49 protein-coding genes and 3 tRNA genes (2 of these 52 running past the window's edge) are annotated in these 56678 nt (G+C 72.6%); 25 read left to right on the top strand and 27 right to left on the bottom strand.

Translation table 11 applies throughout. The features are described from left to right. Together ACFY0K_RS24005 and ACFY0K_RS24010 are read right to left on the bottom strand one after the other, a co-directional pair. Window positions 1-1076: the 5' portion of an anhydro-N-acetylmuramic acid kinase gene (locus ACFY0K_RS24005; protein WP_390641584.1), read on the bottom strand. 67 nt of this gene lie to the left of the window's left edge; the window shows 1076 of its 1143 coding nt (coding positions 1-1076); it begins with the start codon at window positions 1074-1076; its stop codon lies beyond the left edge, outside the window. A gap of 16 nt (window positions 1077-1092) precedes the next feature. Then, window positions 1093-2370: an MFS transporter gene (locus ACFY0K_RS24010; RefSeq protein WP_390641585.1), complete on the bottom strand. Its 1278-nt coding sequence runs from the start codon at window positions 2368-2370 to the stop codon at window positions 1093-1095. Between the two features lie 181 nt (window positions 2371-2551). On the opposite strand from ACFY0K_RS24010, the gene ACFY0K_RS24015 reads away from it, so the two are divergent. Then, on the top strand, window positions 2552-5233 hold the full coding sequence (locus tag ACFY0K_RS24015; RefSeq protein ID WP_390641586.1) for an ATP-binding protein: 2682 nt from the start codon (window positions 2552-2554) through the stop codon (window positions 5231-5233). A gap of 98 nt (window positions 5234-5331) precedes the next feature. On the opposite strand, the gene ACFY0K_RS24020 is transcribed toward ACFY0K_RS24015, so the two are convergent. The 8 genes from ACFY0K_RS24020 to ACFY0K_RS24055 form a co-directional block, all read right to left on the bottom strand. Continuing rightward, on the bottom strand, window positions 5332-6123 hold the full coding sequence (locus tag ACFY0K_RS24020; protein ID WP_390641587.1) for an SDR family NAD(P)-dependent oxidoreductase: 792 nt from the start codon (window positions 6121-6123) through the stop codon (window positions 5332-5334). A gap of 49 nt (window positions 6124-6172) precedes the next feature. Further along, window positions 6173-7291, bottom strand: a complete 1119-nt coding sequence (gene pcaD / locus ACFY0K_RS24025; RefSeq protein ID WP_390641588.1) for a 3-oxoadipate enol-lactonase — start codon at window positions 7289-7291, stop codon at window positions 6173-6175. Next, entirely contained in the window at window positions 7288-8625 is a 1338-nt protein-coding gene (gene pcaB / locus ACFY0K_RS24030) for a 3-carboxy-cis,cis-muconate cycloisomerase (RefSeq protein WP_390641589.1), read from the bottom strand. The genes pcaD and pcaB overlap by 4 nt, the downstream gene beginning before the upstream one ends. Beyond that, on the bottom strand, window positions 8622-9224 hold the full coding sequence (gene pcaG, locus ACFY0K_RS24035) for a protocatechuate 3,4-dioxygenase subunit alpha (protein WP_351955882.1): 603 nt from the start codon (window positions 9222-9224) through the stop codon (window positions 8622-8624). The genes pcaB and pcaG overlap by 4 nt, the downstream gene beginning before the upstream one ends. A 6-nt stretch (window positions 9225-9230) precedes the next feature. Beyond that, on the bottom strand, window positions 9231-10004 hold the full coding sequence (pcaH, locus tag ACFY0K_RS24040) for a protocatechuate 3,4-dioxygenase subunit beta (protein ID WP_390641590.1): 774 nt from the start codon (window positions 10002-10004) through the stop codon (window positions 9231-9233). Between the two features lie 107 nt (window positions 10005-10111). Beyond that, a complete protein-coding gene (locus tag ACFY0K_RS24045; protein WP_390641591.1) occupies window positions 10112-11314 on the bottom strand; it encodes a thiolase family protein in 1203 nt (400 codons plus the stop codon). Continuing rightward, window positions 11311-11955, bottom strand: coding sequence for a CoA transferase subunit B (locus ACFY0K_RS24050; RefSeq protein WP_351955885.1), 645 nt, complete (start codon window positions 11953-11955; stop codon window positions 11311-11313). The genes ACFY0K_RS24045 and ACFY0K_RS24050 overlap by 4 nt, the downstream gene beginning before the upstream one ends. Continuing rightward, window positions 11955-12710 (bottom strand): CoA transferase subunit A, encoded by a 756-nt coding sequence (locus tag ACFY0K_RS24055; RefSeq protein ID WP_351955886.1) that lies wholly within the window; start codon window positions 12708-12710, stop codon window positions 11955-11957. The genes ACFY0K_RS24050 and ACFY0K_RS24055 overlap by 1 nt, the downstream gene beginning before the upstream one ends. A gap of 184 nt (window positions 12711-12894) precedes the next feature. Between ACFY0K_RS24055 and ACFY0K_RS24060 the strand changes: the two genes are divergently transcribed. Then, entirely contained in the window at window positions 12895-13413 is a 519-nt protein-coding gene (locus ACFY0K_RS24060; protein WP_390641592.1) for a MarR family winged helix-turn-helix transcriptional regulator, read from the top strand. Here ACFY0K_RS24060 and ACFY0K_RS24065 read toward each other — a convergent pair. After that, window positions 13383-14384, bottom strand: coding sequence for a DUF3048 domain-containing protein (locus ACFY0K_RS24065; protein ID WP_390641593.1), 1002 nt, complete (start codon window positions 14382-14384; stop codon window positions 13383-13385). The two genes, ACFY0K_RS24060 and ACFY0K_RS24065, sit on opposite strands and share 31 nt — an antisense overlap. A gap of 99 nt (window positions 14385-14483) precedes the next feature. Beyond that, entirely contained in the window at window positions 14484-15548 is a 1065-nt protein-coding gene (locus ACFY0K_RS24070; protein WP_390641594.1) for an ATP-dependent DNA ligase, read from the bottom strand. Window positions 15549-15666: 118 nt separating this feature from the next. Between ACFY0K_RS24070 and ligD the strand changes: the two genes are divergently transcribed. Then, window positions 15667-16686, top strand: coding sequence for a non-homologous end-joining DNA ligase (gene ligD, locus ACFY0K_RS24075; RefSeq protein WP_390641595.1), 1020 nt, complete (start codon window positions 15667-15669; stop codon window positions 16684-16686). Between the two features lie 109 nt (window positions 16687-16795). Next, window positions 16796-17824 carry a LacI family DNA-binding transcriptional regulator gene (locus ACFY0K_RS24080; protein WP_390641596.1) on the top strand — a complete coding sequence of 343 codons (1029 nt, stop codon included), beginning with the start codon at window positions 16796-16798 and terminating at the stop codon, window positions 17822-17824. Between the two features lie 18 nt (window positions 17825-17842). On the opposite strand, the gene ACFY0K_RS24085 is transcribed toward ACFY0K_RS24080, so the two are convergent. Beyond that, entirely contained in the window at window positions 17843-18634 is a 792-nt protein-coding gene (locus ACFY0K_RS24085) for a VOC family protein (protein WP_390641747.1), read from the bottom strand. A 259-nt stretch (window positions 18635-18893) separates the two neighbouring features. On the opposite strand from ACFY0K_RS24085, the gene ACFY0K_RS24090 reads away from it, so the two are divergent. The 5 genes from ACFY0K_RS24090 to ACFY0K_RS24110 all read left to right on the top strand — a co-directional run bounded on the left by ACFY0K_RS24090 (window position 18894) and on the right by ACFY0K_RS24110 (window position 21908). Further along, window positions 18894-19148, top strand: a complete 255-nt coding sequence (locus tag ACFY0K_RS24090; protein ID WP_177232852.1) for a WhiB family transcriptional regulator — start codon at window positions 18894-18896, stop codon at window positions 19146-19148. Between the two features lie 65 nt (window positions 19149-19213). Beyond that, window positions 19214-19285 (top strand) — tRNA-Gly (locus tag ACFY0K_RS24095). Between the two features lie 11 nt (window positions 19286-19296). Continuing rightward, window positions 19297-19368 (top strand) — tRNA-Ala (locus ACFY0K_RS24100). A 27-nt stretch (window positions 19369-19395) separates the two neighbouring features. Then, window positions 19396-20724 (top strand): SDR family NAD(P)-dependent oxidoreductase, encoded by a 1329-nt coding sequence (locus tag ACFY0K_RS24105; RefSeq protein ID WP_390641597.1) that lies wholly within the window; start codon window positions 19396-19398, stop codon window positions 20722-20724. Continuing rightward, a complete protein-coding gene (locus tag ACFY0K_RS24110) occupies window positions 20721-21908 on the top strand; it encodes a ribonuclease inhibitor (protein ID WP_390641598.1) in 1188 nt (395 codons plus the stop codon). Before ACFY0K_RS24105 ends, ACFY0K_RS24110 begins: the two co-directional genes overlap by 4 nt. A 3-nt stretch (window positions 21909-21911) precedes the next feature. On the opposite strand, the gene ACFY0K_RS24115 is transcribed toward ACFY0K_RS24110, so the two are convergent. Continuing rightward, entirely contained in the window at window positions 21912-23726 is a 1815-nt protein-coding gene (locus ACFY0K_RS24115) for an AAA family ATPase (protein WP_390641599.1), read from the bottom strand. Continuing rightward, the gene (locus ACFY0K_RS24120) at window positions 23727-25130 is read right to left on the bottom strand and encodes a hypothetical protein (protein WP_390641600.1); all 1404 of its coding nucleotides are present in this window, start codon (window positions 25128-25130) and stop codon (window positions 23727-23729) included. It lies immediately after the preceding gene. Window positions 25131-25221: 91 nt separating this feature from the next. Here ACFY0K_RS24120 and ACFY0K_RS24125 point away from each other — a divergent pair. Further along, window positions 25222-25295 (top strand) — tRNA-Trp (locus ACFY0K_RS24125). Between the two features lie 23 nt (window positions 25296-25318). On the opposite strand, the gene ACFY0K_RS24130 is transcribed toward ACFY0K_RS24125, so the two are convergent. From ACFY0K_RS24130 to ACFY0K_RS24150, 5 genes are all read right to left on the bottom strand, one after another. Then, window positions 25319-26164, bottom strand: a complete 846-nt coding sequence (locus ACFY0K_RS24130; RefSeq protein ID WP_390641601.1) for a hypothetical protein — start codon at window positions 26162-26164, stop codon at window positions 25319-25321. Between the two features lie 68 nt (window positions 26165-26232). Further along, window positions 26233-27207: an acyl-ACP desaturase gene (locus ACFY0K_RS24135; RefSeq protein WP_351955901.1), complete on the bottom strand. Its 975-nt coding sequence runs from the start codon at window positions 27205-27207 to the stop codon at window positions 26233-26235. A 227-nt stretch (window positions 27208-27434) separates the two neighbouring features. Beyond that, window positions 27435-28211: a dimethylargininase gene (ddaH, locus tag ACFY0K_RS24140; protein WP_390641602.1), complete on the bottom strand. Its 777-nt coding sequence runs from the start codon at window positions 28209-28211 to the stop codon at window positions 27435-27437. A 98-nt stretch (window positions 28212-28309) separates the two neighbouring features. Beyond that, the gene (locus tag ACFY0K_RS24145) at window positions 28310-29947 is read right to left on the bottom strand and encodes an ABC-F family ATP-binding cassette domain-containing protein (RefSeq protein ID WP_390641603.1); all 1638 of its coding nucleotides are present in this window, start codon (window positions 29945-29947) and stop codon (window positions 28310-28312) included. Window positions 29948-30221: 274 nt separating this feature from the next. Next, entirely contained in the window at window positions 30222-30638 is a 417-nt protein-coding gene (locus ACFY0K_RS24150; RefSeq protein WP_390641604.1) for an SsgA family sporulation/cell division regulator, read from the bottom strand. A gap of 202 nt (window positions 30639-30840) precedes the next feature. Here ACFY0K_RS24150 and ACFY0K_RS24155 point away from each other — a divergent pair, with 202 nt between their 5' ends. From ACFY0K_RS24155 to mmpA, 4 genes are all read left to right on the top strand, one after another. Further along, a complete protein-coding gene (locus tag ACFY0K_RS24155; protein WP_390641605.1) occupies window positions 30841-31944 on the top strand; it encodes a WD40/YVTN/BNR-like repeat-containing protein in 1104 nt (367 codons plus the stop codon). A 41-nt stretch (window positions 31945-31985) separates the two neighbouring features. Then, entirely contained in the window at window positions 31986-32318 is a 333-nt protein-coding gene (locus tag ACFY0K_RS24160; RefSeq protein ID WP_390641606.1) for a plasmid stabilization protein, read from the top strand. A gap of 66 nt (window positions 32319-32384) precedes the next feature. Next, complete coding sequence (locus ACFY0K_RS24165) at window positions 32385-33077, top strand: endonuclease V (RefSeq protein WP_390641607.1); 693 nt, start codon at window positions 32385-32387, stop codon at window positions 33075-33077. A 60-nt stretch (window positions 33078-33137) separates the two neighbouring features. After that, window positions 33138-33284: a morphogenic membrane protein MmpA gene (mmpA, locus tag ACFY0K_RS24170; protein WP_390641608.1), complete on the top strand. Its 147-nt coding sequence runs from the start codon at window positions 33138-33140 to the stop codon at window positions 33282-33284. 4 nt (window positions 33285-33288) lie between these two features. Here the strand turns inward: mmpA and ACFY0K_RS24175 are convergent, their stop codons facing one another. Beyond that, a complete protein-coding gene (locus ACFY0K_RS24175; protein ID WP_390641609.1) occupies window positions 33289-34467 on the bottom strand; it encodes a saccharopine dehydrogenase family protein in 1179 nt (392 codons plus the stop codon). A 179-nt stretch (window positions 34468-34646) separates the two neighbouring features. On the opposite strand from ACFY0K_RS24175, the gene ACFY0K_RS24180 reads away from it, so the two are divergent. The 4 genes from ACFY0K_RS24180 to ACFY0K_RS24195 are packed head-to-tail and all read left to right on the top strand — an operon-like array spanning window position 34647 to window position 40331. Beyond that, a complete protein-coding gene (locus ACFY0K_RS24180; RefSeq protein ID WP_390641610.1) occupies window positions 34647-35834 on the top strand; it encodes a CaiB/BaiF CoA transferase family protein in 1188 nt (395 codons plus the stop codon). After that, window positions 35834-36847 carry an LLM class F420-dependent oxidoreductase gene (locus ACFY0K_RS24185; protein WP_351955911.1) on the top strand — a complete coding sequence of 338 codons (1014 nt, stop codon included), beginning with the start codon at window positions 35834-35836 and terminating at the stop codon, window positions 36845-36847. The genes ACFY0K_RS24180 and ACFY0K_RS24185 overlap by 1 nt, the downstream gene beginning before the upstream one ends. A gap of 51 nt (window positions 36848-36898) precedes the next feature. Next, window positions 36899-38113, top strand: a complete 1215-nt coding sequence (locus ACFY0K_RS24190) for an acetyl-CoA C-acetyltransferase (RefSeq protein WP_390641611.1) — start codon at window positions 36899-36901, stop codon at window positions 38111-38113. 40 nt (window positions 38114-38153) lie between these two features. Next, complete coding sequence (locus ACFY0K_RS24195) at window positions 38154-40331, top strand: 3-hydroxyacyl-CoA dehydrogenase NAD-binding domain-containing protein (RefSeq protein ID WP_390641612.1); 2178 nt, start codon at window positions 38154-38156, stop codon at window positions 40329-40331. Between the two features lie 30 nt (window positions 40332-40361). Here ACFY0K_RS24195 and ACFY0K_RS24200 read toward each other — a convergent pair whose 3' ends face one another. Beyond that, the gene (locus ACFY0K_RS24200; protein WP_390641748.1) at window positions 40362-41093 is read right to left on the bottom strand and encodes a MerR family transcriptional regulator; all 732 of its coding nucleotides are present in this window, start codon (window positions 41091-41093) and stop codon (window positions 40362-40364) included. Window positions 41094-41346: 253 nt separating this feature from the next. Between ACFY0K_RS24200 and ACFY0K_RS24205 the strand changes: the two genes are divergently transcribed. Both ACFY0K_RS24205 and ACFY0K_RS24210 read left to right on the top strand, forming a co-directional pair. Continuing rightward, window positions 41347-42816 (top strand): amino acid permease, encoded by a 1470-nt coding sequence (locus ACFY0K_RS24205; RefSeq protein ID WP_390641613.1) that lies wholly within the window; start codon window positions 41347-41349, stop codon window positions 42814-42816. A 42-nt stretch (window positions 42817-42858) separates the two neighbouring features. Beyond that, complete coding sequence (locus tag ACFY0K_RS24210; protein WP_390641614.1) at window positions 42859-43350, top strand: macro domain-containing protein; 492 nt, start codon at window positions 42859-42861, stop codon at window positions 43348-43350. A gap of 95 nt (window positions 43351-43445) precedes the next feature. Here ACFY0K_RS24210 and ACFY0K_RS24215 read toward each other — a convergent pair whose 3' ends face one another. Then, window positions 43446-44915 carry a M1 family metallopeptidase gene (locus tag ACFY0K_RS24215; RefSeq protein ID WP_390641615.1) on the bottom strand — a complete coding sequence of 490 codons (1470 nt, stop codon included), beginning with the start codon at window positions 44913-44915 and terminating at the stop codon, window positions 43446-43448. A gap of 224 nt (window positions 44916-45139) precedes the next feature. Here ACFY0K_RS24215 and ACFY0K_RS24220 point away from each other — a divergent pair, with 224 nt between their 5' ends. Next, window positions 45140-47092, top strand: a complete 1953-nt coding sequence (locus ACFY0K_RS24220; RefSeq protein WP_390641616.1) for a Xaa-Pro dipeptidyl-peptidase — start codon at window positions 45140-45142, stop codon at window positions 47090-47092. A gap of 4 nt (window positions 47093-47096) precedes the next feature. Here ACFY0K_RS24220 and ACFY0K_RS24225 read toward each other — a convergent pair whose 3' ends face one another. Then, on the bottom strand, window positions 47097-48017 hold the full coding sequence (locus ACFY0K_RS24225) for an FAD-dependent oxidoreductase (RefSeq protein ID WP_390641749.1): 921 nt from the start codon (window positions 48015-48017) through the stop codon (window positions 47097-47099). 89 nt (window positions 48018-48106) lie between these two features. Here ACFY0K_RS24225 and ACFY0K_RS24230 point away from each other — a divergent pair, with 89 nt between their 5' ends. From ACFY0K_RS24230 to ACFY0K_RS24240, 3 genes are all read left to right on the top strand, one after another. After that, the gene (locus ACFY0K_RS24230) at window positions 48107-49129 is read left to right on the top strand and encodes an oxidoreductase (protein ID WP_390641617.1); all 1023 of its coding nucleotides are present in this window, start codon (window positions 48107-48109) and stop codon (window positions 49127-49129) included. 56 nt (window positions 49130-49185) lie between these two features. Then, window positions 49186-50826: a ribosomal protection-like ABC-F family protein gene (abc-f, locus tag ACFY0K_RS24235; RefSeq protein ID WP_390641618.1), complete on the top strand. Its 1641-nt coding sequence runs from the start codon at window positions 49186-49188 to the stop codon at window positions 50824-50826. 130 nt (window positions 50827-50956) lie between these two features. After that, a complete protein-coding gene (locus tag ACFY0K_RS24240; protein ID WP_351955921.1) occupies window positions 50957-51433 on the top strand; it encodes a DUF1003 domain-containing protein in 477 nt (158 codons plus the stop codon). Here the strand turns inward: ACFY0K_RS24240 and ACFY0K_RS24245 are convergent, their stop codons facing one another. The 3 genes from ACFY0K_RS24245 to ACFY0K_RS24255 form a co-directional block, all read right to left on the bottom strand. Beyond that, window positions 51434-52063: a DinB family protein gene (locus ACFY0K_RS24245; RefSeq protein ID WP_390641619.1), complete on the bottom strand. Its 630-nt coding sequence runs from the start codon at window positions 52061-52063 to the stop codon at window positions 51434-51436. It lies immediately after the preceding gene. Window positions 52064-52256: 193 nt separating this feature from the next. Next, window positions 52257-54650, bottom strand: a complete 2394-nt coding sequence (locus ACFY0K_RS24250; protein WP_390641620.1) for a Tex family protein — start codon at window positions 54648-54650, stop codon at window positions 52257-52259. 469 nt (window positions 54651-55119) lie between these two features. Then, a complete protein-coding gene (locus ACFY0K_RS24255) occupies window positions 55120-55989 on the bottom strand; it encodes a hypothetical protein (RefSeq protein WP_390641621.1) in 870 nt (289 codons plus the stop codon). Between the two features lie 136 nt (window positions 55990-56125). Between ACFY0K_RS24255 and ACFY0K_RS24260 the strand changes: the two genes are divergently transcribed. Then, on the top strand, window positions 56126-56678 hold the 5' portion of the coding sequence (locus ACFY0K_RS24260; RefSeq protein WP_390641622.1) for a GlxA family transcriptional regulator. Its footprint extends 416 nt past the window's final position; the window shows 553 of its 969 coding nt (coding positions 1-553); its start codon is at window positions 56126-56128; its stop codon lies beyond the right edge, outside the window.

The raw sequence follows: 56678 nt of genomic DNA on the forward strand, positions 1-56678 counted from the left end.
GGGGTGAGCGAGCCCAGGACGCTCGGGTGGCGGGCGCCGGTGGCGGCCGGGGCCGTTCCCGCGAGGCCGTGTGCGGTGAGGAAGCCGAGGACCGCGAAGGCGTACGCCTCCTTCGCCGCCGCGGGCAGCCCGAGTTCGTCCGAGAGGCGCACCGGGATCTCCGGGAGCAGGCCGCGCAGCGTCCGCATCAGCACCGGGTTGCGGGTGCCGCCGCCCGACGCGACCACCTCCGTCGCCGCCACGCCGCGCACCGCGTCCACCACCGTCCGGGCGGTGAGATGGGTGAGGGTCGCCAGCGCGTCCTCGGCCGACAGGCCCTCGGGCGCCCGCCAGTACCCGGCGTGGAACAGCTCCTTGCCGGTCGTCTTCGGCGCGGGCAGCGCGTAGTACGGCTCCGTCAGCAGCTCTTCGAGCAGCGGCCCGTGCGGACGGCCGCGCGCCGCCAGCGCCCCGTCCACGTCGTACGCCAGCCGGCCGCCGGTGAACTCCCGGACCGCCGCGTCCAGCAGCGCGCACCCGGGTCCGGTGTCGAAGGCCGTGCCGTCGGGCGCGGTGAGGTTGGCGATCCCGCCGAGGTTCAGTGCCACCGGCCTCCCCGGCCGCCCGCGCAGCCACAGCAGGTCAACCAGGCTGACCAGCGGAGCACCCTGCCCCCCGGCCGCCACGTCCCGCGACCTGAGGTCGGCGACGACCGGCAGCCCCGTCGCCTCCGCGATCCACGCCGGCTGCCCGAGCTGCAACGTGCCGTGCACCCGGCCGCCGTCCACCCAGTGGTAGACCGTCTGCCCGTGCGAGGACACCAACTCGGCCCGCCCGCCGCACAGTTCACGATCGACCCGAACCGCGGCCGCCGCGAACGCCTGTCCGATCCGGGTGTCGAGCAGACACACCCGCGCCAGCGGCACGGCGGACGGCGGCAGCGCCCCCGCGAGCGCCTCCCGCAGCTCCTCGTCGTACGGCGTGCTCACCATCCCCAGCGGCTTCAGCAGCAGCGTGCCGTCCAGCAGCCGCAGCTCGGCCGCCGCCGCGTCCACCGCGTCGTACGACGTCCCGGACATCAGGCCGATCACCAGCATGGTCCCAACCCGCCTCTCAACCCGCCTTCGTCCGCGGCGGCCCGAGCAGCGCGAGCACGCTGACCGCGCAGGTCGCCGCCGCGTAGTAGCCGGGAACGTCGAGGTTCCCGGTGCGCCGTACCGCCTCCGTGATGATGAGGCCCGCACAGCCCGAGAACACGGCATTGGACAGGGCGTAGGCGAGTCCGAGGCCCGTGCAGCGGGCCCGCGCCGGGAACATCTCGGCCAGCAGCGCGGGCCCCCCGGCCATCAGCCCCACCACCGCGCCCGCTCCGCACAGCGCCGCGCCCTTCACGGCGGCCGGGGTCCCCGGGTCCCGCAGGAGGTGGAGCAGGGGCAGCGCCAGCAGCACCACGAGCCCGGCGCCCGCCAGCATCACCGGCCGCCGCCCCACCCGGTCGCTGAGCAGCCCCGCCGGCAGGATCGCCGCCGCGAACCCGAGGTTCGCCACCACGGTCGCCAGCAGCGCGGTGCGGAAACCGGTGTGCAGGGCCGCCTGGAGGTACGACGGCAGCACCACCAGGAAGGTGTAGCCGGCGGCCGACCAGCCCATCACCCGGGCGACGGCCGGCGCGATCGCCCGCACCGGCACCCGCACCGCGCCTACGGTGTCCGCGGTCGGCTCCCGGAACTGCGGCGTCTCGTCGAGACCGATCCGCAGCCACAGCGCCAGCGCGCCCAGCGGCAACGCCAGCAGGAACGGCAACCGCCACCCCCAGGAGCCGAACTGATCAGCTGTCAGGAACACGGACAGTCCCACCGCCACCCCCGCCCCGCCCAGCAGCCCCAGCGCCACGGTGAACGACTGCCACGCCCCGTACAGCCCCCGCCGCCCCGGCGGTGCGAACTCGGTCAGCATCGCCACCGCCCCGCCGAACTCACCGCCCGCCGACAGTCCCTGAACGACCCTCAGGAACGTCAGCAGCCACGGCGCGAGCGCACCGGCTTGCGCGTACGTCGGCAGCACGCCGATCAGCGCCGTCGCGCCCGTCATCAGCGCCACCACCAGGATCAGCACCGGCCGCCTGCCCAGCCGGTCCGCCAGCCGGCCGAACAGCGCCGCGCCCAGCGGACGGAAGAAGAACGCCAGCCCGAACGAGGCGTAGGTGCGCACCAGACCCTCGGCCGCGCTGCCGCCCGCCGGGGTGAAGAACCGATCGGCGACGACGGTCGCGACATAGCCGTAGACACCGAACTCGTACCACTCGATGAAGTTCCCCACCGAGCCCGCCGCCAGCGCCCGGAGGGGCCGGTTCCGCTCGCGCACTGCACGGTCTTCGAAAGTCAGCCTCATGTTCCTGCCCGTTGACGGTCCGTTCGGTGCACAGCGGCAGGTCGGGGCCGTTCCGCGTCGCCGGGCCGCACCCGCTTTCACCCGTCGCGGCCACAGCTGCCCGGACCCGCCTCCGGACAGCCAACAGGACGGCTACGCTCGTGGTCTGTACGTCGTTCGGGCGACTTGGGGAGGTAGCAGGATGACGGAGGAGCAGCCCCCGGGAGGCGTCCCGGCTCCCCTCTGGGAGCGCGAGGAGGAGATCGCCGCCGTCACCGAGGCCCTCGATCTCCTGTGCGCCGACCGTTCCACCGCCGGGAACCTGCTGGTGATCCGCGGTGAGGCCGGGCTCGGCAAGACCGCGTTGCTGGCCGAGACCCGCCGCATCGCCGAACGCCGTGGCTGCACCGTCTGGTCCACCCGCGGCGTGGAGACGCTGCGCAGCGTCCCCTTCCACGTGGTACGGCAACTCCTCCAGCCCGCCCTGGTCTCCCTGCTGCCCGAGGAGGCCCGGGAGTACCTGGGTGACTGGTACGAGATCGCCGGCCCCGCCCTGGGCATCACCGACCCCGGCGACCGCCAGGCCGACCCGCAGGGCGTCTGCGACGGCCTGGTCGCCGCCGTCCGCCGGCTCGCCAGACGCGACTGGCCGCTGGTCCTGCTGATCGACGACGCGCACTGGGCCGACCAGGAGACGCTGGCCTGGCTGGCCGCCTTCGTCGAGCGCCTCGACGACCTGTCCGTCCTGGTCCTGGTGGCCCGGCGCCCCGGCGAGGTCAGCGGCGACGGCGCCCGCCACCTCGACGCCGTGGCCGCCGCGGCCGGCCGCCCCGTCCGCACCATCAGCGCCCTCACCCCGGACGCCACCGCCGGCCTCACCCGGGCCACCCTCGGTGAGCACGCCGACGCCCCGTTCTGCCGCGAGGTCTGGGCCGTCACCGGCGGCAACCCCTACGAGACCGTGGAACTCCTCGCCAAGGTCCAGGACAGCGAACTCGAACCCGTCGAGGCCCGGGCCGGTGAACTGCGTGCCCTCAACCGGTCGGCCAGGGGCGGCGGACTCGTCACCCGCCTCGAAGGCCTCGGCGTCGACGCCACCCGGTTCGCCTGGGCCGCCGCCATCCTCGGCACCGGCATCTCCGTCGACCTCGTCGCCCAGCTCGCCAGCATGGCCGTGGACGACGCCGAGCGCTGCGCCGAACTCCTGCGCACCGCCCGTATCCTCACCGCGCCCGACCCGGCCGGCTCCCGGCACCGCACCGGTGACCTGGAGTTCGTCCACCCGCTGATCGCCACCGCCGTCTACAACTCCATCCCGCCCGCGATGTGCACCGCCATGCACGGCATCGCCGCCCAGATCGTCCTGGACGACGGCCGCGGCATCGCCGAGGCCTCCCGCCACCTGCTGAAGGTGCACCCGGACGACGACGAGGAACTCGTCGAACAGCTGCGGGACGCGGCCAAGGAACACCTCGCCGTCGGCGCCCCGGACGCGGCCCGCCGCTGCCTCGAACGCGCCCTGCGCGAACCGCCCCTCCCCGACGTCCACGCCCGCGTGCTCTACGAACTGGGCTGCGCGACCCTGCTCACCAACCCCGCCGTCACCATCGGCCACCTGCGGAGCGCTCTCGGCATGCCCGGCCTCTCCGGTCCCGAACGCGTCGACGCCGTCTTCCGGCTCTCCCAGGCCCTTCTCCACAACGACCAGCTGGAGGAAGCCGTCCGCACGGTCGAGGCGGAGGCCGCCCGGCACGAGGAAGGACCCGCCAGGCTCCGGCTCCAGGCCGTCCAGTTCATGTGGGAGGGCATCGCCGGCGAGGCCGTCTCCGCACGCCGCTCCGAACGGCTCGCCGACCTGGCCGCCACCTGCACCGGCCGCTACAACTCCGAGCGCGCCCTGCTGATGCTGCGCGGCTTCGACCTGCTGATACAGGGCGAGAGCGCCGAGGAGGTCGTCGAGCTGTGCGACCGCGCCCTCGTCAACGGCCGGCTGGCGCCCGGTCTCGGCTGGACCGACACCGAGTGGGGCATCGAGCTCCTGCTGATGCTCGCCAACTCCTACGTGTACACCGATCGGCTCGACCGCGCGGAGAGCCTGTACAACGAGGCCCTGCGCGCCTACGAGTCCTCCGGCTGGAGCGGCGGCCACCTCGCCCTCGCCCATGCCTATGTCGGGCTCGGCCACCGCAGGCGCGGCCGGCTGCGGGACGCGGAGACCTCGCTGCGGGAGTCCCTGCGGATCGCCGAGCGGGTCGGCCGCCGGCTGCCCCTGTACTGGACCGCCACCTGCAACCTCGTCGACACGCTGCTCGCCCGCGGCCACGTCCAGCAGGCCTGGGAGACCGCCGAACAGTACGGCTTCGCGCCGCCGTACCCCTCCACGATCGTCATGCCGGACCCGCGGTCGGTGCGCGGCCGGCTGCTGCTTGCCGTCGGGCGCACGGAGGAGGCCGTGAACGAACTGGAGGCGGCGGAGAAGGCGGCCGCCGCGCGCGGCCACTTCAACCCCGTGGTCGTGCCCTGGGCGCTCGACCTCGCCCGGGCCCTCGCGAACGAGGACCCGGCGCGGGCGGCGTACCTCGCGAGTGACGCGCGGCGGCAGGCCGAGCGGTTCGGCACGGACACGGCGATCGGCGAGGCGCTGCGGTGCGCTGCCGCGCTGGAGACCGGGCAGCGTCAGGTGCGGCTGGCCTCGCAGGCCGTTGCCTATCTGGAAGCGTCGCCGTGCCAGTACGAGCATGCGGCGGCTCGGGTGGAGTACGGGATCGCCGCGCGGTCGGTGGCCGAGCTGAACCGGGGGCTGGCGCTGGCCCGGTCCTGTGGGGCCGATGGGCTGGTTGCGCAGGCTCGGGAGGTGCTGGATACGGGAAGGGGGCTGCGGTGACAGGTGCGTTGCGGGGTGCGGGTGCGTGGGGGCTGATCGCGCAGTTCCTCCCCCAGCCTTCGGCCGGGGGTACCCCCAGCGCCCCTAAAGGAAGGGCGCTACAGAGCAAGTAGTTGATCAGTGACCGCCGCCAGGCGTTTCTGTACCTCTCGGCTGTATGTCGCCTCGTGCGCCCTCGCGGGACTCGTGCCGTCGAAGTAGCCGCCCGTTCCCAAGTCCTGTGTGGCCAGGGCCAGGACGCCCGGGGCGCCGTCCGCCACCGTGCTCCAGGGCGCCACACCGCCCTCCCGCACCATCGCGGTGTCCATGAAGGTCGCCGGGTGCAGGACGTTCACCGAGACGCCCGTGTCCGCCAACTCCTCCGCCAGCGCGAAGGTGTGGGCCGCCAGCGCGAACTTGGCCCGGCAGTAGGCCGCGAAGCCCTGGTAGCCGCGGGTGAATTCGGGGTCGTCGAAGTCGAGGGGCTCCTGGCCCGCCGATCCGACGTTCACGATGCGGGCGGGGGTGTGCGTGCGCAGCACCGGGAGCAGAGCGTGCGTCAGGGCAACCGGGGCCAGATAGTTGACGGCGAGACGCAGTTCGTGGCCGTCGGCGCTCAGCTCGCGGCCCGAGCCGGGCGTACCGGCGCCGACACCCGCGTTGTTGATCAGTACGTCCAGGTCGGGATGTGCGTCGGCGACCCGCGCGCCCAGCTCGCGGACCTGCGCCAGCGAGGCCAGGTCCGCGACGAACGCCTCGGCTTCGCCCTCGGTACGCAGCTCCCCGACCAGTCGCTCGGTACGGCCGGGGTCGCGGCCGTGCGCCAGGACGACATGGCCGGCGCGGACCAGTTCGAAGGCGACGTACCGGCCGAGCCCGGAGGTGGCACCTGTGATCAGGATGGTCGACATGCCCCCACCGTAGGCACAGGGCCCGCTCCTGTGCCTGTCCCCGGCAGTGTCACCCTTCCTCTTCCGCCAGCACCCGCTGGGCCGTCGCGAACGCCGAGTTCGCCGCCGGGACCCCGCAGTACACGGCGGTCTGCAGCAGCACCGCGCCGATCTCCTCCGGCGTCAGCCCGTTGCGCCGGGCCGCCCGCACGTGCATGGCCAGCTCGTCGTAGTGGCCGTGGGCGACCAGCGCGGTGAGCGTGATCATGCTGCGTTCGCGGCGGGAGAGCGTGGGGTCGGTCCAGATCTCGCCCCACGCGTAGCGCGAGATGAAGTCCTGGAAGCGGGCCGTGAAGGGGGTCTGCCGGGACTGGGCGCCGTCCACGTGGGCGTCGCCCAGCACCTCGCGGCGCACCGCCATGCCGCGCCTGGCGCCCCCGTCGAGGTGGGAGCGGAGCGCGGTCAGGACGGCCTCGGGGCACTGTGCGGGCGCCAGATGAGCGGCGCCCGGCAGCTCGACCAGCGTGGCCGCGGCGACCGCGTCCGCGATCTCCCGCAGGTGCGGCGGCGGGGTCGCGGTGTCCTGACGGCCGGCGATCAGCAGGGTGCGCACGGCGATCTCGCCGAGCCGGTCCCGCAGGTCGAAGGCGGCCAGCGCGTCGCAGCAGGCGGCGTACGCCTCGGGGTCGGCCGTCCGCTGGTCCTCGACCAGCCGGGGCACGGTGAACCCGGGGGTGAACCAGCGGCCGGGGGCGTTCTCCGCGAGCCACTCCACGCCCTCCCGGCGCACCCGTTCGGCCCGCTCCTCCCAGGCCCTGGAGCCGCCGAAGTGGGCCGAGGAGCAGATCACCGCCAGGCTCTCCAGCCGGTCCGGGTGGTGGACGGCCAGGTGCAGGCCCACGGCACCGCCCAGCGACACCCCCGCGTACGCGAACCGCCCGATGCCGAGCGAGTCGGCGAGCGCGAGCACCAGCTCGGCGATGTCGCCCACGGTCGCCCCCGCCTTGATCAGGCCGGGTGCCGAACCGCCGTGCCCCGGCAGGTCCCAGCGCACCACCCGGTGCGTGACGGACAGTTCGGGCGCCACGGCGTCCCACAGGGCGTACGAGGTGCCGAGCGACGGCCCGAGGAGCAGCACAGGAGCCGAAGCGGGGCCCTCGACACGGTGGTTGAGGAGGTTCTCGGTCAACGTCGCTCCAGAGCACGGTCGGTGAGCACACCGGCGGAGCCGGTATAGCGGGCGGGATCGGTCAGGCTGTCGAGATCGACGTCCTTCAGGCCGGGTTCCCCGGCGAGGAGTTCACGCAGCGTCCGGTGCTCGGTGTGGGCTCGGCGGGCCAGCTCGGTGAGCAGCTCCTTGGCGCGGGCCCGGCCGAGCGCGGGGGCCAGCTCGGCGGAGAGCCGCTCCGAGACGATCAGCCCGCCTGTGCGGCCGAGGTTCCGGCGCATCGCCTCCGGGTGCACCCGCAGCCCCTCCGCCAGCTCCGTCGCGTCCCGTGCCGCACCCCCCACGGTCCGCAGCAGATCCCGCAAGGGCTCCCACTCGGCGTGCCAGGCACCGGCCGGCCGCTCGTCCTCCGCGGCCATCGAGCCGTACAGGACGGCCGAGAGCTGCGGGGCCCGCCGCGCGGCCGCCGCGATCAGCGTGGCGCGCACCGGGTTGGCCTTGTGCGGCATCGCCGAGGAACCGCCCCCGCTGCCCTCGGAGACCTCGCCGATCTCGGTACGGGACAGGACCAGCACGTCCGCGGCGATCTTCCCCAGCGCCCCGGCCGTGAAGGCGAGGCACCCGGCGAGGTCGGCGACCGGCGTGCGCAGGGTGTGCCACGGCAACAGGGGTGCGGCAAGCCCCAGTTCACGGGCGTACCCCGCGGGCAGCTCCTCGGCGTGCGCCGCGCCGTACGCCCCGAAGGCGGCCAGCGTGCCTGCCGCGCCGCCCAGTTGGGCGGGCAGCGACCCCCGCACCGGTGTGACGCGGTCCCGGGCGTCGAGAACCAGCGAGCGCCAGCCGGCCGCCTTCAGCCCGAACGTCGTCGGTACGGCGTGCTGGGTGAGCGTGCGGCCCGGCATCGGCGTGTCGCGGTGTTCGGCGGCCAGCCCGGCCAGGGCCTGTGCGGTGCGGTCCAGGTCGGCGAGCACGAGGTCCAGGGTGCGGGCGGCGACCAGCATGGCCGCCGTGTCCATGATGTCCTGGCTGGTCGCTCCCCGGTGCACGTACGGCCCGTACTCGGCGCCGGCCGCCTTCGTCAGGTCGGCGACCAGGGGGATCACCGGGTTGCCGCCGGCGCGGGCACGCTCGGCCAGGGCGCCGACGTCGTAACGGCCGGGGTCGGCCGCCTCGGTCACGGCCGTCGCGGCCCCGTCCGGGACCAGGCCCAGAGCGGCCTGGGCGCGGGCGAGGGCCGCCTCCGCGTCGAGCAGCGCCCGCAGAAAGGCGCTGTCGCTCGTCGCGGCCGCGGCGGCCGAACCGGACCACCCGGGACCGAGCAGCCCGGCGTCACCGCCATGATCCACTGAACTCACTGGAACTCCAGGAAGACCGTCTCGCCCTCGCCCTGAAGGCGGATGTCGAAACGGTAGGTCCCCCGGCCCTCGTCGGCGGCGATCAGCGTGTCGCGTCGCTCGCCCACCCGGGTGAGCAGCGGGTCGGCGGCGAGCGCCGCGTCGTCGCCCGGGAGGTAGATCCGGGTGAACAGGTGCACCAGCAGCCCGCGCGCGAACACGCACACGCTGAGGTAGGGCGCGCTGCCGCCGCGGGCGCCGGGCCGCAGCGTCCGCGCGTACCAGTGGCCGTTGGTGTCCGTCTGGATCCGGCCCCAGCCGGTGAACTCCACGCCGTTGCGGCCGAGGTAGTCACCGGTCGCCGGGTCGCGGCGGATCGAACCGTCGGTCGTGGACACGTTCCCGTCCGGGTCGGCGCCCCACAGCTCGACGAGCGCGTCGGGCAGCGGGGTGCCCTCCCCGTCGTAGACGTACCCGTGGACCGTGACCGTGTCCGGGTGCCCGAGGGGTGCGATGTCCTCACCGCCGCGGAACGGCAGCGCGTAGCCGTAGAACGGGCCGACCGTGTGCGACGGGGTGGGCAGCACGTTCCCCGGGCTGCTCGTGTCGATCTTCGTCATGGCAGGTCAGCGTCCCTCTTCGAGCCAGGTGGCGTGCGGGCCGTCCAGCACGATGTCCCAGTGGTAGCCCATCGAGAACTCCGGCACGGACAGGCTGTGGTCGTAGGTCGCGACCAGGCGCCGGCGGGCCGAGTCGTCCGTCACCGACTGGATGATCGGGTCGTACGGGAACAGCGGGTCGCTCGGGAAGTACATCTGCGTCACCAGCCGCTGCGTGAACGCCGTGCCGAACATCGAGAAGTGGATGTGGGCCGGGCGCCACGCGTTGAGGTGGTTGCGCCAGGGGTAGGGGCCCGGCTGGATCGTGGTGAAGCGGTAGCCGCCGTCGGCGTCGGTGATCGTACGGCCGACCCCCGTGAAGTTCGGGTCCAGCGGGGCGTCGTGCTGCTCGCGCTGGTGGGCGTAGCGGCCGGCCGAGTTGGCCTGCCAGATCTCGATCAGCTGCCCCCGCACCGGCCGGCCGTCCCGGTCCAGGAGCCGCCCGGAGACGGTGATCCGCTCGCCGACGGGCTCCCCGCTGTGCTGCCGGGTCAGGTCGTTGTCTATCCCGGTGATGTCCCGCTCCCCGAACGCGGGGGAGTGCAGCTCCACCAGCTCCGGGTCCTGGGCCGTGTCGATCGCGACCAGCGGCTGCTTCGGATGCCGGAGCACGGAGGACCGGTAAGGGGCGTAGTCCCTGCGGGGGTGATGCTCGACGGGGGCTCCTTCGTCGACACCCTTCTCGTAGTCGGCGTGTTTGGCGGCGATTTCGACGTCGATGTCGGCCTGGGTGAGTGTCATGAAAGTCCTAGGTGCGGGCGCCCCGTCAGGGGCGCGGGGCTTTATAGATGTGCGGCTCCGCCGCGTGGGCGCGACCAGCCACAACGCACCCGCAGGTGCCCTACGGCCTATCGCTCGAGAACGAGCGCGAGCCCTTGCCCGACGCCGATGCAGAGGGTCGCGACGCCGGTGCCGGAGCCGCGTCGTGCGAGCTGGTGGGCGACGGTGCCGGCGAGCCGGGCGCCGGAGGCGCCGAGCGGGTGGCCGAGCGCGGTCGCGCCGCCCTGTGGGTTGAGGATCGCCGGATCGAACTCCGGCCACTCGGCGACACACCCCAGCACCTGCGCCGCGAACGCCTCGTTGAGTTCGAGGACGTCGAGGTCGGCGAAGGTCTTGCCGGCCTTGGCCAGGGCCCGGTTGACGGCTTCGACGGGGGCGAGGCCGAAGTAGTCCGGGTCGATCCCGGACACCCCGGTCGCGCTGACCCGGGCCAGCGGTTCCCGCCCGAGTGTCTTCAGCCCCTCCTCGTCGGTCAGCAGCAGGGCGGCGGCTCCGTCGTTGAGCGGCGAGGAGTTGCCGGCCGTGACGGTGCCGCCCTCGGTGCGGAACGCCGGCCTCAGTTTCGCCATCGCGGCGAGGGAGGTGTCGGGCCGTACGCTCTCGTCGGCGCTGAAGGGGACCGGGTCGCCCTTGCGCTGCGGGACGGGGACGGGCGTCAGCTCGGCGTCGAACAGGCCCTGTTGCCGGGCGGCGGTGGCCTTCTGGTGGGAGGCGAGGGCGAACTCGTCCTGCTGCTCGCGGCTGATCTTGTGCTTGTCGGCGATGCGCTCGGCCGACTCGCCGAGCGGGATGGTCCACTGCGGCGGCATCTTCGGGTTGACCATGCGCCAGCCGAGCGTGGTCGAGTAGAGCTCGGCGTGTCCGGCGGGGAAGGGCCGGTCGTTCTTGGGCAGCACGTACGGCGCCCGGGTCATCGACTCGACGCCGCCGGCCACGGCGACGGAGGCGTCGCCCACCGCGATGGCGCGGGCGGCCTGGATCACGGCTTCGAGGCCGGAGCCGCACAGCCGGTTGACGGTGACGCCCGGCACGGACGTGGGCAGTCCGGCGAGGAGGGCGGCCATCCGGCCGACGTTGCGGTTCTCCTCGCCCGCGCCGTTGGCGTTGCCGAAGTAGACGTCCTCGATCCGGGCCGGGTCCAGCTGGGGGGTGCGGGCGAGGAGTTCACGGATGGCGTGGGCGGCCAGGTCGTCCGGGCGCACGCCGGCGAGCCCGCCGTTGTAGCGGCCGATCGGCGTCCGGACCGCGTCGACGATGTACACGGTGTTCACAGCAGGCCCTCCGGGACAGTGAGTTTCGCGTCCGTCTTGGCGATGATCTCCTCGGCGCCGACCCCGGGTGCGGTCTCGACGAGGACGAGCCCCTCGTCGGTGACGTCGAGGACGCCCAGGTCGGTGATGATCCGGTCCACGCACGCCTTCCCGGTCAGCGGCAGCGCGCACTCGGTGAGGATCTTCGCCGAGCCGTCCTTGGCGGTGTGGGTCATCACGACGATCACCCTGCGGGCCCCGTGCACCAGGTCCATGGCCCCGCCGATCCCGGTCACCAGCTTCCCCGGGACCGCCCAGTTCGCCAGGTCCCCGCCCGCGGAGACCTGCATCGCACCGAGCACGGCGACGTCGATGTGCCCGCCGCGGATCATCGAGAACGACAGCGCCGAGTCGAAGAAGGACGCGCCCGGCAGGACCGTGACGGTCTCCTTCCCGGCGTTGATCAGATCCGGGTCGACCTGGTCCTCGGTGGGGTAGGGGCCGGTGCCCAGGATGCCGTTCTCCGACTCCAGGACCACCTCCACCCCCTCGGGCAGGTGGTTCGGGATCAGCGTCGGCAGCCCGATCCCGAGGTTGACGTACTGCCCGTCCTCCAGCTCGCGCGCCGCCCGCGCGGCCATCTCCTGGCGCGTCCAGGCCATCAGCTGCTCACCGTCCGCTGCTCGATCTTCTTGTCCGCCGCCTGCTGCGGGGTCAGGGCCACCACCCGCTGCACGAAGATCCCCGGTAGGTGCACCGCGTCCGGATCGATCTCCCCGGGCTCCACGAGTTCCTCGACCTCGGCGACCGTGACCTTCCCGGCCATCGCCGCGAGCGGGTTGAAGTTACGGGCGGACTTGGCGAAGACGAGGTTCCCGTGCCGGTCGCCCCTCGCCGCCCGCACCAGCGCGAAGTCGGTACGGATACCGTGCTCCAGCACGTACTCGGTGCCGTCGAACTCCCGCACCTCCTTCGCCGGCGACGCCAGCGCCACCGAGCCCGTGCCGTCGTAACGCCAGGGCAGCCCGCCCTCCGCGACCTGCGTCCCCACCCCCGCCGGCGTGTAGAACGCGGGAATCCCCGCACCACCGGCGCGCAGCCGCTCCGCCAGCGTGCCCTGCGGGATCAGCTCCACTTCCAGCTCACCCGCCAGATACTGCCGCGCGAACTCCTTGTTCGCCCCGATGTACGACCCCGTCACCCGCGCGATCCGCCCGGCCGCCAGCAGCACCGCCAGACCCGACTCCATCGCCCCGCAGTTGTTGGACACCACCGACAGGCCGCCCACACCCCGCTCGTACAACGCCCCGATCAGCACGTTCGGCACACCACTCAGCCCGAACCCACCCACCGCCAAAGACGCGCCCTCCGGCACATCGGCCACCGCCTCCGCGGCAGTGGCAACCACCTTGTCCATCCCTGAAGCCTCATCTCTCAGCGAATTAATCAGGGCACTGAGTATTTCAGCGAGATGTCTGCCACGCTGCCACTGGCGTCGGCACCAGTCAAGACCTCACCCGATGGTGGTCGGGTGTACAGACAGGACGGGTGGCCGCGGGTATCGTTCAGTGCACCTACGAATTCGGACCACGGGAGCGCATATGGCCGCGGTGGACCTCACCACCCACCCCGGGCACCTGGCCCGGCGGCTCCAGCAGGCCCACTACCTGCTGTGGAACACGATGGTCTCCGAGGAGATCACCTCGCCGCAGTTCGCCGTGCTGAACGCGCTCGTCGCCGAGCCGGGACTGGACCAGCGGACCGTGGGGGAGCGGGTGGGCCTGGACCGGTCGACCATCGCCGAGGTCATCAGCCGACTGGACCGGCGCGGGCTCCTCGACAAGGTGCGCGACCCGCAGGACGGCCGCCGCTTCCTGCTGCGCCTCACCGACGAGGGAGTGCGGGTCCACCGCAAGCTGAGCGTGCGCACCGCCCGGATGAACCAGGTCTTCCTGGCCCCGCTCTCGACCGCGGAGCAGACCCAGTTCTTCGACCTGATCCAGCGGGTCTCCGATGCGGCGGAAGGCCTGCGCAATCCGGCGGAGCCGCTCGCCTCCCGGGGCGTGAGCAGCGCCCGTGCGGCGGAGCCTCAGGACTTCGCGAACACCACCCACACCTGACCGTCGGCGAAGTTCACCGGGCTGCCGTCCGCGGTCGTGAACGTCGTTCCGCCGGTGGCCGCCGGGCGCGACCAGGTGGCTTCGAACGACCGCCCGTCCCTGAGGACCTCCGCCTTCCCCGAACCCACCGTCTCGGTGAACGGTGTGTTGTTGCCGAGGACGTCGTGGTACTCCGACGGCCGGACCCGCACGTGCTGCACCACGACCGTCGCCGCTGCCAGCCGGTTGCCCTTCGTCGTCGTCGCCGGCGTGCCGTCCATCGACACCAGCCAGCGGTTCCGGTCGCCGGACCAGGTGAAGGTGAAGCGGGCTGCCGGGTACCGCACGGTGCGTGATGCGGTGATCGTGCCGCCTGCCGGGGCCGGGCCGTAGCGGAAGCCGGTGGTGAGCGCCGCCCTGCCGGGCGCCCCGTCCGGCATCAGCTTCGCCGGACGGAGGTACAGGTTGTGCGGGGCCGGCCGGCCGCTGCCCCGGTGGTAGGCGCCGGACGCCTCCGCGGGCGACTCCGGCCGCAACGGCGCCCGGTCGATCAGGGGGAGCAGTTTCTTCTGGGCGCCGGAGAAGGCGAGCGTCGGCCGGGTGAACTGGCGCAGCAGCTCCAGGTCGGACTCGCGGACGCTGCGGACCGGGCCGATGACCTCGGGGAGCTTGGTGGCGTACACCGCCATCAGCCGGCTGAGGCCGCCTTCCACCTGCTCCGCGTACACCAGGTCCGCCGAGTCCAGCCCGGTCTGCGGGCGGGCCGCGGCCACGTTGTCGATCTTCACGGCGAGGACGGATCCGGTGGCGGGCTGTCCGCTCGGTGCCGGGGTGCCCTCGGTCGGCGTCGGGGTGGCCCGTGGTGCGCGGCCGTCGTCCGCCGTGCCGTGCCGGGTGCAGCCCGCCGTGAAGGAGGCCGTCGCCGCGACCGCCGCGAGTGCCGCCGTCAGCACGGTCCGGCGTGTCGGCGCCTCGTGTCGTCGCGTGTCCACCGCTGCCCCCCTCTCGCCCCACCCCGTTCGCACTCTTGACTGATTGTGTGCTCAACAGGTCAGCGGGGGCCATACCCGGTCGAAAGAGAGCGGTGGCGGTCAGGACCCCAGGATCTCCGCCAGGTCGTAGCGCACCGGCTCCTCCAGCTGGGCGTAGGTGCAGCTCTCCGGCGTGCGGTCCGGGCGCCAGCGGCGGAACCGGGCCGTGTGCCGGAAACGGGCCCCGTTCTCCATGTGGTCGTACGCCACCTCGGCCACCCGCTCCGGCCGCACCGGCACCCAGGACAGGTCCTTCTTGCCCGACCAGCGGCTCGGCGCGCCCGGCAGCCGGGCCGACTCGTGCGCCGCCTCCTCCGCCCAGGCCGCCCACGGGTGCCCGGAGACGTCGGCCATGCGCAGCGGCTCCAGCTCCTCGACCAGCTCGGCCCGCCGCTTCATCGGGAACGCGGCCGACACACCCACGTGCTGGAGGGCGCCCCGGTCGTCGTACAGGCCCAGCAGCAGCGAGCCCACCACGGGGCCGCTCTTGTGGAAGCGGTATCCGGCCACCACGACGTCGGCCGTCCGCTCGTGCTTGACCTTGAACATGGCACGCTCGTCCTGGCGGTAGTGCAGGTTGAGCGGCTTGGCGACGACCCCGTCGAGGCCGGCCCCCTCGTACTGCTCGAACCACTGCCGGGCCACCTCGACATCGGTGGTGGCCGGCGCCAGATGCACCGGCGGGGTCACGCCCGTCAGGGCCCTGGTGAGCAGGGCGCGGCGGTCGGTCAGCGGGACGTCGAGGAGGGACTCGTCGTCCAGCGCCAGCAGGTCGAAGGCGACGAAGGAGGCGGGCGTCCGCTCCGCCAGCGTGCGCACCCTGGAGTCCGCCGGGTGGATCCGCTCGGTCAGCGCGTCGAAGTCGAGCCGGCCCTCCCGGGCGATCACGATCTCCCCGTCCAGCACGCACCGCTCGGGCACCCGCTCCTGCAGGGCCGCCACCAGCTCGGGGAAGTACCGGGTCAGCGGCTTCCCGGTACGACTGCCCAGCTCCACCTCGGCGCCGTCCCGGAACACGATCGCGCGGAAGCCGTCCCACTTCGCCTCGTACTGCATGCCTGGCGGGATCGTCGCCACCGACTTGGCGAGCATCGGCTTCACGGGCGGCATCACCGGCAGATCCATGCCACGACTGTACGAGCGCTCCCGGGCGTCCGCTCGTCGCGCGGCACGCTTCGGTACGGACCCGGGGACCGTGTCGAGCCGATATGCGCGGTGGGGGTGGTGCGCCTACCGTGGCCGCATGGGCGATGCGGTGCAACTGGAGGTGGCCGGCCGGACCGTACGGCTGTCCAGCCCGGACAAGGTGTTCTTCCCGGAGCGCGGTTTCACCAAGCTGGACGTCGCCCGCTACTACGCGGCCGTCGCTCCCGGCATCCTGCGCGCCCTGCGCGACCGCCCCACCACCCTCCAGCGTTACCCGGACGGCGTCGAGGGCGAGTGGTTCTACCAGAAGCGCGCCCCCAAGGGCATGCCCGACTGGATTCCCACCGCTCACATCACCTTCCCCAGCGGCCGTACCGCCGACGAGATGTGCCCCACCGAGGAGGCGGCCGTGGTGTGGGCCGCGCAGTACGGCACGCTCACCTTCCACCCCTGGCCGGTGCGGCGCGGCGACGTCGACCGTCCCGACGAACTCCGTATCGACCTCGACCCGCAGCCCGGCACCGACTTCGCCGACGCGGTCCGCGCCGCCCACGAACTGCGCGCCGTCCTCGACGAGTTCGGCGGACTGCGGGGCTGGCCCAAGACCTCCGGCGGCCGGGGGCTGCACGTCTTCGTGCCCATCGAACCCCGCTGGACCTTCACCCAGGTCCGGCGCGCAGCCATCGCCGTGGGCCGCGAACTGGAACGCCGCATGCCGGACCGGGTGACCATCAGGTGGTGGAAGGAGGAGCGCGGCGAGCGCATCTTCGTCGACTACAACCAGACCGCCCGCGACCGCACCATCGCCTCCGCCTACTCGCTGCGGCCCCGCCCGAACGCCCCAGTCTCGGCGCCGCTGCGCTGGGAGGAGGTCGACGACGTGCAGCCCGCGGACTTCGACCTGGTCACGATGCCCGCCCGGTTCGCCGAACTCGGCGACGTGCACGCCGACATGGACGACCACGCCTACTCCCTCGACGCCCTCCTGGAACTCGCCCGCCGCGACGAGGACGAGCACGGCCTCGGCGACCTGCCCTATCCGCCGGAGTACCCGAAGATGCCGGGCGAGCCCAAGCGCGTCCAGCCCAGCCGGGCACGGCCCGAAGAGCCTTCCTGACGACGGGAGTCGGCAACGTCCCGGCCGCGGCGCCCGGTGCGGGCGCTCCGGCCGCCTCCCCGGCGCCCGGGACTATGCTGATCGCCAGCCGCCGAGGAGGAGGGCCGAGGTGTCCGAGGCAGTGTCGCGCCCCACGCTGGAGGCCGTGGCCGCGCGGGCCGGGGTGTCCCGGGCCACCGTGTCACGGGTCGTCAACGGCGGGGACGGCGTGCGCGAGCCGCTCGTCGAACGGGTGCGGCGGGCGGTCGAGGAACTCGGCTACGTCCCCAACCAGGCGGCCCGCAGCCTCGTCACCAGACGGCACGACGCCGTCGCCGTCGTCATCGCCGAGCCGGAGACCCGGATCTTCACCGACCCCTTCTTCGCCCTCCAGCTGCGCGGCATCAGCAAGGAACTGACCGCCCACGACAACCAGCTCGTCCTCCTGCTCACCGAGGGACGGGACGACCACGCCCGGGTGGCCCGCTATCTCGCCGGCGGCCATGTCGACGGCGCGCTGGTCTTCTCGCTCCACCTCGACGACCCGCTGCCCGGCCTGATCGAGGGCGCCGGCGTCCCCACCGTGTTCGGCGGCCGGCCCGGCTGGAGCGACGGCACGGACAGCGCCGTGTACGTCGACTGCGACAACCGGGGCGGCGCCGAGGACGCGGTGCGCCACCTCGTCGGCCTGGGCCGGACCCGGATCGCGCACATCACCGGCCCGTTGGACCAGACGTCGGCGGCCGACCGGCTGCAGGGATACCGGGACGTGATGGGGGAGACCGATCCCCGGCTGGTCGTCGCCAGCGACTTCACCCCCACCGGCGGTGAGCGGGCCATGGGCGAACTCCTCGACCGCTGCCCGGACGTGGACGCCGTGTTCGCCGCCAACGACCTCACCGCGCTCGGTGCCCTGCGCGTCCTGCGCGAGCGCGGCCGCCGGGTGCCCGAGGACGTCGCCGTGATCGGCTTCGACGACGTGCTGCCCGTCGCCGAACAGACCGAGCCGCCGCTGACGACGGTCCGTCAGGACATCGAGGAGATGGGCCGGTTGATGGCCCGCCTGCTGCTGTCCACCCTGACCCGCGGCGGGCCGGCGACCGGCGCGCCGTCCAGCGTCGTCCTGCCCACGACGCTGATACGGCGCGCGACCGCGTGACGGGCCCCGGCTCCTGCCTCAGGTCTGCTGCGGTTCGCTCCTGATCACCGCGAAGCGGGCGCCGTACGGGTCGGCCAGCTTCGCCATCCGGCCCACCCCCTCCAGGGTGGTCGCCGGCATCCGCACCCGGCCGCCCGTCTGCTGGGCCTTCTCGACCACCGCGTCCGGGTCCTCGACCTCGAAGTACGGCAGCCAGTACGCGCCGGCCTGCGCCTCGGCCGGGTCCTCGGCCAGCGGCACCATTCCGCCGAACACCGACGCGTCGTCGCCGCCCGCCGGGTTGACACAGGTGTAGGTGCCGCCGGGGAAGGGCACGCCGGAGGTCTCCAGACCGAGCACCTTGTGGTAGTAGGCGGCGGCGGCCGCGATGTCCGGGGTGTACAGCTCGACCCAGCACAGCGAACCCGGTTCCCCGGCCACGTCGACGCCCTTGGTCGCCGCCGGCTGCCAGATGCCGAAGGGCACCCCCGCCTGGTCGGTGAGGACCGCCAGGTGGCCCTGGCCCAGCACGTCCATCGGCTGCGCGAGGACACCGCCGTGCGCCTGCTCGGCCGCCTTCGCGGTGGCCTGCGCGTCCTCGCTCTGGAAGTACACCGTCCAGGACGGCGGGCCCTGCTCCGGGCCGGTCTGCATACCGCCGGCCACGGTCCGGCCGTCCAGCTGGAAGAAACCGTAACCGCCGGCGTCGGGACCCGCCGACTGGAACTGCCAGCCGAAAAGACCGTTGTAGAAGGAGACGGCGCCGTCGATCTCGGGCGTGCCGAGGTCGATCCAGTTGGGAGCACCGTTGACGAAACGGGTGGTGAGCATCATCGCCCTCCTCGGAAGGGTCCTGTCCTCTGCTGCGCCGAGTCTTCCACCGCCCACTGACAATCGCTGCCCGCCCACGCCCACCGCGGCCCGGTTACCGTGGGTCACCCGACGCAATCGCCGAGTTTCGGATCCGTTCCGCGCGCCGCCGTGCGCGGGCGTGGCGGGCGGGAGCATGATCGAGGCTGAAGTGCTCTGCCGCCGGGGCGTTGAGCAGGCGTTGATCGAACGTTTTTCGCCACCCGGCACGATCCTGGCCATGCACTTCGACACCGTCATCCCGCCCCGCACGCCCGTCCCGGCCTGGCAGGCGCAGGCGTTGTGCGCGCAGACCGGGGCGGACTTCTTCTTTCCCGAGCCCGGCAGTTCGGTACGCGAGGCCAAGCGCATCTGCGGCATGTGCGAGATGCGTGCGGCCTGCCTGGAGTACGCCCTCGACAACGACGAGCGCTTCGGCGTCTGGGGCGGCCTGTCCGAGAAGGAACGCCTGGATCTGCGCCGCGCCTCCCGCTGAACCGGCCCGCCGGGACAATGCGGTACGACCGTAAGCCCGGCCCCGGATACCATCCGGGGACGCGGCCGGACGTAGCGCAGAGGCAGACGCACCGCCTTGCCAAGGCGGACACGCCGGTTCGAATCCGGTCGTCCGGGCCGCGTGACGAGGTCCTGTAGAGCAGAGGCAGACTCGCCGTCATGGCATGACGGATACGCCGGTTCGAATCCGGCCGGGACCACGCTACGGCGGACACGGGGCGGGGCGGATGGGCGAGGCGATCACCGAGGCGGAACTGGCCGCCTTCCACGAGGTCGTGGGGAAGCTGCGGGCGCTGCCCGTTGACGACCCGGTGCGGCTGCGGGCCGAGCAGGTCGCCGCCTCCTTCGCCCGTGACGGACGGCTGCGCCGCCGCCGGACGCGCGGCGCCGAGACCTCGCAGGCCGACGCCGCCGTGATGGCCGCGACCGCGACCGGTGCCCTGGACCGCCGCGAGGACGCGGCGCTGGCCGTGCCCGGCACCGGCGGCGTCTTCCGCAAGCCGCGCACCTGCTACGTCTGCAAGTCGCCCTATCGACAGGTCGACACCTTCTACCACCGGCTCTGCCCCGACTGCGCCGTCGACAACACCGCGCGCCGCGCCCTGACCACGGACCTCGGCGGCCGCCGTGCGCTGCTCACCGGCGGCAGGGTGAAGATCGGCTTCCAGCTGGCCCTGATGATGCTCCGCGACGGCGCCGAGGTCCTGGTCACCTCCCGTTTCCCGCAGGACACCGTGCGCCGCTTCGAGGCCGCCCCCGGCAGCGCGAAGTGGCTGGACCGGCTCACCGTCCTCGCCGTCGACCTGCGCGACCCGCGCCAGGTGCTCGGCCTGTGCGAGGAGTTGCGGCAGGAGGGCGAACCGCTGGACATCCTCGTCAACAACGCGGCCCAGACCGTGCGCAGACCGCCCGAGTCGTACGCCCTGCTGGCCGCCGGCGAACCCGACGCGCTGCCCCCGGGTGCCCGGCAGGCTCCCGGATTCACCCCGATGCGCAGACTGGCCGGCTCGGCCGCGTCCCTGCCCGTCGCCCTGCGCGAGGCCGACGAGGCCGGGCTGCTGCCTGATCCGTCGCCCGAGAACTCCTGGTCGGCCCGGCTGGGCGCCCTCGACCCGGCCGAGGTCCTGGAGACCCAGCTCGTCAACGCCCTGGCCCCGGCCCTGCTGTGCGACCGGCTGCTGCCGCTGCTGCTGGCCTCGCCCCGGCCGCGCCGCTACGTGGTGAACGTGACCGCGGTCGAGGGCCGGTTCGCCGTCCGCAACAAGACGGCCGGCCATCCGCACACCAACATGGCCAAGGCCGCCCTCAACATGCTCACCCGCACCAGCGCCGCCGAACTCGCGGAGCGGGGCGTCCACATGTGCGCCGTCGACACCGGCTGGATCACCGACGAGAACCCGGCCCCCAAGAAGGCCCGGATCGCCGGCGCCGGCTTTCGCACGCCCCTGGACGTCGTCGACGGTGCGGCCCGCGTCTACGACCCGATCGTGCGCGGCGAGGCCGGGGACCCGGTGTCCGGGGTGTTCCTGAAGGACTACCGGCAGGCGGAGTGGTGAGCGAGGACCCTGAGGACAGGCGGGAGACGTTCGCCGGTGTCCCGCACGTCGTGCCGCGCCCCGCCGCCGAACTCGCCCCGCTGCTCGACTGGCTGCGGGCCGGCCGCCCGGCGGGGGAGCGGCTGGACTTCACCGCCGGCACCGCGCTGCCGGACGGCCGCCTCGACCTGTGCAAGCAGGACGTCGGCCCGGCGGGCGCCGCCCTGATCGCCGAGGCCCTCGGTGAAGGGCCCACTCCGGTACGGCACCTGCTGCTCGGCACGGACGCGCTCGGCGACGCGGGCGCCGAAGCCGTGGCCGGTTCCGGCGCCGAGGTGGAGACGCTCTACCTGGGCTGCAACGGCATCACGGCGGGCGGCGCCTGCCGGATCGCCGACCAGCTGCGAGCCTCGCCGCAGGTCGTCACCGGGGTATGGCTCAAGCGCAACCCGCTGGGCGGCAGAGGCGGCCGGGCCGCCGCCGAACTGATCGCATCCGCCCGCTCCTTGCGCACCCTTGACCTCGTCCAGACCGGACTCGACCCGGACGGAGCGGCGGAGCTCGCCGACGCGCTGCTCGCCGCGGCCGGCAACGGACGCCGGATCGAGCGGCTCTTCGCCGGCGGCAACCCGCTGGGCGCGGCCGGGGCACGGGCCCTGGCCGCCGTCGTCGCCGGCGGGGGGCTCGGCGAACTGTACGTGGCCGCCGCCAGGTTGGGGGACGCGGGCGCGCTGGAGCTGGCCGACGCCCTGGACCGGGCGCCGTACGGGCGGCTGACCCGGCTCGCGGTCGCCAGCAACGGCATCGGACCGGCGGCCGCCGCCCGCCTGGTGGCGGCAGCGGCCGGCGCCGGGGTGACCCTGCTCGACCTGGGGCGGGTACGTGCGGCGGCCGTCCTCGCCGCGGGCGACAACCGGATCGACCTGGCCGCCGCCGACACGATCGGCCGGGCCCTGTCCGCCTCCGAACACCGCCTCGCCCACCTGGTGCTGACCCACACCGGGATGCGCAGCCGCGAGGCCCACCGGCTCCTCGACCACGCGGCCCGGGCCGGCACGGCCACCCGCTACCGCCTCGGCGCCGGTATCGCCGCAAGCGTCAAGCGCCGCCTGGCCGGCCTCAGCGCCCACATCCAGGCACCCACCGTCCCGGCCGACGTGGCCGCCGTACACAGCGTGCACCGGACCGCACCGCCGCGGACCTGACCGTCAGCTCCCGCGCAGGTCCGTGAAGACCTCCGTCCAGTACCGCTGCTGCCGCTCGGACGCCCCCACCAGGTAGGTCGCGCGCAACTTGGCCGGCAGCAGGGCCACCAGGCGGCTCACCGCCGCCCGGTGCCTCTTCAGCTGGGACAGCTCCGCGTTGGCGAGGATCTGGTGCACCACGTCGCTGTCGTCACCGCCCTCGCCGGAGTGCGCGGCGGCTCTGCGCAGCCGGTCCTCCCAGACGTCGACGTCCCGGGCCAGCTCGCGCAGGCCCGTCACCGGGCGGCCCTTGAAACGGTCGACGAGGGCCGTCAGCGGCACCGGCGCGTACTCGCCGTCGCCGAGGTAGACCGTGGCCATCTCCAGCGGCAGTCCCTTGCGGTGCAGTCTGACGAGGCGCTCCAGGGTCCGCTTGGTGATCCAGGCCCTTCCCTCGTCGTCGATGTCGTGCTTCCACCACTCCAGGACCGTCTCGGCGTCGCGGCCGTACCGGGCGAGCAGCCACTCGTTGGCCGGGATGTCCTCGGGCTCGACCAGGAGCGACGCCGTGAACCGGGTCGCCTGGGCGATGTTGTTCCGCGACACCAGCAGCTTGCGCCCCAGGTGGTACGGCGGGTTCTGCACGGCTATCTGGGCCCGCAGGTTCTCGATCCGCTGTCCCGCCAGCGACCACTCCTGGGTGACCTCCATCAGCTTGGCGAACGCGGCCCGGTCCTTGGGCCGGTTGTACTCGTCCCACACGATCGCCTTGGGCTCCGGCCCCGTGAAGGGCGCGGCGAGGAGGTTGTCGAGCGTGCCGTCCGGGGACGGGACCGGCGCGCACAGGTCCTCGACGTTCGTCACCGGCAGCGAGAAGTACAGGGCGTCCCGGCCGAGCCCGTCGCGCAGGGTCTCCCGGACCAGCTCCGTCTTGCCGCAGCCCGGCGGCCCCTGGAGCAGCACCGTCCAGCGGTTGCGCAGCGCCGCCCGCACCACCTGCCGCACCGGGTCCGCGACCGTCGCGGGGTTGGCGACGCCCACGCTCGCGGCGATCCGGTCGAGGATCTCGGCGGTGCGGTTCTGCCCCGGCCGTCCGTCCGGGCCCGGCTCGGCCAGCCGCAGCCGCCCGCCGTCGACCAGTGGCAGGCCCCAGCGCAACGGGAAGCCCTCGCGCGCGTTGGCCAGCACGTGGTCGAGGGTGCGCGGGGAGAGCAGCTCGCGCAGGGCGGGGGAGAGGGACGCCCACAGGGAGAAGACCGGACGCAGGTCCCAGGGGCGGTACTTGGCCGCGAGATGGCGGCGCCACGACGTGTCGTTCGCGGTGATCCGGATCGTCACCATGCGGTCCAGCAGCGCCAGGTCGCCGCGGCGTGCCGAGGTCTCCGTCAGCGACTCGTTGTCGGTGAGGAACACGCCCACGCAGCCCAGGGCGCGCAGGTCGTGCTCGCCGAGCGTCCAGTTGCAGGCGACCTGCATGAGCTGCGACTGGATCGTGTCGCCCGCCTGCAGCGAGTCGTCGATGAGCAGCACGAACGGCCGGTCCGGCCGGAGCCGGCCCATCACCAGCTGGCGCAGCACCAGCTCCCCCGTGCGCGGGTCCCGGACCGGTGCGTTGACCAGCAGGTCGTCCGGGGTCAGGTTCGCCGCCGGCACGTACACCAGCGAGGTGTCCGGGTACGCGCGGGCGAGGTGCGAGAAGAACGTCGCCGTCTTTCCGATGCCGTGCTCGCCGAAGACCTGACCCGTCTGCCGCAGGTCGATCATCGCGTCGATGAAGGATTCCAGACGGGACGAGGCCGGGCGCTGCGGCTGCTGTGTCTGCTGTGTCTGCGTGCTCATCTACCGCGATCCCGTCGTGACGCGATGGCAGTCCATCGCGGGCGTGTGCGTCTCGGGCCAGTCGTTGCCGCCCTCGGTGATCAGCCAGATCCATTTCTCCGGCGCGGCCGGGGTGATCGGCGGCGCGTAGCCGTCGGTGAGGACGAGGACCGCGTCCGGGTCCACCTCGCAGCGCCGGCCCGCCACCTCGGCACGGCCCTCCACGTAGTCCGCGACCGCCTGGAAGCTGGTGCCGCCCCCGCCGTACACCCTCTCGCCGGGCCGGAACGGCATCACCACGGCGTCGAAGGACAGCCAGTGCGCCGCCACCCCGTCGATCCGGCCGACGAGCCGGGTGAGCCAGTCCACCACCCGGTCCGGCATCGAGCCCGAGGTGTCGTAGGCGATGACGAGCACCTTCTCGCGCACCGGGCCGCGCCGGGCGAGCATCGGGTCCTGGCCGAGGGCCGCGAGCAGGGCGCCGCGCTTCTTCGGGTACACCAGCCGCTCGCCGTCGCGGAGCCGGGAGCCCAGTACGTCCACCAGCCAGCGCTGCCACCAGTCGATGGTCCGGGTGCGGGTGGTCTGGCCGCGCAGCATGCCCGCGCCCAGCTTCCCCCAGAGCCTCGCGGCCCGCGCCGACCCCTCCTCCGTACGGTTCAGGAGGTCGAGCAGCTCGCGCTCCGCGCCCGCGTGGCCGCGCCGGGCCGCCAGCAAGGAGTTGAGCAGCGCCGACGACGTCACCTCGTCCACGGTCGCCTGGTCGGCGGGGACCAGGCCCTCCACCAGGTGCGGGCACAGCGGCGGCGGCACCGGCGGCTCGCGCATGCGCTTCAGCTCGCCATAGATCCGCAGGTCCGTCTCGGTGAAGGCGTCGTACGTCAGCGGCTCCAGGCCGTGGGCCGTCAGGTCGTCGTGGTAGGCGTCGTAGACCGCGCGCGGGTCGACGCCCGTCGGCCGGCCGTCCAGCACCGGCAGCTCCGTGCGGCCGAGGCGGACGAGGGCCACGTGGTTGACGGCGACCTCGGCGGCGAGCGCGAACACCGGGTCCTCGCGCAGCTCAGGACCGGCCAAGAGGTGACGGTGCACCAGGTGCCGGGCCTCGTGGAACAGCACGAACTTCACGCCGTCCAGTCCCAGCCCGACGAAAAAGTCCGGGTTGTAGAGCAGCAGGCAGGTGCCGTCGCCCGAGGCGACCACGGCCGCCGTGTCCACCGCCGTCGTCGGGATCTGGTGCGGGCACTTCGAGTACAGCCACGAGGCGACCGTCGACTCCGTCAGCCCGAAGTCGAGCAGTGCGGCCTCCTTCAGCCGCTGCGCCCGGGCCACGACCTCCGGATCCGCCGGGCGGTACGCCTCGAGTGCCCTGCGGTCGGCCAGGCCGACCACTGGAGGGCGTGGCCGCCCCCGATCTCCGTACGACATGTGCCGTCCCCCGCCGCGCAGTTCCCCCGGAGCTCCATTGGTACCAGCCGGCACCGACAACGGGCCAAGGCATTACGATCTGCCGCAAGGGCGGGGCCGTAGCGCAGAGGCAGGCGCACCGGTCTCCAGAACCAGAACACGCCGGTTCGAATCCGGCCGCCCCGTCCCCCTGGAGCGTCTCGAACGGGCTAGGCGATGGCCCCCGCCGTCCTGACCAGTTCCCCGGTCGTGCCGTGGAAGGTGTCCAGGAGCTGGGCCAGTACCGCCCAGGCCTCCTCGCGGTCGCCGAGGTGGTCGTGGACCAGCGGGCGCAGTGCGTCCTCGGTCTCGGCGGCGCGGCGCGGGAACATCACGTGGCTCAGGGAGAGCACCTTCAGGACGTCCAGGGCCGGTCCGTGGTCGAGGGCGTACGCGGCGGGCCCGTCCAGGATCCCCGCCCGGCGGACCCGGAAGTCGAACTTGCGGTGGGTACCGAACTGGGCGCGCAGGGAGGGCGGGCAGTCCGGGCGGACGGACAGGGCCCAGCGGACGTAGCCGGGCAGGGAGTTCTCGCGGTCCGCCTCGGCGACCGTCTGCCAGTGCTCGCGCCGGTAGACCATCGAGGTGGCCGCCCGTGCGGCGGCCATGGAGCCCGACTCGCGCAGCGCCGGCACCAGCCCGAGGCGGGCGACCCGCTCCGGGACCGGCGGCTCGGCGTAGTCGTCGCGCAGGACCGGATCGACCTCCACCGCGAGCAGTCGCCCCGGTGCGAAGGGCACGCCGTCCAGGATCGCCCGCCGCAGTGCCGTGTCCCGGTCGGTGAGCAGCCGCCAGACGACGGCGTTGAGATCCGGGTCGTCCTCCTGGAGCATCCACAGCACGACCGAGGACGGCAGCGCCGGCAGCCCCCAGGGAATGCGGCGCCTGGCCTCGCGGGGATCCTCCGGCGCGGGCCGGGGCAGCCCGACACGCGCGCGTACCCGGTCGGCGTCCGCGGGGTCGATCAGGTCCAGCAGGAAGCCGACCGCCCGGCCGGAGGTGATGTCAGCACGCATGCGCGCATGATGCCGCAGGCCACCGACAGGGTGCACCGGAGAATCCGGGCGCCCCCTCGGTCGGGGCGTCAGGCGCCGGCGCGCGCCGCCATCCGGGCCTTGCGCGCGGCCAGCTTCTCGTCGAACTTCGTGGCCTCCGCGTCCAGTCCGCCCATGAACAGGCCGAGTTCCTCCTGCGCCTTGAGGCCCTCAGGGCCGAGGCCGTCGATCTCCAGGACCTTCAGATGGCGCAGCACCGGCTGGAGCACGTCGTCGTGGTGGATGCGCAGGTTGTAGACCTCGCCGATCGCCATCTGGGCCGCGGCCCGCTCGAAGCCGGGGATGCCGTGGCCGGGCATGCGGAAGTCGACGACGACGTCCCGTACCGCCTGCATGGTCAGGTCGGGGGCCAGTTCGAACGCGGCCTTCAGGAGGTTGCGGTAGAAGACCATGTGCAGGTTCTCGTCGGTGGCGATGCGGGCCAGCATGCGGTCGCAGACCGGGTCGCCGGACTGGTGGCCGGTGTTGCGATGCGAGATGCGGGTCGCGAGTTCCTGGAAGGCGACGTAGGCGATGGAGTGCAGCATCGAGTGCCGGTTGTCCGACTCGAAGCCCTCGCTCATGTGCGACATCCGGAACTGCTCCAGCTTGTCCGGGTCCACCGCGCGCGAGGCGAGCAGGTAGTCGCGCATCACGATGCCGTGCCGGCCCTCCTCGGCGGTCCAGCGGTGCACCCAGGTGCCCCAGGCGCCGTCCCGGCCGAACAGTGAGGCGATCTCGTGGTGGTAGCTGGGCAGGTTGTCCTCGGTGAGCAGGTTCACCACCAGTGCGGTCCGGCCGATCTCGGTGACCTTGGAGTGCTCCTTCTCCCAGGCCTGGCCGTCCTCGAAGAAGCCGGGGAAGTTACGGGCGTCCGTCCACGGCACGTACTCGTGCGGCATCCAGTCCTTGGCGACCTTCAGATGCCGGTTCAGCTCCTTCTCGACCACTTCCTCCAGGGCGTACAGCAGTCGCGCGTCGGTCCACACGGACGGGCTGCCGAGATGGGGAGAAGTGATCGTCACGAGAACTCCAGGGGGACGCCGAACAAGAGCGGATGAACGGGAGAGGACCGGCGAGCGGGGCCGGAAACCTACGTGATCGTAGGCTACGAATCCGTAGGTTACGAAGCCGTAGGTTAAGTGCGCTGTAAACACTGCTGATCAGGCCCGGTGCACAAGGCGAATCGGGACATGCCAAGCAGCCCCGGGACGCGCAGGTCCCGGGGCTGAAGAGGTGAAACGATCACCCGTCAGGCGTACAACTCCCGCAGTCGCACCGAGAGGCACGTCACACACCCCTCAAGTTTCTCGAACTCGGAAATGTCCACCGTGACCACCTCGTGGCCGAGATCGGCCAGTAGTTCCGCGGTCTTCGGGGCGCTCGCCGACATCAGCAGCTTGCCGCCGCCCAGCAGCACCACATGGGCGCCCGCCTCCTCGGGCACCGCCAGGAAGCCCGGGAACAGCGACGGCCGGTCCACGTTCGGGATGTGGCCCAGAATCGTTCCGTCGGGCAGCGCGGTCACCGCCGACTTCAGGTGCAGCACCTTGCTCACCGGTACGGCGACCACCCGCGCGCCCAGCGGCTCGAACGCGGCCCGCAGTTGCTGCACCCCGGCAGCGTTGGTCCGGCCGCCGCGGCCGACGTAGACGGTGTCACCGACCTTGAGGACGTCACCCCCGTCCAGGGTGCCCGGCTCCCAGATCCAGTTCACCGAGCAGCCGAGCCGGGCCACCGCCTCCTCGACGCCGGCCGTCTCCGCGCGCCGGGACTCGGCGCCGGGCCGGGTGATCAGCGCCACGTTCTTGTACATGACGACCGCGTCCTCGACGAACACCGAGTCCGGGCAGTCGTCCTCCGGGTCCACCTCGACGGTCTCCCAGCCGTGCGCGCGCAGCGTCTCCGCGTACGCCTCCCACTGTTCCTGCGCGAGCTCGACGTCGACCTTCTCCCGCTCGATGTGCGTCACCAGGCCTTCGGCAAGGCGCGGGCTGGGGCGGCGGATGAGGGCCTTCTTGCTGGGCACGTCGGGTCTCCGGGGTCGGTGATTCGGTCCGGCGCCCATTGCCGGGGCGCCGGACCGCCATCATGCAGGGCGGATCGGTGTCGACAAAACCCCCGTTGTCAGGCTGTGCCCTCACCGAGACGCGCCACCTCGTCCGGAGTTGTGCCGGTCAGCTCCCCGTCCGCCATCAGCAGCCACCGCGTGATCCCGATCGACTCCAGGAACGGCAGGTCGTGACTGGCGACGACCAGGGCGCCCGCGTACGACTCCAGGGCCGTGGTGAGCTGCCTGACGCTCGCCATGTCGAGGTTGTTCGTCGGCTCGTCCAGCATCAGCAGCTGCGGCGCGGGCTCCGCGAGCAGCAGCGCGGCCAGTGCCGCCCGGAAGCGCTCGCCGCCGGAGAGCGTGCCCGCCTGCTGGTCGGCCCGGGCGCCCCGGAACAGGAAGCGGGCCAGCCGCGCCCGGATCCGGTTGTTGCCGGCGTCCGGTGCGAACCGGGCCACGTTCTCGGCGACGGTCAGCCCGTCGTCGAGAACGTCCAGCCGCTGCGGCAGGAAACGCATCGGCACGTGCGCGTGCGCCGCGCCCGCGACCGGCGCCAGCTCCCCGGCGATCGTCCGCAGCAGGGTCGTCTTGCCCGCGCCGTTGCGTCCGATCAGGGCGATCCGCTCGGGCCCGCGCAGGTCGAGGATCCCCTTCACCCGCGAGCCGTGCGCGAGCTCCAGGTTCTCCAGCGTCAGCACGTTCCGGCCCGGCGGTACGGCCGTGTACGGCAGTTCGACGCGGATCTCGTCGTCGTCCCGTACCGCCTCCACCGCCTCGTCCAGCCGCTCCTTCGCCTCGCTGAGCCGCTCCTCGTGCATGATGCGGTGCTTGCCGGCGGACTCCTGCGCGGCCCGCTTGCGCGCCCCCATGACGATCCTCGGCTCGCGCTTCTGCTCGTACATCTTCTGGCCGTACCGCTTGCGGCGGGCCAGTTTGACCTGGGCGTCGGAGAGTTCGCGCTTCTGCTTGCGGACGTCGGCCTCGGCGACCCGCACCATGCGCTCGGCCGCCTCCTGTTCTACGGCGAGGGCCTCCTCGTAGGCCGAGAAGTTGCCGCCGTACCAGGTGACCTCACCGCCCCGCAGGTCGGCGATCTGGTCGACCAGGTCGAGGAGTTCGCGGTCGTGGCTGACCACGATCAGTACGCCCGGCCAGGAGGCGACGGCCGCGTACAGCCGCTTGCGGGCGTACAGGTCGAGGTTGTTGGTGGGTTCGTCGAGCAGCAGCACGTCAGGCCGCCGCAGGAGCAGCGCGGCCAGTCGCAGCAGCACCGACTCGCCGCCGGACACCTCGCCCACGGTCCGGTCCAGGCCGATGTGGTCAAGGCCGAGTTCGCCGAGGGTGACCAGGGCGCGCTCCTCGACGTCCCAGTCGTCGCCGAGCGCCTCGAAGTGCCGCTCGGACGCGTCGCCCGCCTCGATGGCGTGCAGGGCGGCCCGCCGAGTGGCGATGCCGAGCACCTCCTCGACGCGCAGCGCGGTGTCGAGCGTGACGTTCTGCGGGAGGTGGCCGACCTCACCGGTCACCTTCACCGAGCCCTCGGCGGGGGTGAGTTCCCCGGCGACGAGCTTCAACAGCGTCGACTTCCCCGAGCCGTTGACGCCGACCAGGCCGGTGCGGCCGGGGCCGAAGGAGATGTCCAGGCCGTCGAAGACGGGGGAGCCGTCGGGCCAGGCGAAGGAGAGGGACGTGATGGTCAGGGATGCTGACATGGGCGCCTCGCGGTTGCTTGCGGTGTCGGGGGACAGACGCGTGTCGAGACACCGCGAGGCAGAAGCCGAGAGGGCCAGGGAGAGATCCTGCGCCGGGAGGACGGCTCACACGCCGAGGTCGAACGCCACAGACACACCTCACGGGTGTGACGCGGTGTCTCAGGACCTCAGACGAGCAACGTCCTTCTCCAATCGGCGGCAACAGGACCGGATACACGTTAGGAGGGGCCACCTGGAGTGTCAACGCAATTAAGCACCGCCGGGAAACGCCTGGTCAGCAGGCGTCCCGCATCAGCTCGGCCAGGTCGTGGTCCAGGTCCAGCTGAAGGTGTTCGAGACCGGTGGGCACCAGGTCGCCGGTGGCCTGCAGGAACCGGCGGATCTCGCCGGAGCGCACATGGACGACGGCGGTGCCCTCGGGAGCGTGGAACTCCAGCACGGTCCGGTCGTAGCCGTACGGCCGCACCCGGACGTCCCCGTTGCCCTCCGGCGCGTGCAGTCCGGCGGCCAGCAGCTCGCGGGAGAACGTCCAGCAGACGTCGACCCCCTCCAGGGTGGCCGGGGCCGGGAAGGTCATGCGCACGGCGAAGGGGTCGTCGCGGTCGTAGCGCAGGGTGGCGGGAATGCTCGGCATGCGCGGTGACGCGGCGACCAAGCGGGCCTCTACGGGCTGCTCGATGACGGTGGACAACGCCTTGCTCCCTCGTGACGGTGGTACGGATTCCCGGGTGTGTGAGACCTGGCACTGGAGGAGACGAAGGAAGCGGCCGATCCGTGCACAGGTTGGGCGAGTGACCTCTGTCACCGCCTTCATTCACACCCGGGGCTTACCGGTCAGAGGGGTGGCCGGGCCCTCTGGACGGCGTCGCGGCGGTCGGCTAGCTTCGCGCGCCATGAGGCGCTTGGGGAGCACGCGACGCACTGGACGAGCCCGACGCACCGGCCGAGCGGTCGCGGTGGGGGTGGCGTGCACCGCGGCGCTGGCCGCACTGACCGCCGGTTCCGCGCAGGCCGGCGCCCGGGTACCGCACTGGGCGCTCAAGGACACCGGCACCCCCGGCGTGCGGTTCCGGGGCCTGGCCGCCGTCGACCGGCACACCGCCTGGCTGGCCGGAACCGGCGGCACCGTGCTGCGCACCACGGACGGCGGGGCCGGCTGGCGGAACGTCTCCCCGCCGGGTGCGGGCGACCTCCAGTTCCGGGACGTCGAGGCGTTCGACGCGCGCCGCGCGGTGGTGCTGGCCATCGGCGAGGGCGAGGCGTCCCGGGTCTACCGCACCGACGACGGCGGCCGGACCTGGACGGAGTCCTTCCGCAACACCGACCCCGCCGCCTTCTACGACTGCATGGCCTTCTTCGACCGCCGCCACGGCCTCGCCATGAGCGACCCGGTCGACGGGAAGTTCCGCATCCTGTCGACGAGCGACGGCGGCCGGTCCTGGCGCGTGCTGCCGGACGACGGCATGCCGGCCGCCCTGGCGGGCGAGGCGGGCTTCGCGGCGAGCGGCCAGTGCATGGTCACCTCCGGCCCGAAGGACGCCTGGCTGGCCACCGGCGGCGGCGCGCACGCGCGCGTGCTGCACTCCGCCGACCGCGGCCTGACCTGGACCGCCGCCGACACCCCGATCCCGGCGGGCGACCCGGCCAAGGGCGTCTTCGCCCTCGCCTTCCGGGACCGCGGCCACGGCCTCGCGGTCGGCGGCGACTACCGCCCCGACCAGGCCTCGCCACAGGCGGCCGCGGTCACCCCGGACGGCGGCCGCGGCTGGCTGCCCGCCGGCACTCCGCCGCCCGCCTACCGCTCGGGCGTCGCCTGGCTCCCGCACAGCCGCACCTCGGCCCTCGCCGTCGGCCCCACGGGCACCGACCTGACCACCGACGGCGGCCGCACCTGGCGCACCGTCGACACCGGCTCGTACGACACCGTGTCCTGCACACCGGACCTGAGCTGCTGGGCGGCCGGCGAGCAGGGCCGGGCGGCACGCCTGGAGAACTGACCCGGGGGTACCCGTTCCTCGCCCACCGGAAAGGAGCGGTCATGCCACGCGGATCCAGCCCCAAGCGGGAACGGCAGTACGAGCACATCAAGGAGAGCGCGCTCGACCGGGGCGAGAGCGAGGGGCGCGCCGAGGAGATCGCCGCCCGGACCGTCAACAAGGAACGCGCCCGGTCCGGCGAGTCCAAGACCGCGAGCCGCACGTCCACGCAGGACATGTCGTCCGGCCGGCGCGGCGGGAAGCGGTCCCACAGCGGCGCCCAGGGCCCGACCTACGACCAGCTCTACGAGGAGGCCAAGCAGCGCGGCATCGAGGGCCGCTCGGACATGAACAAGGCGCAGCTGCAACGGGCTCTGAACGCCAAGAAGAGCTGAGCCCGCCGGACGCCGGTCGAGCCGTCACCGCACGCGCGCGTGGCACGCCGTACGCTCGTGCCCACCATGACGACGACCGTAGGGGTACCCGCGGGCTGGCCCGCGACCGAGGAACAGGCCCTGGCCGTACAGGACGGGCTGCGCGGGCGGGTGGTCCTCGACGAGCTCGGCCCGCCGCCCGGCACCGGGCTGGTCACCGGCGTCGACGTGGCCTACGACGACGAGCGGGACCTGGTCGCCGCGGCGGCCGTCGTGCTGGACGCGGCGACCCTGGAGGTCGTCGCCGAGGCGACCGCCGTCGGCCGGGTCTCCTTCCCGTACGTGCCGGGACTGCTCGCCTTCCGCGAGATCCCGACCGTACGGGCCGCCCTGGACGCGCTGCCCTGCGCGCCGGGCCTGGTCGTCTGCGACGGCTACGGCCTCGCCCACCCGCGCCGCTTCGGCCTCGCCAGCCACCTGGGCGTCCTCACCGGCCTGCCCACCATCGGCGTCGCCAAGAACCCCTTCACCTTCGCGCACGACGCCCCGGCCGCCCCGCGCGGCAGCCACACGCCGCTGCTCGCCGGCGCCGAGGAGGTCGGCCGCGCCCTGCGCACCCGGGACGACGTCAAACCGGTGTTCGTCTCCGTCGGCCACCGGGTGAGCCTCGACAACGCCTGCGCCCACACGCTCGCGCTCACCCCGGAGTACCGCCTGCCGGAGACCACCCGCCGTGCGGACGCGCTGTGCCGCAGGGCGCTGCGTGAAGCTCAGGCCTGAGTGACGATTCTGAGTACGAGTACGGATGCCGCCGTTACAGTCCGGCGGCAGGCTGGCCGCATGACCACACACCGTGCCCCCGAGTCCGTCGCCGCCTCCGCCCAGCCCGTCGAGCGCACGGTGACGGCCGCCCTGGTCCTCGCCGTGGTGGTGGGGTTCGGATGGATGGCCGGGATGCTCTACACCGTGATCCAGTGGCAGTCCTAGGGGGTCAGCGGGTCGCCGCCACCCGGAAGCCGATGCCCGCCGTCCGCAGCCGCTCGGTGAGCGCGTCGCCCATCGCCTGCGCGGTGGTGACCTGGCCGGCCGTCGGCGGCAGTTCGTCGAAGGCGAGCGAGAGGGCGGCCTCCGCGAACATCTTCGCCGTCTCGCCGTAGCCGGGATCCCCGCCCGAGACCTCCGTGAAGACCCGCCGTCCGCCGCCCTCGCCCACGAACCGGACCGTGAACCAGCTGCGCGCCCGCTTCTCCGCGTCCGGCCCGTCCCCGGGCCTGAGCCGGTCCGACAGCCAGCGCCTGGCGGACGGCAGCTGGGCCGCCGCGGCGACCGCGCCGACGGCCGCTATCCCTCCGAGCGCCACCGGCAGGTGCCTGACGGCCGCGTAGTGCCGGTAGCGGAAGTCGGGGCCGTAGCGGTCCAGGGCCTTCGCCGAGCGGCGCACGATCTGGGCGTCGATCGTGGGCAGCGGCAGCGCCCAGGCGCCGACCTCGGGCGCGAACCGCGGGGCACCCGTCGGCGCGCTCGTCCGGCGGCTCATCAGACGGGGCTCGTGGCGGGCGCGGTCCCGGGCGGCGGCGAGCATCTGCCGGGGGCGTGCGAACTGGTCCAGCACGGAGGCGAAGGTACCGCCGGAGAAGGTGGCGTCCGCGGTGACGAACCCGTCCACGGTCAGCGGCACGCCCTCCGGCAGCTGCCGGACCGTGAAGTACGCGCCCAGGTCGTGCGGGACCGAGTCGAACCCGCAGGCGTGCACCAGGCGGGCGCCCGTCTCCCGCGCGCGTGCGTCGTGCCGGACGTACATCAGGTCCACGAACTCCGGCTCGCCGCACAGGTCCAGGTAGTCGGCACCGGTGTCCGCGCAGGCCGCGACCAGGTCCTCGCCGTAACGGCCGTACGGGCCGACCGTCGTGGCCACCACGCGCGCGTGCTCGGCGAGGGCGCGGACGGTGGCGGGCTCCGCGACGTCGGCGCGCAGCACGCCGACTGCCGCGCCGCCCGGCAGCCGCTCGCGCAGGGCCTCCAGCCTGCGCTCGTCCCGGGCCGCGAGCGCCCAGCGCAGGCCTTCGGGCGCGTGCGCGGCGAGGTATTCGGCGGTGAGCTCGCCGACGAAGCCGGTGGCTCCGAAGAGCACGAGGTCGTAGGGACGGTCCGTCGTCTTCAGCCTGCTCATGACACCTCTCGGTCGTGCAACCCGTGCCGTTGTCGGTGGCTGAGGCTAGCGTGAGGAGTGCGGACGCACCCCCACCGGGTATCTTGACTAAGCGCTTGCTCGTCCACACTTGTGCCCAGTGGAACCTGTTCTTAGCATCGTCGGTGTTACATCAGTTGTGTCACATGACTGGGGGCGGCATGACCATGGCAGGGACGCCAGGACACGGCCCGCTCTCCGGCGTGCGCGTGGTCGAGCTGGCCGGAATCGGGCCGGGCCCGTTCGCCGCCATGCTCCTCGCCGACCTGGGCGCCGACGTGGTCCGCGTCGACCGGCCCGGCGGCCCCGGGCTCGCGATCGACCCGGCGTACGACGTCACCAACCGCAACAAGCGCTCGGTGCTCGTCGACCTGAAGTCCCCGGACGGCCCCGCCCGCGTCCTCGACCTCGCCGCACGCGCCGACATCCTGATCGAGGGCTACCGCCCCGGCGTCGCCGAGCGGCTCGGCGTCGGCCCCGGGGACTGCCACGCCCGCAACCCCCGCCTGGTCTACGGCCGGATGACCGGCTGGGGCCAGGAGGGGCCCCTCGCGCACCGCGCGGGCCACGACATCGCCTACATCGCGCTCACCGGCACCCTCGGCATGATCGGCCGCCCCGACGAGCCCCCGGCCGTCCCCGCCAACCTGCTCGGCGACTACGCCGGCGGCTCCCTCTACCTCGTCGTCGGGGTCCTGGCCGCCCTGCACCACGCGCGCGAGACCGGCACCGGCCAGGTCGTGGACGCGGCCATCGTGGACGGCACCGCGCACCTGGCCGCGATGATCCACGGCATGGTGGCCGCGGGCGGCTGGCAGGACCGGCGCGGGGCCAACCTGCTGGACGGCGGCTGCCCGTACTACGGCACCTACGAGACCGCAGACGGCGGCCACATGGCGGTCGGCGCCCTGGAGCCCCAGTTCTACGCGGAGTTCCTCCGGCTGCTCGGCGGGCTGGACGACCTGGCCGACGCCCGCAAGGACTGGACCCGCTGGGGCGAGCTGCGCGAGCGCGTCGCCGTCCGCTTCAAGGCCCGTACCCGCGAGGAGTGGACGGCCCTCTTCGAGGACTCCGACGCGTGCGTGGCCCCCGTCCTCTCCCTCCACGAGGCCCCGCACCACCCGCATCTGGCCGCCCGCTCCACCTTCACCGACCACGGCGGCATCACCCAGCCGGCCCCCGCCCCGCGCTTCTCCGCGACGCCCACGGCCGTGCGCACACCGCCCGCCCGGCCCGGCGCCGACACCGCCGCGGTGGCCGGCGACTGGGACGTACCGGCACTCCTCGACGACTCCGACCCCGCCGCCGACCACGCCGACCACGCCGACCACGACAAGGACGCCACCTGATGGAGCTCTCGACCTTCCTCGACTACGCGGGTGACCCGCGTACCGCCGCGGACCAGGCGGCCGCGCTTGAGTCGGCGGGCCTCGACGCGGTCTGGGTCGCGGAGGCCTACGGCTTCGACTCGCCCACGATCATGGGCTACCTGGCCGCCCGCACCGAACGGATGAAGATCGGCTCCGCGATCCTCAACGTGTACTCCCGCACCCCCGCCCTGATCGCCCAGACGGCCGCGGGCCTGGACGCGATCTCCGGCGGCCGCGCGATCATCGGACTCGGCGCCTCCGGCCCGCAGGTCGTCGAGGGCTGGCACGGGAAGGCGTACGACAAGCCACTCGGCCGTACCCGCGAGACGATCGAGCTGACCCGGCGGATCCTGCGCCGCGAGGTCATCGACCACCACGGCATCACCGACATGCCCCGCCCCGGCGGCCTCGGCAAGCCCCTGAAGATCCTCACCAGGCCGGTCCGCCCCGCCGTCCCGCTCTACGTGGCCTCGCTCGGCCCCGCCAACGTCCGGATGACCGCCGAGATCGCCGACGGCTGGCTGCCCACCCTGTTCATCCCCGAGAAGGCGCACGAGGTCTGGGGGACTCCGCTGGCGGAGGGCGCCGCCCGCCGGGACCCGGCGCTCGGCGAGCTGCAGATCGTCGCCGGGGGCCTGCTCGCCATCGGCGAGGACGCGGCCGCCGCCAGGGACCTGGTCCGCCCCCGCATCGCCCTCTACGTCGGCGGGATGGGCGCACCGGGCAAGAACTTCTACAACGACCTCGCCGTCGCCTACGGCTACGAGAAGGAGGCCCGGCTCATCCAGGAGCTGTACCTCGACGGCCGGCAGCGGGACGCCGCCGCGGCCGTACCGGACGAGTTCTGCGAGCTCATATCGCTGTGCGGCCCGGAGGGCTACGTCCGGGACCGCGTCGAGGCCTTCCGCGAGGCGGGCGTGACCATGCTGGACGTCACCCCCGTCGGCCCGGACCCCGCCCGCCTGGTCGAGACCGTCAAGAACTGGCTCTGAACCTCCGTCTCCCGAACCTCTCTTGAAAAACCCTCGTTGAAAGGCTTGTCAGTGAGCACCGAAGCGTACGTGTACGACGCGATCCGCACCCCGCGCGGCCGCGGCAAGGCGAACGGCGCCCTGCACGGCACGAAGCCCATCGACCTGGTCGTCGGACTCATCCACGAGATCCGCGACCGCTTCCCGGAGCTCGACCCGGCCGCCATCGACGACGTCGTGCTCGGTGTCGTCGGCCCGGTCGGCGACCAGGGCTCCGACATCGCGCGGATCGCCGCGATCGCCGCCGGACTGCCGGACACGGTCGCCGGCGTACAGGAGAACCGCTTCTGTGCGTCCGGCCTGGAAGCCGTCAACATGGCCGCCGCCAAGGTCCGCTCGGGCTTCGAGGACCTCGTCCTCGCGGGCGGCGTCGAGTCGATGTCCCGGGTGCCGATGGCCTCGGACGGCGGCGCCTGGTTCAACGACCCGATGACCAACCTGGCCGTCAACTTCGTGCCGCAGGGCATCGGCGCCGACCTGATCGCCACCATCGAGGGCTTCTCCCGCCGGGACGTGGACGAGTACGCGGCGCTCTCCCAGGAGCGCGCGGCGACCGCCGTCAAGGAGGGCCGCTTCGACCGCTCCGTCGTCCCCGTGAAGGACCGCGCGGGCCTCGTCGTCCTCGACCACGACGAGCACCTGCGGCCCGGCACCACCGCCGACTCCCTCGCCAAGCTCAAGCCCTCCTTCGCCGACATCGGCGAGCTGGGCGGTTTCGACGCGGTCGCCCTGCAGAAGTACCACTGGGTCGAGAAGATCGACCACGTCCACCACGCGGGCAACTCCTCCGGCATCGTCGACGGCGCCTCCCTGGTCGCCATCGGTACCAAGGAGATCGGCGAGCGCTACGGCCTCGCCCCGCGCGCCCGGATCGTCTCGGCCGCCGTCTCCGGCTCCGAGCCGACCATCATGCTCACCGGCCCCGCCCCCGCCACCCGCAAGGCCCTCGCCAAGGCCGGCCTCACCATCGACGACATCGACCTGGTCGAGATCAACGAGGCGTTCGCGGCGGTCGTCCTGCGCTTCGTGAAGGACATGGGCCTGTCGCTGGACAAGGTCAACGTCAACGGCGGCGCCATCGCGCTGGGCCACCCCCTCGGTGCGACCGGCGCGATGATCCTCGGTTCGCTCGTCGACGAACTGGAGCGCCAGGACAAGCGCTACGGCCTCGCCACCCTGTGCGTGGGCGGCGGCATGGGCATCGCCACCATCGTCGAGCGCGTCTGAAACCCCCGCGGAACCAAGAGACCTCACGGAGACACGAGCCATGACCGAGAGCACCACCATCCGCTGGGAACAGGACGACACCGGCGTCGTCACCCTCGTGCTGGACGACCCCAACCAGTCCGCCAACACCATGAACGCGGCCTTCGCCGAGTCCCTCGCCGCGGTCACCGACCGCCTGGAGGCCGAGCAGGACTCGATCCGGGGCGTCATCTTCACCTCCGCCAAGAAGACCTTCTTCGCCGGCGGCGACCTGCGCGACCTCATCCGGGTCACCCCCGAGACCGCCCAGGACCTCTTCGACGGCGGCCTCGCCGTCAAGCGCAACCTGCGCCGCATCGAGACCCTGGGCAAGCCGGTGGTCGCCGCCATCAACGGCGCGGCCCTCGGCGGCGGTTTCGAACTCACCCTCGCCTGCCACCACCGCGTCGCCCTCGACACCCCCGGCACCAGGATCGGCTGCCCCGAGGTCACCCTCGGCCTGCTCCCGGGCGGCGGCGGAGTCGTCCGCACGGTCCGCCTCCTCGGCATCGCCGACGCCCTGCTGAAGGTCCTCCTCCAGGGCACCCAGTACAACGCCACGCGCGCGTTGCAGAACGGCCTGATCCACGAGGTGGCCCAGTCGCCGGAGGACCTGCTGGCCAAGGCCCGCGCGTTCATCGACGCCAACCCCGAGTCGCAGCAGCCCTGGGACAAGCCGGGCTACAAGATCCCCGGCGGCACGCCCGCCAACCCGAAGTTCGCCGCCAACCTGCCGGCCTTCCCGGCGACCCTGCGCAAGCAGACCAACAACGCCCCCTACCCGGCGCCGCGCCGCATCCTCGCCGCCGCCGTCGAGGGCAGCCAGGTCGACTTCGAGACCGCCCAGGTCATCGAGGCCCGCTACTTCGTGGAGCTGGCCGCCGGGCAGATCTCGAAGAACATGATCCAGGCGTTCTTCTTCGACCTCCAGGCCGTCAACTCCGGCGCCAACCGGCCGCAGGGCATCGAACCCCGCAAGGTCACCAAGGTGGCCGTCCTCGGCGCGGGCATGATGGGCGCCGGCATCGCCTACTCGTGCGCCCGCGCGGGCATCGACGTCGTCCTCAAGGACGTCTCCGCCGAGGCCGCCCAGAAGGGCAAGGGCTACTCCGAGAAGCTCTGCGCCAAGGCCGTCGCCAAGGGCCGCACCAGCCAGGAGAAGGCGGACGCGCTGCTCGCGCGGATCACGCCCACCGCGGACCCGCAGGACCTGACCGGCTGCGACGCGGTCATCGAGGCCGTCTTCGAGGACACCGCCCTCAAGCACAAGGTCTTCCAGGAGATCGAGTCCGTCGTCGCCCCCGACGCGCTGCTCTGCTCCAACACCTCCACGCTCCCCATCACCGCCCTCGCCGAGGGCGTCGAGCGCCAGGCCGACTTCATCGGCCTGCACTTCTTCTCGCCCGTCGACAAGATGCCGCTCGTCGAGATCATCAGGGGCGAGCGCACCGGCGACGAGGCCCTGGCCCGCGCCTTCGACCTGGTCCGGCAGATCAACAAGACGCCGATCGTCGTCAATGACTCGCGCGGCTTCTTCACCTCCCGGGTCATCGGCCACTTCATCAACGAGGGCGTCGCCATGGTCGGCGAGGGCATCGAGCCCGCCTCCGTCGAGCAGGCGGCGGCCCAGGCCGGTTACCCGGCCAAGGTGCTCTCCCTGATGGACGAGCTGACCCTCACCCTGCCGCAGAAGATCCGCCGCGAGTCGCGGCGGGCCGTCGAGGAGGCCGGCGGCACCTGGACCGCGCACCCCGCCGAGGCCGTCATCGACCGCATGGTCGACGAGTTCGGCCGCCCCGGCCGCAGCGGGGGAGCGGGCTTCTACGACTACGCCGAGGACGGCAGCCGCGCCGCGCTCTGGCCCGGCCTGCGCGAGCACTTCACGAAGCCCGGCCACGAGATCCCGTTCCGGGACATGCAGGAGCGCATGCTCTTCTCGGAGGCCCTCGACACCGTCCGCCTCGTCGAGGAGGGCGTCCTCACCTCGGTCGCCGACGCCAACATCGGCTCCCTCTTCGGCATCGGCTTCCCCGGCTGGACCGGCGGCGTCCTGCAGTACATCAACGGCTACGAGGGGGGCCTGCCCGGCTTCGTGGCACGCGCGCGTGAACTCGCCGAGACCTACGGCGAGCGGTTCACCCCGCCCGCGCTGCTGGTCGAGAAGGCGGAGAAGGGGGAGACCTTCACGGACGGCCGCTGAGCGGAGCCGGGTATGCGGAGCGGACCCTCCTCAGGAGCCGTCTGCGGAGACGGCTCCTGAGCCGTCGAGCCACTGGTGCACCTCCGCACTGAGCGACCGCTGGAAGGCGGTCAGCAGTGCCTGGACCACCAGTGGCTGCATGTGCGCGGACAGCGACTTCACGTCCGCCTCGGTCCGCTCCGCCACCTCGGCCCGGAACAGCAGGGACAGCTCGCGCGCGGCCGCCCGCGCGTGCTCGGTCAGGACGGTGCGCGCGGCCAGGATCGCCTTCTCGGACAGCGGCACGTCGAGGAGCTGCACGGCGAGCCGGAGCAGGCCGGGGTCGATGCGGTAGCCGTCCCCTTCGGGCCGTACGACGTCCATGGCGACGAGCCGTTCGACGTCCTCCGCGTCCAGCGGCCGCCCGGCCCGCCGCCGCAGCTCGCCGGCCGTCACGGTCTCCTCGGTGTCCGGCGCCCAGGAGGCCACCACGGCCCGGTGGATGGCCAGGTCGTGGTGGCTCAGGCCGGGCGGCAGCTGCCGCACGTAGCGCTCGATCGCCGCCAGCGTCATGCCCTGGTGCTGCAGCTCCTCGATCAGCGCCAGCCTGGCCAGATGGTCCCGCCCGTAGTGGCCCACCCGGCGCGGACCGATCACCGGCGGCGGCAGCAGCCCCTTGGTGCCGTAGAAGCGGACCGTGCGGACCGTGGTGCCGGCCCGCGCGGCCAGTTCGTCGATCGTGAGCGCCGGGTCCGTGGAATCGCCGTCGGTGTCGGTCGTCATGTGCAGCAGTATCGCTGTCACACCGGCACTGTGACACCGGACGGTGACCGAGATGTGTTCGTCTGATGTTCATCTTCACGCCAAGATTGTGACCTTGTGAGAAGTGCCGCTCTGTGATCTGCGCCATCGCGTACGCCCTGGTGTCCGGGGGAAGGTGGTGCCTTGGTCTGCGCACACCACCGAGCGCGCCGACCGACTACATCCGGACACCCCAGCGTGACCCGCTCGGGCGCACCAGAGAGTGGAACCCCCTGTGAGCAAGGACTCCGTGGACACGGCACAGGCTGCCGCCACCCGGACCGACGCGGCCCAGGCACCCGTGGACGCGGGCGACGCCGGCTACAGCAAGGACCTCAAGGCCCGCCACGTCAACATGATCGCCATCGGCGGCGCGATCGGCACCGGCCTCTTCCTGGGCGCCGGTGGCCGTCTGCACAACGCGGGCCCGGCCCTCGCCCTCGCCTACCTGGTCTGCGGCATCTTCGCCTTCTTCGTGGTCCGCGCCCTCGGCGAGCTGGTCCTCTACCGCCCCTCCTCCGGTTCCTTCGTGTCGTACGCGCGCGAGTTCCTCGGCGAGAAGGGCGCGTACGTCGCCGGCTGGATGTACTTCCTGAACTGGTCGACCACCGGCATCGCCGACATCACCGCGATCGCGCTCTACACCCACTACTGGAGCATGTTCACGAGCATCCCCCAGTGGACGCTCGCGCTGATCGCCCTCGCCGTGGTCCTCACGGTGAACCTGATCTCGGTGAAGATCTTCGGCGAGATGGAGTTCTGGTTCGCGATCATCAAGGTCGCCACCCTCGTCGGCTTCATGCTGATCGGCATCTTCCTGCTCGCCACCCAGCACAAGGTCGACGGCCAGACCCCCGGCGTGAGCGTCATCGGCGACCACGGCGGTGTCCTCCCGCACGGGCTGATGCCGGTCGTCCTGGTCATGCAGGGCGTGATCTTCGCGTACGCGGCCCTGGAGCTGGTCGGTGTCGCGGCGGGCGAGACCGCCGAGCCCGAGAAGGTCGTCCCGCGCGCGGTGAACTCGATCATGTGGCGCGTCGGCCTCTTCTACGTCGGCTCGGTCGTTCTCCTGGCCCTCCTCCTCCCCGGCTCGGTCTACTCGGCCGACGAGAGCCCCTTCGTCACCGTCCTCTCCAAGATCGGCGTCTCGGGCGCCGGTGACGTGATGAACCTGGTGGTCCTCACCGCGGCGATGTCCTCCCTCAACTCCGGCCTCTACTCCACGGGCCGCATCCTGCGCTCCATGGCGGTGGCCGGTTCGGCCCCGAAGTTCACCGCGCGCATGAACCGCAGCCAGGTGCCCTACGGCGGCATCCTGCTGACCTGCGCGGTCTGCGTGCTCGGTGTCGGTCTGAACTACCTGGTGCCCAGCCAGGCCTTCGAGATCGTGCTGAACGTCGCCTCCCTCGGCATCATCAGCACCTGGGTGATCATCATGCTCTGCCACCTGATCTTCGTCCGCCGCGCGAGGGCCGGCCTGGTCGAGCGCCCCGCGTTCCGCCTCCGCTTCAGCCCGGCGACCGAGATCACCACCATCGCCTTCCTGCTGGTCTGCCTCGGCATGATGTGGAACGACGCCGAGGTCGGTCGCAAGACCCTCCTGCTCATCCCGATGATCGCCGCCCTGCTGGTGGCCGGCTGGTTCGGCGTCCGCCGCCGGGTCTCCCAGACGGCCGACAAGGAGCTGACCCAGCTCACGAAGTAGCAGCTCGGCGCTGGTGTCAGTGGCATCGCCTAGGGTGGCGTCATGGGGGAGATCACATACATCCGAGGCGACGCCACCACACCGTCGGGCAAGGGCGTCAAGGTCATCGCCCACGTCTGCAACGACCTGGGCGGCTGGGGAAAGGGCTTCGTGCTGGCCCTCTCCCGCCGCTGGCCCGAGCCCGAGAAGGCATACCGAGCCTGGCACCGCGACCGCGCGAACAACGACTTCGGCCTGGGCGCCCTCCAGCTGGTCCAGGTCGAGCGCTACACCTGGGTCGCCAACATGATCGGCCAGCGCGGGACCAGAACCGGCAGCAAGGGCGTCCCGGTCCGCTACGAGGCGATCGACGCGGCCCTGGCCAAGCTGGCCGACGAGGCGCTCGAACGCGGCGCCTCTGTGCACATGCCCCGCATCGGCTGCGGCCTGGCGGGCGGCAAGTGGTCCCGGATCGAGCCGCTGATAGCGGAGCGGCTGGTGGGACGAGGAGTAGCGGTCACGGTCTATGACCACGGCGAGTCAGCGCCCCTTTAGGGGCGCTGGGGGTACCCCCGGCCGAAGGCTGGGGGAGGAACTGCGCGACCAGCCACAACGGATCCGCAGCCCCCCTCACCGCACCCGGCAACCGCTTAGTGCACGTCGTTCGTGGCCTCGATCCGCTTCCACGACTTCGGCTGCACCGGAGCCACCGCCGCCTTCAACGCAGGAGCCGCCGGCTTCGCCGGCTCGAACAGCCACGCATCGAACAACGAACCCAGCGACTTCCCCGACACCTTCTCCGCGTACTCCTCGAAGTCGGCCACGGACGCGTTCCCGTACGCGTGCTCCTTCGGCCACCCCTTCAGGATCGCGAAGAACGCGTCGTCCCCGACCGCGTTCCGCAGCGCCTGGACCGCCAGCGCCCCCCGGTCGTAGACAGCGATGTCGAACTGGTCGTCGGGACCGGGATCCCCCGGCTTCACCGTCCAGAACGCGTCGTCGGCCGGATGCGACGCGTACACGTAGTCGGCGAGCTCCTGTGTCGTGCCCTCGCCCTCGTGCTCCGACCACAGCCACTGCGCGTACCGCGCGAACCCCTCGTTGAGCCAGATGTCCTTCCAGCCCTTGAGGGAGACGTCGTCGCCGTACCACTGGTGGGCAAGCTCGTGCACGACCACCGAGGTGTTGGAACCGTTCGCGAACTGCTTCGGGCTGTAGTAGACGCGGGTCTGCGTCTCCAGCGCGTACCCGGTGGTGGTGTTCGGCACGTACCCTCCGGCCGAACTGAACGGATACGGCCCGAAGTAGCCGGAGAGCCAGTCCACGAGCTCCCCGGTGCGCTCCACGCTCGCCCGGGCCGCCCCGTCGTTGTCGCCGAGGTCCTTGCTGTAGGCGTTGACGACCGGCACCCCGCCCTCGGAGGTGCTCGTCGTGATGTCGAACTTCCCGACCGCCAGCGTGGTCAGGTAGGTCGCCTGCGGCTTGTTCTGCCGCCAGTTGTACCGGGTCCAGCCCAGCTTCGAACTCGTCGACTGGAGCAGGCCGTTGGAGATGACCTGGGTGCCGTCGGGGACGGCCACCGACACGTCGTAGGTCGCCTTGTCCAGCGGGTGGTCGTTGCTCGGGTACCACCACCAGGCGGCTTCCGGCTCGTCCGCCGCGACCGCCCCGTCCGGGGTCCGGTGCCACGTGTTGAAGCCGTACGCGCTCTTGGTCGACGGCACCCCGCTGTAGCGGACCACGACGGTCACCTGCGTGCCCTTCGCCAGCGGCGACCTCGGGGTGACGACCAGTTCGTGCTGACCGGACGTGGCGAAGCCCGCCTGCACCCCGTTCACCCGTACCTCGCTGACGTCCAGCAGGAAGTCCAGGTCGAAGCTGGACAGGTCCTGCGTGGTCCGCGCCAGGATCGTCGCCGTACCGGACAGCTCGTCGGTGGCCGGCTGGTACTGCAGGCGGAGGTCGTAGTGGGAGACGTCGTAACCGCCGTTGCCGTAGTACGGGTAGTAGGGGTCGCCGATGCCCGGTGCGCCCGGGCTGTAGCTCGCGGCCGATGCCGGGATCGCCAGCAGCAGGGAGGCCGCCGCGAGGGCGCCCGGCGCGAGGATTCTGCGGTGCACGAGAACTCCAAGTCGGTAGGGGGGCCGAGGCGCGTCCGCCGCACCGCGACGGGACGCGCCAAGTCGATGGAGCACGAAACTGTTCGGAGCCTATTCAGTCCCTGTGGCACCTGGCCTGTCCATGGCACCTCCTGTCACACGATCGCCATTCGGCCGCAATCCGTCCTGACGGTCCCCCAGACGCCCCCTTCTGCACAGGAGTTGACCGAGGTAGCGTCCGCCGCATGCCGAAACGCACGCGCTTCACGATCTGGAGACCGCTCGCCGTCGCGGCCGTCGCCGCCCTGATCGCCGCCTTCCTCACCCCGGCCGCGGCCCAGGCTTCCGGCGCCCCTCGCGAGAGCCAACCCGTCTACTCGTACGCGAACGCCATCCGCGAGGCCGTCTGGGTGGACACCGGCCTCGACTCCGACGGCGACGGGAAGACCGACCGGGTCGCCGCCGACATCGTCCGGCCCGCCGAACCCGCCGCGCAGGGCCGCAAGGTGCCGGTCATCATGGACGCCAGCCCCTACTACTCCTGCTGCGGCCGCGGCAACGAGAGCCAGCTGAAGACGTACGACGCGGGCGGGAACGTCGTCCAGATGCCGCTCTTCTACGACAACTACTTCGTGCCCCGCGGCTACGCCTTCGTCGGTGTCGACCTGGCCGGAACCAACCGCTCCGACGGCTGCGTCGACGTCGGCGGCCGCTCCGACATCCAGTCCGCGAAGGCCGTCGTCGACTGGCTCAACGGCCGCGCCAAGGCCTACAGCAGCCGCACCGGCACCACCACCGTCAAGGCGAGCTGGACCAACGGCAAGACCGGCATGATCGGCAAGAGCTGGGACGGCACCATCGCCAACGGCGTGGCCGCCACCGGCGTCAAGGGACTCAAGACGATCGTCCCGATCAGCGCCATCTCCTCCTGGTACGACTACTACTTCGCCCAGGGCGCCCCGCTCTACGACTCGGGCCCCGACTGGCTGGCGGGCGCGGTGGAGAGCGACGACGCCCACGCCAAGTGCGGTGCCGTCCAGCAGAAACTGGTCGACGGCGCCCCGCGCAGCGGCGACTGGACCGGCCTGTGGACCGAGCGCGACTACGTCAAGGACGCGTCCAAGGTGACGGCGAGCGTCTTCCTCGTGCACGGCATGCAGGACCTCAACGTCCGCACCAAGCACTTCGGCCAGTGGTGGGACGCCCTCGCCAAGAACGGCGTCGAGCGCAAGATCTGGCTCTCCCAGACCGGGCACGTCGACCCCTTCGACTACCGGCGCGGCGCCTGGGTCGACACCCTGCACCGCTGGTTCGACCACGAACTCCTCGGCTACGACAACGGCATCGAGCGTGAGCCGATGGCCGACATCGAGCGCCACCCCGACCAGTGGGTGACCTCCTCCGTCTGGCCGCCGCGCGGCACGCAGACCACCACCCTGCGCCCCGCCACCGGCACCCGGGCGGGCGTCGGCACCCTGGGCCTGCACAAGGGCTCCGGCACCGAGACGTTCACCGACGACCCGCAGCAGAGCGAGACCGACTGGGCCGCGCAGCTCGCCACCCCGACCTCGGACAAGGCCGGCTTCCTCACCGCGCCGCTCACCCGGGACCTGCGGCTGTCCGGCTCGTCGAAGGTGACCGTCACCGCCACCCCGACCACCTCGACGGCCCACCTGACCGCCGTCCTGGTCGACCTCGGCCCGGACACCATCCGGGACTACGCCGACGGCGCCGAGGGCATCACCACCCTCACCGACCGCACCTGCTGGGGCGAGAGCACGGCAGGCGACAGCGCCTGCTTCCTGAAGACGGCGGCGAAGACCAAGGCCGTCGACTACACCGTCTTCAGCCGCGGCTGGGCCGACCTCGGCACCTACGCCGACCCCGGCAAGGGCGTCCCGCTCACCCCGGGCAAGGCCTACACGATCACGCTCGACCTGGCGGCCACCGACCACGTCGTACCCAAGGGCCACCGTCTGGCGCTGATCGTCGCCGGCACGGACAAGGATCTCATCGACCCGCCGTCCACCACCCCGACGCTCACCGTGGACCTGTCCCGTACGACGGCCAGGGTCCCGCTGGTCGGCGGCGCGGCCGCGTTCACCCGCGCCACCTCCGCCCGCTGGACCGCCCCCGAGGCGAGGGCCCTGCACGGCCTGCACGCCCCGCGTACCGTCCAGCGCGTCCCCGCGGGCTGACCGCTCAGGCGGCCGGGCCGGTGTCCACCAGCCCGGCCGCCTCCCGAGCGCATCCCCAGGCGACCGTGACCCCGGCCCCGCCGTGCCCGTAGTTGTGGACCAGCACCCCGCCGTCGGGCCTGAGTTCGTGCTCCAGGCGGACCGCCGAGCGGTACGGCCGCAACCCCACCCGGTGGGCCAGCACCCGCGCCCCGGCGATCTCCGGCCGGACCTCGGCACAGCGCGCCACGATCCCGGCCGCCACCTCGGGATCCGGCTCCAGCGACCAGGCGCCCTCCTCCGCCGTGCCCCCGAGCAGCAGCCCCCCGGGCTGCGGGAAGAAGTAGGCGGACGCACCCCCCGCCACCTCGTCGGACGTGTACCAGGTGGTGATGCCCGGGTTCTCCACCACGACCAGCTGCCCGCGCACCGGACGCACCGCCGGATCCGGGACCAGCGAACGGGCCCCGAGCCCGGTGCAGTTGACCACGACCTGCGCGGGCACCTCGTCCAGCGCGCCCACCGTCCGCTCCTCGACCGTCCCGCCCGCGCGCTCCAGCCGCTCCCGCAGCCACGCCAGATGGACCGGCATGTCGATCAACGGCAGCCGGGCCGTGAGGCCTTCGTCGGTCTCCGCAAGCCCCGGCACCTCGGCCGCCCACGCACCCAGCCCGTCCAGCCGCAGGCCGCCGTGTACGCCCTCGACCAGGCGTACGCCCGTCTCCTCCGGCCGCGCCGCCAGCACCTCGTACACGACAAGGGAGGCGAGCGACCATTCCCCGACCAGCGTCTCCGGCTCGATGCGGTACGGCCACCACAGCGCGCCGGCGACCGCCGAGGTCGTACGCCCGCCGGTCTCCCGGGCCCAGACCCGCACCCGGCGCCCGCTCTCGGCCAGCACCACCGCCGTGGTCAGACCGACCACCCCGCCGCCGACCACGATCACTTCGTCATTCAGCTCAGGCTGCACACCGTGACGTTAGCGGAATATGTCATGCCGCGCTCAGATCGTCCCGCTCTGGGGATACTCACAGCATGTCTGCCGCATACGCGACCTTCGGCCTGGCCCCGGCGATGCGCGCCGGCGGTGTCCGCGCCGACGGCGGCTACCAGCTCCACCGGGACTTCGTGGACTTCGTCGTCGACGGCCATCCGCTGCTGTTCCAGCTCTCCGACCTGGACGCCGTCTCCCCGCTCGCCTCCGACGTCCCCCCCGCGATCTTCACCGCCCAGGTCCGCAGCCTCTTACTGGAGTCCGAGCCCCCGCTGCCCGACGGCCGGTACGTCGTCTACGGCTGCCCCGAGTGCCAGGACCTGGCCTGCGGCGCGGTCACCGCCGTCATCGAGCACGACGGCGACGACTACATCTGGCGGGACTTCGCCTGGCAGACCTCCGAACACGCCGACCTGGAGCTCAACGGCTACCACGGCATCGGCCCGTTCCGCTTCCACGGCCCCGAGTACCGCGAGGCCCTCGGTGCGCTCCTGGCCGGCTCCGGCCCGCCGCCCGGCCGCCGGGTGCTGCTGATCGGCGCCCGTGTCGCCCTCCTCGCCAAACTGGCCGCCGCCCTGCGCACCATCGGCATCGGCGCCGACATCACCCGCGACACCGACGGCGTGCCCGCGGAGGAGCTCCGCGGCTACGCGGCCGTCGCCTTCGGCCCCGCGGCCGGCGAGGCCGAGCGGACCGCCGTACGCCAGGCGTTCGAGCGGGCGGGCGTCGAGGTGGCCTATGTCGACGGACTCGCGCCGATCGTCCCGCTCCTCGTCGCCCAGATCGAACACGCCCTCGACCGCAGCCCGCTCCCGCAGCGCCGGCTGGCCGGTCTGGCCGCCGCCGACGGCACCGCCGGCGTCGAGGTCACCTCGCCCTGCCGGGTCCGGCTCACGTCGTACCGCCTCGACCGCCTCTCCCGCCCCCGCACCAACGAACTCTTCGACGGCGTCCTGGAACCCGGCCGCCACCGCATCCCGCTGGACGACAGGGCGGCCAGGGGCGGCTCCTACGTCGTGGCCCGCACCTCCGGGAGCGTGCTGGTGGCCGCCCTGGAGCGCTGACCGGGGGAGAACAGGGCTGAGGACGGGCCGCCCGGCGCATTAGGATCGGCGTTCTGATGACTGCCACCCTCGTCGCCAAGAACCTCGCCGCCGGGCACGGCGACCGCTCGCTCTTCTCCGGGCTCGACCTCGTCGTCGCGCCCGGTGACGTGATCGGTCTGGTCGGTGCCAACGGCGCGGGCAAGTCCACCCTGCTCCGGCTGCTCGCCGGACTCACCGCCCCCGAGCAGGGCGAACTGCGCCTCTCCCCGCCGACCGCGACCGTCGGCCACCTGCCGCAGGAGCCGGAGCGGCGGCCCGGCGAGACCGTCCGCGCCTTCCTCGCGCGGCGCACCGGGGTCGCCGAGGCACAGCGCGTGATGGACGAGGCGACCCAGGCCCTGGTCGACGGAGCACCGGGCGCCGACGACGCCTACGCCGTCAGCCTGGAGCGATGGCTGGACCTCGGCGGCGCCGACCTGGAGGAGCGCGCCGACGAAATCGCCGACTCCCTCGGCCTGGCCGTCGACCTCGACCAGCCGATGACCTCCCTCTCCGGCGGCCAGGCCGCCCGCGCCGGCCTCGCCTCCCTGCTCCTCTCCCGCTACGACGTCTTCCTCCTCGACGAGCCCACCAACGACCTCGACCTGGACGGCCTGGAGCGCCTCGAACGGTTCGTGACCGGCCTGCGCGCCGGCACGGTCGTCGTCAGCCACGACCGTGAGTTCCTCACCCGCACGGTCACCAAGGTCCTCGAACTCGACCTCGCCCAGCAGCAGATCCGCCTCTACGGCGGCGGCTACGACGCCTACCTGGAGGAACGCGACGTGGCCCGGCGGCACGCCCGCGAGGACTACGAGGAGTACGCCGACAAGAGGTCCGCCCTCCAGGACCGGGCCCAGATGCAGCGTTCCTGGATGGACAAGGGCGTCAAGAACGCCCGGCGCAAGGCGTCCAACGACAACGACAAGATCGGCCGCAAGTTCCGCAGCGAGGCCAGCGAGAAGCAGGCCGCCAAGGCCCGCCAGACGCAGCGCATGATCGAGCGCCTGGAGGTCGTCGAGGAGCCCCGCAAGGAGTGGGAGCTCCGCATGGAGATCGCGGCGGCCCCGCGCTCCGGCGCCGTCGTCGCCACCCTGCGGGACGCGGAGGTACGGCGCGGCGACTTCACCTTCGGCCCGGTCTCCCTCCAGATCGACTGGGCGGACCGGGTCGCGGTGACCGGCGCCAACGGCGCGGGCAAGTCGACGCTGCTCGCCGCGCTGCTGGGCCGGGTGGAGCTGGACGCGGGACAGGCGGCCCTCGGGCCGGGCGTCCTGGTCGGCGAGGTCGACCAGGCCCGCGAGCTCTTCCACGGCACCGAGTCCCTGCTGGACGCCTTCTGCGCGGCCGTCCCGGACACCGAACCGGGCGAAGTCCGTACCCTGCTGGCCAAGTTCGGCCTCAAACAGGACCACGTACTCCGGTCGGCGGCCACCCTCTCCCCGGGCGAACGCACCCGCGCCGCCCTGGCCCTCCTCCAGGGCCGGGGCGTCAACCTGCTGATCCTGGACGAGCCGACGAACCACCTCGACCTCCCCGCGATCGAGCAGCTGGAGTCCGCCCTCGACACCTACGAGGGCACCCTCCTCCTGGTCACCCACGACCGCCGCATGCTGGACGCGGTCCGCGTCACCCGCCGCCTGGAGGTCGCGGCGGGCAAGGTGACGGAACGCTGACAGCGCCCCCGAAGAGGCGTGGGGCTGTGCCGACATGCGGTTCCGCCGCGTGGGCGCGAGCAACCACAACGCACCCGCAGCCGACCGACGACCCGCCCCGGCCCCCAAATACCCCGGCAGGAGACTGGCCATGAGCACATCGCCGAAGCGGGCGGCCCCGCGGATCGTGAACGAACAGTACGTCCTCGCCCAACTGCGCGGCACCCAGGACCGCATCGCCGACGCGATCACCGCCTTCGCCGGCACCATGACGTTCGTCTACCTGCACGCCCTGTGGTTCGCGGTCTGGATCGTCTGCAACGAGGGCGTGTTCGGCAAAGGCGCGATCTGGGACCCGTTCCCCTTCGGCCTGCTCACCATGATCGTCAGCCTGGAGGCGATCTTCCTGTCCACCTTCGTGATGGTGAGCCAGAACCGCCAGGCCGCCCGCGAGAACGTCCGCGCCGACCTGGACTTCGAGACCAACGTGCGCTCGGAGGTGTGGTCCATCCACATGGGCCGCGCCCTCGGCGTCGACCCCGTGGAGGTCGAGAAGCGCGTCCAGGAGCTGCTCGCGGAGAACCGCGCCCGGATGAACGGCACCGCCCAGCCGCCGAAGGAGACATGATCAGCCAGGCGGTGGTGCCGAAGGCGATGAGGTCGAGCCTGTCGTCGCAGAGGCCCGGCTCCCGGCCGCCCGCTCCACGCGGTCCCGGTGCTCGGCCCGGGCCTCCGCGTCGCCGGGCGCCATGTTGGCACCGTTCACCCGCTGCCCCGTCGCCCCGTCGATGAGCTCGCGCACGATGTCGGCGTGACCGGCGTGCCGCTGGGTCTCGGCGACCATGTGGGTGAGGACGCGGTGGAGGGTGATCTCCTTCGGCGGGTCGACGGGCAGGCGGCCGACCGCGTCCAGGGGAAGGGCGGCGATCGTCTCGTCCGAGTGGGTCTGGATCCGCTGGTACACGCCGACCAACTCTTCACGCGTCTCGTCGGCCCGCGCCCACAGGTCTCCGTTGGGTTCCGTGTCTCCGGTGAACCACAGCCGCGGTGCTCCGTCGAAGGGACGCCCGAACGCCGCCCCGAAGTACCAGGCCTCGGCACCGGCGAGATGCTTGACCAGGCCCAGCAGATTGGTGCCGGTGGGAGTCAGCGGCCGCCGGATGTCGTACTCGGACAGCCCCTCCAGCTTCCACACCAGCACGTCACGGGCGTCCTGGAGGTACGTATGGAGATCGGCCTTGAAGTCAGCTCCAGTCATGGAGCCAGTCTTCGGATCAGGAGATCATTGTCCATGGAATTAGCCGGCGCGGGGCGGTGCCGGCGAGGGGAACGCACCCCGTCAGGGCGCCGGGAATCCCCCCCCCGGCCGAAGGCCGGGGGAGCAACTGCGCGACCAGCCACGACGGACCCGCAGCTCCCCAGCACCCCAGGAAGGCGCCGTCAGAGCCCCGTCAGCGCTTCCCGTCCTTCCCGCCCAGCAACCCGGCCCGGCGCAGAGCATCGGCCATCGCACTGTTCGCCGGAGCGGGCGCGGACGCCTGACGAGCACCGCCGCCCTGCCGCTGCTGCTGTTGCCGCTGCTGTTGCCGCTGCTGCGGCGGACGCCCACCGCCACCCCGCTGCTGTTGCTGGCGGCGCTCACCGCCGGAGGCCGCCGCCTCGTCGTCCAGCCGCAGCGTCAGCGAGATCCGCTTGCGCGGGATGTCGACGTCGAGGACCTTCACCTTGACGATGTCACCCGGCTTCACCACGTCCCGCGGGTCCTTGACGAAGGTCTTGGACAGCGCGGAGACATGCGCCAGACCGTCCTGGTGCACGCCGACGTCGATGAACGCGCCGAACGCCGCCACGTTCGTCACCACGCCCTCCAGGACCATCCCCGAGGACAGGTCGGAGATCTTCTCGACGCCCTCCTTGAAGGTGGCCGTCTTGAACGCCGGACGCGGGTCGCGCCCCGGCTTCTCCAGCTCCTTGAGGATGTCGGTGACGGTCGGCAGACCGAACGTCTCGTCCACGAAGTCCGACGGCCGCAGCGAGCGCAGCGCCCCCGTGTTGCCGATGAGCGCGGCCACCTCCTGGCCCGTCGTCTTCACCATCCGCCGGACGACGGGGTACGCCTCGGGGTGGACGCTCGACGCGTCCAGCGGGTCGTCGCCGCCGCGGATGCGCAGGAAGCCCGCGCACTGCTCGTACGCCTTCGGGCCGAGCCGGGCCACGTTCTTCAGCTGGCCGCGGGAGGTGAACGGTCCGTTGGCGTCGCGGTGGGCGACGATGTTCTCGGCGAGTCCGGAGGTGATGCCGGAGACCCGGGCGAGGAGCGGGGCCGACGCCGTGTTGACGTCCACGCCCACGCCGTTCACACAGTCCTCGACCACCGCGTCCAGCGAGCGGGACAGCTTCACCTCGGACAGGTCGTGCTGGTACTGGCCGACGCCGATCGACTTGGGGTCGATCTTCACCAGCTCGGCCAGCGGGTCCTGGAGCCGGCGGGCGATGGAGACGGCGCCGCGCAGCGACACGTCCATGTCGGGCAGCTCCTGGGAGGCGAAGGCGGAGGCCGAGTACACGGACGCGCCGGCCTCGGACACCATCACCTTGGTGAGCTTCAGGTCCGGGTGCCTGGTGATGAGCTCACCGGCGAGCTTGTCGGTCTCGCGGGACGCCGTGCCGTTGCCGATCGCGACCAGGTCGACCGCGTGCTCCTTGGCGAGCCGGGCCAGCTTGGCGATCGCCTCGTCCCACTTGTTGGCCGGGACGTGCGGGTAGATGACGTCGGTGGCGACCACCTTGCCGGTGGCGTCGACGACGGCGACCTTCACGCCGGTCCGGAAACCGGGGTCCAGGCCCAGCGTCGCGCGCGTGCCGGCCGGGGCGGCGAGCAGCAGGTCGCGCAGGTTCGCCGCGAACACGTTGACCGCCTCGTCCTCGGCGGCCGTGCGCAGCCGCAGCCGCAGGTCGATGCCGAGGTGGACGAGGATCCGGGTGCGCCAGGCCCAGCGGACCGTGTCCGTCAGCCACTTGTCGGCCGGCCGGCCCCGGTCGGCGATCCCGAACCTGTGGGCGACGATCCCCTCGAACGAGGACGGGCCCTCGGTCGGCTCCTCCGGCTCCAGGACGAGGTCGAGGACCTCCTCCTTCTCGCCGCGCAGCATCGCCAGGATGCGGTGCGAGGGCAGCTCGGTGAAGGGCTCGGCGAAGTCGAAGTAGTCGGCGAACTTCGCGCCCGCCTCCTCCTTGCCGTCCCGCACCTTCGCGGCGAGCCGGCCGCGCACCCACATGCGCTCGCGCAGCTCACCGATGAGGTCGGCGTCCTCCGAGAAACGCTCGGTGAGGATCGCGCGGGCACCGTCCAGGGCGGCCTGCGCATCGGCGACGCCCTTGTCGGCGTCGACGAAGGCGGCGGCGGCCGCCAGCGGCTCCACGCCCGGGTCCCCGAGCAGCCCCTCGGCCAGCGGCTCGAGACCGGCCTCCCGCGCGATCTGCGCCTTGGTCCGCCGCTTCGGCTTGTACGGCAGGTAGATGTCCTCCAGCCGCGCCTTGGTCTCGGCGCCCCGGATCTGCGCCTCCAGCTGGGCAGTGAGCTTGCCCTGCTCCCGCACCGACTCCAGGATCGCGGTCCGCCGCTCCTCCAGCTCCCGCAGGTAGCGCAGCCGCTCCTCGATCGTGCGCAGCTGCGCGTCGTCGAGCATCTCGGTCGCTTCCTTGCGGTAGCGGGCGATGAAGGGCACCGTCGAACCGCCGTCGAGCAGCTCCACGGCAGCCTTGACCTGCCGCTCCCGTACGCCGAGCTCCTCGGCGATCCTGCCTTCGATGGACCCTGGAACCAGGGACCCGGGTGTCGTCACGATCCCGTACCGCCTTCTCCACTGAGGTTGCGCGGCAATTGTGGCAGGTGACACCGACAACCGGGCCCCAGGGCACCGTTCCACGACACGGACACACCTCGAATCCCCCGCACACCCGACGATCCATCCGCACACCCGAACGAACCAGACGAACGAACCGCCCCAACCCGACAGCCCCCCGGCGATCCGTCCGCTCCCGGCGATCCACCCGCCCCCCGATCCGCCGCGACGGTGCTCAGCCATCACGGCGCAGTCCGGGGGTGCCGAACCGTGTCGGGCGATGGGATCGGCCCGCCCAGATGGCCCGCTGCCGACAACCCGTCCGCTCCCGGAAACCCGTCCGCTCCCGGAAACCCGTCCGCTCCCGGCGATCCACCCGCCCCCCCGATCCGCCGCAACGGCGCTCAGCCGTGACGGCGCAGTCCGGCGGTGCCGGACCGGCCGTGCGCCGGCCCGCGTTCCCGCCGCGTCACCCCTTGCCGAGGAGGTCCGCGGGGAACGCCCCCGCGGCCACCGCCGCCCTTGCGAAGTCCGCCGCCAGTTCCGTCAGGCGGGCCACCCCGTCGGCTCCCAGGTGCTCGTAGGGCGCTCGGTCCAGGCGGTCCGTCTCCGTCTCGATCTCCGCCCGCAGGGCCACCCCCGCCTCGGTCAGCTCGCCCGCCGCGTCGAGCAGGCCGCGGTCCCGCAGCCGTTCCACCGCCGCGTCCCAGTCGTCCTGGCTCCAGCCGCGCGTGGCGAACACCCACTTCGGGGCCATGCCCTTGCCGGTCGCCGTGTGCGTCACCACCGCCTCGAGACCGTCGAGCCCGGCCGCCAGCAGCACCGCGAGGTGACCGTCGCCGCGGTGCTCGCGCAGCAGCGTGCCCGCGTACCAGTAGGCGAGGTGGGGCTCCTGAGGCACCGGCAGGTCGGCGTGGGCTGCGTACAGCGGGCGGCCGGGGCGCGAGCAGGCCTCGGTGGCGCGCAGCGCGAGCCGCGCGGCCTCGGCCATCCGGTCGGAGACCACCGCGTCCGCGCCGAGCAGCCGCCGCATCGACGCGTCGACGGCACGCGCGCGTGCGGCGAGGACGTCCTTCGGGGACGCGGTCTCCCAGACGGCCGGTACGTGCCGGGCCACCAGCTCGTACTTGTAGTTGTAGAACGTCGCCGTCACCGTGCCGGCCCCGACCGGCCCCAACGCGGCCGCCCGCACCGCGAAGTTGACGGCCCGCGGGTGGGTGACCCCGAGCGCGGCCAGTTCCTCGGCCAGCTCGGGGCTGAAGAAGTGGGTCGCGTGCAGGGAGTTGAGCAGGGTGTGGCAGCGGCGGCCGGCGCGCGGCTCCAGGACGGCGGTTGTCATGGCGGCACGCTACTTACTGGTTGGTACGGACTTCCAGTGTCCGGACCGGGGCCGGCGCCGTACGCCGTCCGGGATGGCAGGAAAGGTGGGCTGCTCGTCATTGCGGCCATCGGCGGACCGGCCAACAATCGGTGTCATGGCGCAGCGAACCGTTCTCGTCGTCCTCTTCGACGGCGTCCAGAGCCTCGACGTCACCGGCCCGGTGGAGGTCTTCACGGGTGCCGACACCCACACCCCGGGCAGCTACCGGATCCGTACCGCCTCCCTGGACGGCGCTCCCGTGCGCACCTCCAGCGGGCTGACGGTCGTACCCGACCAGACCCTGGCCGCCGCGTCCGATCCGCACACCCTGCTCGTACCCGGGGGGCAGGGCACCCGGCGGCCCGACCCGGAGCTGGTGGCATGGCTGCGGGCGCACGGGCCGCGCGCCGCGCGGCTGGTCTCCGTCTGCACCGGTGCCGTCCTGCTCGCCGCCGCCGGGCTGCTGGACGGCCACCGGGCGACCACCCACTGGGCGTACTGCGACCAGCTGGCGCGGGATCATCCCGCCGTCGAGGTCGACCCCGACCCGATCTACGTCCGGGACGGTCACGTCGCCACCTCGGCCGGCGTCACCTCCGGCATCGACCTCGCGCTCGCGCTGGTCGAGGAGGACCTCGGCCGGGACGTCGCGCTCACCGTCGCCCGCC

The sequence above is a fragment of the Streptomyces sp. NPDC001507 genome (assembly GCF_042894765.1).
Classification (GTDB): domain Bacteria; phylum Actinomycetota; class Actinomycetes; order Streptomycetales; family Streptomycetaceae; genus Streptomyces.

Excerpts from the sequence above, each read along its gene's own strand:
- ACFY0K_RS24010 (WP_390641585.1), bottom strand. The coding sequence starts at position 2,370 with ATGAGGCTGACTTTCGAAGACCGTGCAGTGCGCGAGCGGAACCGGCCC.
- ACFY0K_RS24015 (WP_390641586.1), top strand. The coding sequence starts at position 2,552 with ATGACGGAGGAGCAGCCCCCGGGAGGCGTCCCGGCTCCCCTCTGGGAG.
- ACFY0K_RS24020 (WP_390641587.1), bottom strand. The coding sequence starts at position 6,123 with ATGTCGACCATCCTGATCACAGGTGCCACCTCCGGGCTCGGCCGGTAC.
- pcaG (WP_351955882.1), bottom strand. The coding sequence starts at position 9,224 with ATGACGAAGATCGACACGAGCAGCCCGGGGAACGTGCTGCCCACCCCG.
- pcaH (WP_390641590.1), bottom strand. The coding sequence starts at position 10,004 with ATGACACTCACCCAGGCCGACATCGACGTCGAAATCGCCGCCAAACAC.
- ACFY0K_RS24050 (WP_351955885.1), bottom strand. The coding sequence starts at position 11,955 with ATGGCCTGGACGCGCCAGGAGATGGCCGCGCGGGCGGCGCGCGAGCTG.
- ACFY0K_RS24055 (WP_351955886.1), bottom strand. The coding sequence starts at position 12,710 with ATGGACAAGGTGGTTGCCACTGCCGCGGAGGCGGTGGCCGATGTGCCG.
- ACFY0K_RS24060 (WP_390641592.1), top strand. The coding sequence starts at position 12,895 with ATGGCCGCGGTGGACCTCACCACCCACCCCGGGCACCTGGCCCGGCGG.
- ACFY0K_RS24070 (WP_390641594.1), bottom strand. The coding sequence starts at position 15,548 with ATGGATCTGCCGGTGATGCCGCCCGTGAAGCCGATGCTCGCCAAGTCG.
- ligD (WP_390641595.1), top strand. The coding sequence starts at position 15,667 with ATGGGCGATGCGGTGCAACTGGAGGTGGCCGGCCGGACCGTACGGCTG.
- ACFY0K_RS24085 (WP_390641747.1), bottom strand. The coding sequence starts at position 18,634 with ATGCTCACCACCCGTTTCGTCAACGGTGCTCCCAACTGGATCGACCTC.
- ACFY0K_RS24090 (WP_177232852.1), top strand. The coding sequence starts at position 18,894 with ATGCACTTCGACACCGTCATCCCGCCCCGCACGCCCGTCCCGGCCTGG.
- ACFY0K_RS24105 (WP_390641597.1), top strand. The coding sequence starts at position 19,396 with ATGGGCGAGGCGATCACCGAGGCGGAACTGGCCGCCTTCCACGAGGTC.
- ACFY0K_RS24115 (WP_390641599.1), bottom strand. The coding sequence starts at position 23,726 with ATGAGCACGCAGACACAGCAGACACAGCAGCCGCAGCGCCCGGCCTCG.
- ACFY0K_RS24120 (WP_390641600.1), bottom strand. The coding sequence starts at position 25,130 with ATGTCGTACGGAGATCGGGGGCGGCCACGCCCTCCAGTGGTCGGCCTG.
- ACFY0K_RS24130 (WP_390641601.1), bottom strand. The coding sequence starts at position 26,164 with ATGCGTGCTGACATCACCTCCGGCCGGGCGGTCGGCTTCCTGCTGGAC.
- ACFY0K_RS24145 (WP_390641603.1), bottom strand. The coding sequence starts at position 29,947 with ATGTCAGCATCCCTGACCATCACGTCCCTCTCCTTCGCCTGGCCCGAC.
- ACFY0K_RS24155 (WP_390641605.1), top strand. The coding sequence starts at position 30,841 with ATGAGGCGCTTGGGGAGCACGCGACGCACTGGACGAGCCCGACGCACC.
- ACFY0K_RS24160 (WP_390641606.1), top strand. The coding sequence starts at position 31,986 with ATGCCACGCGGATCCAGCCCCAAGCGGGAACGGCAGTACGAGCACATC.
- ACFY0K_RS24165 (WP_390641607.1), top strand. The coding sequence starts at position 32,385 with ATGACGACGACCGTAGGGGTACCCGCGGGCTGGCCCGCGACCGAGGAA.
- mmpA (WP_390641608.1), top strand. The coding sequence starts at position 33,138 with ATGACCACACACCGTGCCCCCGAGTCCGTCGCCGCCTCCGCCCAGCCC.
- ACFY0K_RS24175 (WP_390641609.1), bottom strand. The coding sequence starts at position 34,467 with ATGAGCAGGCTGAAGACGACGGACCGTCCCTACGACCTCGTGCTCTTC.
- ACFY0K_RS24180 (WP_390641610.1), top strand. The coding sequence starts at position 34,647 with ATGACCATGGCAGGGACGCCAGGACACGGCCCGCTCTCCGGCGTGCGC.
- ACFY0K_RS24185 (WP_351955911.1), top strand. The coding sequence starts at position 35,834 with ATGGAGCTCTCGACCTTCCTCGACTACGCGGGTGACCCGCGTACCGCC.
- ACFY0K_RS24195 (WP_390641612.1), top strand. The coding sequence starts at position 38,154 with ATGACCGAGAGCACCACCATCCGCTGGGAACAGGACGACACCGGCGTC.
- ACFY0K_RS24200 (WP_390641748.1), bottom strand. The coding sequence starts at position 41,093 with ATGACGACCGACACCGACGGCGATTCCACGGACCCGGCGCTCACGATC.
- ACFY0K_RS24210 (WP_390641614.1), top strand. The coding sequence starts at position 42,859 with ATGGGGGAGATCACATACATCCGAGGCGACGCCACCACACCGTCGGGC.
- ACFY0K_RS24220 (WP_390641616.1), top strand. The coding sequence starts at position 45,140 with ATGCCGAAACGCACGCGCTTCACGATCTGGAGACCGCTCGCCGTCGCG.
- ACFY0K_RS24230 (WP_390641617.1), top strand. The coding sequence starts at position 48,107 with ATGTCTGCCGCATACGCGACCTTCGGCCTGGCCCCGGCGATGCGCGCC.
- abc-f (WP_390641618.1), top strand. The coding sequence starts at position 49,186 with ATGACTGCCACCCTCGTCGCCAAGAACCTCGCCGCCGGGCACGGCGAC.
- ACFY0K_RS24240 (WP_351955921.1), top strand. The coding sequence starts at position 50,957 with ATGAGCACATCGCCGAAGCGGGCGGCCCCGCGGATCGTGAACGAACAG.
- ACFY0K_RS24245 (WP_390641619.1), bottom strand. The coding sequence starts at position 52,063 with ATGACTGGAGCTGACTTCAAGGCCGATCTCCATACGTACCTCCAGGAC.
- ACFY0K_RS24255 (WP_390641621.1), bottom strand. The coding sequence starts at position 55,989 with ATGACAACCGCCGTCCTGGAGCCGCGCGCCGGCCGCCGCTGCCACACC.